The following is a 56,175-nucleotide window of genomic DNA, read 5'->3' on the forward strand; positions in this document are numbered from 1 at the left end:
GGTCGGCGTCAACGCCGCGGTGCTCGGCGGAGAAGAACGCAACCGCGGCGGCGCCGTCTCGGTCGTGCAGGCATTCCGGTTCGGCGGCGGCGCCGCGACCCCGATGGCGCTGACCCCGCTGTACGCGGCGGCACCGGTCGCGAGCTTCGTGCTGCCCGCGCTGCTGCTGGCGATCGTCGCGCCGATCGCGATGCCCAAGGACGCCGCGCCACCGAAGGACACCGAAACGCCCGACGACCGGGCTGCGCCCGGTGTGCAGAACCGGCGCCCGGAACCGCCACAAAGGCACACGAGCGCCGGAGGCGCCTGACAGCACCGGACCCGCCGCTGTGAGGTCTTCCTGATCGCCGCTTAACCCCCGTGCCGCCGAACCGTCACCGCGACGTCCGACCCTCGACGCATGACACCGACACCGCCCACCCCGGAGACCCTGCGCCGGCGGCTGCTCGTCGTCGGAAACGGCATGGCCGGCGCACGCACCGTCGAGGAAATCCTTGCGCGCGGCGGTCGCGAGCAGTTCGACATCACCATGATCGGCGACGAGCCGTACGGCAACTACAACCGCATCATGCTCTCGCACGTGCTCGCCGGTGAGGCCGGCGTCGACGACGACGAGCTCGTGCTCAACCCCATGAGCTGGTACCGCGAGAACGGCGTCACCCTCTACGCCGGCGACCGCGCGATCGAACTCGACCGGTTCGCCAAGACCGTCACCTGCGAATCCGGCCGCAAGGTCGACTACGACCTGCTGATCGTCGCGACCGGTTCCAACACCTTCTTCCCGAACATGGACGGCCTCCGCGAAACCGACGGCCGCCTCGGCCGCGGCGTCTTCGGATTCCGCACCATCGCCGACACCAACGGCATGCTGCAGATGGCCGAGGCCCACGACGACGTGTCCGCCGTCGTCATCGGTGGCGGCCTCCTAGGTCTCGAGGCCGCCTACGGTCTACGCACCCAGGGACTCGCCGTCACCGTCGTGCACTCCCCCGGGCACCTGATGAACCAGCAGCTCGACGAGCGCGGCGGGCGCGTGCTGCGCACCGAGATCGAGAAGCGCGGCATCACCGTCCTCACCGGCACCCGCACCACCGCGATCCTGCGCGACGACCGCGGCGCCGTGACCGGCGTGCGCTTCGCCGACGGCGACACCGTCGCCACCGACATGGTCGTCGTCGCCGCCGGCATCCGGCCCAACACCGAATTCGCCCGAAACGGCGGCCTCGTCGTCGAACGCGGCATCCTCGTCGACGACCAGATGCGCTGCGAGGACGAATCCAGCGTCTACGCCGTCGGCGAATGCGCCCAGCACCGCGGGGAGGTGTACGGCCTCGTCGCCCCCGTGTGGGAACAGGCCGTCGTCCTCGCCGAACACCTGACCGGCACCAACCCCGACGCCGCCTACACCGGTTCCCGCACCACCACCAAGCTGAAGGTCGCCGGGATCGACGTCGCCGCGATGGGCGTCAAGGGCCCCGAACGCGAAGACGACGAGTTCGTCCAGTTCTACGATCCGCGCAGCGGCGTGTACAAGGCCGTCGTGGTCCGCGACGGCACCCTGATCGGCGCGATGCTGCTCGGCGACATCGGCAAGGCGTCGATGCTCGCGCAGGCATTCGACGGCAAGATCGACCTCCCCGAGGACCGCGCGGCGCTGCTGTTCGACATCGGCGAACCCCAAGGCCCCGACGTGGCCGCGGACCTGCCCGACGACACCCAGGTGTGCAACTGCAACGGCGTCACCAAGGGCGACCTCGTCGCCTGCGTCCACAGCGGCGCCGCCACCCTCACCGAGGTGTGCGCGAAGACCCGCGCCGGCAAGGGCTGCGGGTCCTGCAAGGGCCTGGTCGCCGACATCGTGGCCTGCGCGGCCGGCGGTGAACTCGCCGACGACCCCGCCGCCGACTGGTACGTCCCGTGCATCCCGCTCAGCAAACCCGATCTGAGCGCCGCGATCCGCGCTCGGGACCTGCGCTCGGTGTCGCAGGTGTTCGCCGCGCTCGCACCCGGCGGGGAGGACGCGACCGCGAAGATGCCGCTCGCGTCGCTGCTCCGCGTGGTGTGGGGACCCGACTGGATCGACGAACGCGGCGCCCTGTTCATCAACGACCGCGTGCACGCCAACATCCAGCGCGACGGCACCTTCTCGGTCGTCCCGCAGATGAAGGGCGGCGTCACCACCCCCGACCAGCTGCGCCGCATCGCCGACGTCGCCGACCGCTACTCGGTGCCGATGGTCAAGGTCACCGGCGGCCAGCGCATCGACCTGCTCGGCATCCGCAAGGAAGACCTTCCGAACGTGTGGGCCGACCTCGGCATGCCGTCCGGATACGCCTACGGCAAGTCCGTGCGCACCGTGAAGACCTGCGTCGGCAGCGACTACTGCCGGTTCGGTCTCGGTGACTCCACCTCGCTCGGCATCGCCATCGAGGACCGCTTCCAGGGCCTCGAGACGCCGGCGAAGCTGAAGTTCGCGGTCGCGGGCTGCCCCCGCAACTGCTCCGAGGCACTGTGCAAGGACTTCGGGATCGTGGCGGTCGGCGACGGCCGCTGGGAGATCTACGTCGGCGGGGCCGCCGGCGCGCACATCCGCAAGGGTGACCTGCTCGCCACCGTCGACTCCGGTGACGAGGTCCTGACCATCGCGGGACGGTTCATCCAGTACTACCGCGAGAACGCCCGATGGCTCGAACGCACCTACGACTTCGTACCGCGCCTGGGCATCGACCGCCTGCAGGCATTGCTGCTCGACGACGAGGAGGACATCGTGACCGGATTGGACGAACGGATCGCGGCCGCGATCGCCGGCTACCGCGACCCGTGGCTCGAACGCACCGCACCGAAATCCCCGGCGCAGTTCGCCCCGTCGCTGCCGCTGCTCCCGCTCCCCCAGGTTCCGGTCCGATGACCGCCCTGCACGACGGAGTGACCGTCGACGTCGGAGCGATCACCGACCTCACCGCGGGCGAAGGCCGCACCTACGCCGTCGACGGCCGGCAGATCGCCGTGTACCTGTTGTCCGACGGCACCCTTCGCGCCACGGACGCGATGTGCCCGCACAAGGCCGGTCCGCTCGCCGACGGCCAGATCGACGACGCGGTCGTCGTGTGCCCGCTGCACCAGTACTCGTTCTCCTTCGACACCGGTGCCTGCACCACCCCCGGAATCGGTTCCGTGCGAACCTTTCCGGCCCACGTGGTCGACGGACGGATCCTCCTGACGGTGACCTAGAGGCGATCGACGACCGCAGTGGTTACGGTGGGCGGAACCGACGAAGGCACCGTCCGATGAGCCACCCCGTCATCGTCGAACACAGCTCGATCGCCGCCGCCGAGCCGACCGACGTGTGGACCCGCATCACCGACCCGGCCGGCATCAACGACGAACTGTCACCCCTGCTCGCGATGCGGATGCCGCGCCGGATGCGCGGCACCACCGTCGACCGCGTTCCGGTGGGAGAACCACTCGGGAAAGCTCCGCTACTGCTGTTCGGCGTGCTCCCGGTCGACTACGACGCCCTCACCATCGCCGAACTCGAACCGGGCCGCCGCTTCCACGAGAAGTCGACGATGCTGACCATGCATCGGTGGGAACACGAACGCACACTCACCGCGGCCGGTCCCGGTCGCACCCGCGTGCACGACCGGCTCACGATGGAACTACGTGCCCCTCTGGCGCGACTCCCCTACGGCCACGAGCTGGCCCGCCGGATCGTCACAGGACTCTTCGAGCACCGCCACCGACGCCTCGCACGTCACTTTGCGGGTGTTGCCTGCTCGTAGTGGTTGGTGAGTTACAGGGGACGAGAGTTCGGTTTCGAGGTGATGGGTGTACGGGTGGATGATATTCGGTTATTCTTTCCGTTCCGTCATGCCCGGAATATCTCCCATGGTTGTTGCGGCTGTCCATATCACCACCTCGGAGGTCTGTGGAGTCCCGAGCTTTCGACATCCACCGCGCCGGATTTCCGGTGATCCCAGGGTGATCGCCCGGCGGCGCTCCCCTCCCCCACAACGTCTCACGGGGCGCGTAGACGCTTTTCCCCCTGGGGATTCCGCGTGGTCGACGGGCGTGATCCTTGCCGGCGCCCGATCGAACCGACGACCGCTCCCCCGATCGGATCCGAAGGTCTGGCTCGGCCCTGCTGACGAAGAATGGGGTCGCGCGAGCGGCTAGGTATCGGAAGAGTTTTGCATTTTTGTGAGTTCCGTGCGTTCCAGAATCTTACGCCTGGTGAACTGCAGCTCCGACGTTCCCGTTGCGGGGATACGCTTGCTGTCGCTGCTCTTTCAGCCGGTCGACAGATCGATCCCACCGACGTAGGGAAATTCACATGTCGGAAAACGAACCGGATGTCGTACTGGGGCCCTTCTCCTCTCCGGATGCGCAAGCAACGCCGTGGGCGTCCGCGCTGACGGTTATCGATGCGGCAGAGGTGTTCTGGCTTTCCACCGTGCGCCCGGACGGGCGTCCACACGTGACGCCGTTGCTGGCGGCATGGAGTTTGGGCGGTCTGTGCTTCACGACCGGTGCTCAGGAGCGCAAAGCGCTCAACCTCGAACACAATTCGCACTGTGCGCTCACGACCGGCACGAATTCTCTGACCGGTGTGGACGTCGTCATCGAGGGCGTCGCAACGGCAGTGGGTGAGCGCACCGAACGTGCACAGGCCCTCGCAGACTTCGAGCGGAAGTACGGTCCCCACCTGACCGGCCGCGACGGTGCCTGGAATCGATTGGCCGAAGCCGTCATTGCCGGTGACATCCGGCTCTATCGAGTTGCGCCGACGGTCGGCTTCGCATTCGGCAAGTTGCCGACATCCAGCCAGACCCGCTACACATGGCCGAGCCGGTGAGAGCGATGTCGGCATTGCAGCACCGGATCCGAGGTCTGCTCGACGAATTCGTCGACACCGGAGCCGAAACCGGCTTACAGGTTGCCGTTTACCACCGCGGCACGCTGGTCGTCGACGCCGTCGCGGGCGTCGCCGACAGCCGAACCGGGCGCGCAGTAGCCTCCGAGACCCCGTTCTTCAGCTTCTCCGCCGGCAAGACCATGACTTCACTGATCGCTCACCTGCTCGTGCGGACCGGCGCCCTCGACTACGACACACCGGTAGTCGACCTGTGGCCGGAGTTCGGTGCCCACGGCAAGGAGACCGCGACTCTTCGTCACGTGCTGACCCATACCGTCGGGATACCGGCCATGCCTCGTGACATCGGCCCGGCCGACCTGCCGGATTGGCAGCGGGTCTGCACCGCCATCGCCGACGCCGAACCACGCTGGCGCCCCGGGGCCGAAACCGGATACCACTCGTACACCTTCGGCTATCTCGTCGGCGAGATCGCACGCCGCGCTACCGGCAGAGCGATGCGGCAACTCCTCCGCGACTGGGTCGCCGCACCGCTGGGTCTCGAAGGTGAGCTGTATTTCGCTGTGCCGCGCACCGACCTGGATCGACTGGCACGGCTCGAAGATTCCGTACCGCAACCACTTCCCCCGGACGACGGCATTCTCTCGCCGTGGGAAAGGCAGCCCACCGCAGCCCTGGGCAACAGTCCCGAGATCCTGCAAGCGGACATCCCCTCGGTCGGCACCTTCACCGCGCGAGGAATCGCCGCCGTGCACGCCGCGGTCCTCGACGGCAGGCTCATCGATTCACGCCGACTCGAGGAGGTGACGGCGCCGGCTTTCGAAGGCACCGACCAGGTATTCGGAAACTATGCGCGCATGGCCCTGGGCTATCCCCTCGGCCGCCTCGGTGCTCCGCCGGACGAGACACCCACCACGTTCGGTTGGGTCGGGGGCGGCAGCAGCTACGTCTGCGCCGACACCGCCACCGGCACCGCTTTCGCCATGACCAAGACCCGCCTCACTCCGCATCTCGACACCGCCCGACGACTCGCCGACGTGACCGCAGCCGAGATCCCCCGGCATTCCCGAGACTCGGCACCCTGACGCTCCTCGCGTCACGGGACCCCGATCGTCCGTCCCGTCAGGGTTCGGCGGTCACATCGTCTCCCGGATTGTTCGGTGCCCCGGCCGGACGCCGCCGCAACCAATCGATTCCCATGCCCAACACCACGATCGAGACTCCCACCACCATCACCGACACCCGGTGGCCGTCGCTGCTCGTCGCCGCGATCCCCTTCCCCTGCAACGGTGCGTATGCGGTCCACCCGTACTTCGCGGACAGGGGCACGAGGATCGCCGCAGGGGCCATGAGCGCCGTCACCGCGATCGTCGGCTCCGACGGCAGGCAGGAGGCGATGAGAAACGCGGCCGCGAGGGGGAACAGAACGAGCACGGCGACCCGGTGGATGTTGTCCCCCGCCGGGCTCTCCACCAGGCCGGTCATGGCCACGACCACGAGTCCGACAATGCCGAACCACGGGCAGCGTACCCGGATGCCCACCACCGACCCGAGCGCGGCCGGCACCACCGGAAGCAGCAGCGTCCACCACCGCTCCGTGTACCACGCGAGTTCGCTCGGACCGACGAACGCCACCGCCGTCCCGGCGAGCAGCACAGCGGCCGCCGGACCCGGAATCCAGGCGGCGACGGCGAGCGTAACCGGGATCAGAGCCAGCCCACCCCACCACCAGCCCGAGAACACCGTGGTTCCGTGCAGGCCGCTCACCGACCCGACGAAACGCCAGTGCAGGATCAGCCAGACCGCGGGAAGGACGAGCCCGACCAGCACTCCCCTCCCCCGCAATCGGACGTCTTCCGTGGGGGCGGTCCCGGTGTCCGCCTGCCACATCAGCACGAAGACGGCGAGCACCGCGGCTGCGACGAGCACCAGGAGAACCACGTCGGGCTCGGACGACGCCGGCAGATAGTCAACATACCGGCGTGGAGACGACTCGCGTTCCATCCGCGCAAGAGGTTCGGCACACAGGATCCCCGCGAGAGCTCCTGCAGCGACGGCGATCTGACCGTGCCCCGCAGCGAGGGACGGAACGGTCGCGGCCAGGGCACCGAGGAGCAGGCCCGCCCCGGACGCTGCAGCGAACACCCCGTACTCGCCTCCCCACGGGGCCGCCGAGAGACCCATCAGCACGAGGCCGACCGCGGCCGCAAGCGCACGATGCGACGGAACCCGCACGCCCCAGGCGACCACTGCAGCGATGAATGCGCCCAGGGTCACGCCGACGGCGCCGCCCGAGAACAGCAGACCGATCCTGCTGCCACCGGTGATGAACGCGAACGAGTCGGTGGTGGTCGATGCCAGGGCCGATCCCGCGGCAAACGCTCCGACGGCGAGACACAGTTGGAGACTGCGATAGCGCATGAGCCATACGCTTCAGGACGGCGTGGGTTTCGGACGGGCGGCGCGCCGAGCGGGTGATCAGTTCGAGATATTCCAGGGTTCCGTCCCGACCGGATTCTTTGTCCGGATGGGACGTACGGAACGCAGTCGTAGAGGCCCTACTCGGTGGGCAGCGACCGCAGCGACTTCACCGTCGCATCGACGGCGCGCGCCGCCTCGGCGCCCTTCTTCACGAAGTGCCGGGTGAAGTACTCGACGTGTTCGTCGTGCTCGTGGAAGTTGTGCGGGGTGAGCACGACGGAGAAGACCGGCACGTCCGTGTCGAGCTGGACGCGCATCAGGCCGTCGATCACCGCGGTCGCGACGAAATCGTGCCGGTAGATGCCACCGTCGACGACCAGCCCGGCCGCGACGATGCCGTCGTAGCGCCCGGTCTGCGCGAGCCGGCGGGCATGGAGCGGGATCTCGAAAGCACCCGGCACCTCGAAGAACTCCAGAGAGTCCGTGGAATGCCCCAGCGCCACCATCTCGTCGGTGAAGCCCACCCGGGCCTGATCGACGATGCTGCGATGCCACGTGGCCTGGATGAACGCGTACCGACCGAGACTGTCACTCATGGCGTCGAAACTATCGCATCGCGTTCCCCTCCTCCGCGCCGACAGGCGCAGCCGCCTCCCCCCGAGGCCATCCTGGTGACCAAGGGCCCGCACCGGACACTGATTCTGAAATTCTTGCTGTTCCGTTGCAGACAGAGAGAGTACTGTGATGGGTGTGACTGTTGCGGATGATTCCACCGGATCGGTCGAGGTCGTCGGCCCTCGCCCCGAACGCCACATCGACATCTATCGCCGCGCGGTGGCGAGCCTCGAGGCCTGCCTTCCCCTCGGGTGGTCGGTGACCGCCGACCGCGCCCGCTCCCCCGAAGCACCCAAACGCATCCTCGTCACCGCGCCCGACGGAGACTCCGTCTCCTATTCCGTCATCACGTCCCGGGGTGTACTCAGCGGCGACATCGCGCGGATCGCGGCCGAACTCACCGAGTCCGACCGCGGGTTCGTGTGCGCCCACTACCTGTCCGATCCGGTGCGCCGCCAGCTGGACCAGCACGGCATCTCCTACGCCGACGCGACCGGCAATCTCACACTCGTCGCCGCCCGGCCCGCGATCTGGGTGCGCAACCGCGGTGCCGACGCGGATCCGTGGCGCGGGCCCGGCCGGCCCTCGGGGGTGCTGACCGGCGAACCGTCCGAGCGGGTCGTGCGGGCGCTCGCCGACCACGTCGGCGACATGTCGGTTCCCGAGCTGATCAAGCTGTCCGGTGCATCCACCGGCGCCGCGTACCGGGTGGTCGAGGTCCTCACCGAACGTGAACTGATCCGTCGGATCCCCCGCGGCCCTGTCACCTCCGTGCGTTGGGAACCGATGCTGCGTGCGTGGGCGGCGGATCGGAAGCCCTGTGCCACTCGCAGTTTCGCCGCACCCGACGGGCTGGATGCGGTGCGGACCCAGCTCGCCGAGCGTATCGACCTCGGGTATGCCCTGACCGGCGTGGGTGCGACGGACTACGCACCCACGGATCTGCTCGAGGTGTACGCCGACGATCCGGACGAGTTCGCCGCCGCCCTCGGGCTGCGCCCGGTGGACCGCGCCGCGGACGTCGTGGTGGCGATCCCGTGGACGCCGGTGGTCTTCGACCGGATGGAGCGGCGGGAGGGGTTGCGGTTCGTCGCACCCGCGCACGTCTACGCGGATCTGCTGGCCGGACCGTTCCGCAATCCGGACGCGGCCGACCATCTGAGGTCCCGCATGGAGGCGGACGAGTCGTGGTGGCGGCGGCCGGTCGGACGGGGTCTGTGAGGGTTCCGCTCAGAGCCCGAGTTCGGTGACGGCATTGCCGACGAGGCCGGCGTGGTGGCGGCTGTAGAGCGCGACCATCCGTTCGTCGGCGTGCCCGGTCTGCGTCATGATCGTCTGCGTCGTGGCGCCGTTGCGCACCGCCTGGGTGACGAATCCGGCACGCAGGCTGTGCCCGCCGAGCGTGGCCACGAGTTCCGGGCTGAACCCGGCCTGGCGGGCCCGCCGCCGGATCATCGAGTGCACCGACTGGCCGGTGAGGACTCCCGAACCGATCGACCCGGTGCGATGGACGGGCCGGAACAGGGCACGGTCCGGGCCGGCCGTCTTCGACGCCAGGCCGCGGCAGTGGTGGTCGCCGAGTTCGTCCACCGCATCCTCGAGCAATGACACCGCGGCCGCACGACCACCGTCGTCCCACACGTCGAGCACCTCGCGCCACCGCCGGTACGCGCACACCGGGCAGGTCTGCGGATCGCGGCCGTACGGCAGCGTGACGACGCGGCCGTGGGCGTCGCGGTCGGTCTTGGAACGACGGATGGTGACGTAGAGGCCGTCCGAGCGGTGCGCGACGACGTCGGAGACCGCGATGCCGCACAGTTCCGAGCGTCGCAGCGCACCGGCGAGCCCCATGAGCAGCAACGCCGAATCGCGACGTTCGGCGACCCGGTCCGCGAACCCGGTCGCGGCCGCACGCATGGTCCCCACGATGGCCCGCACGTCCTCGGTGAGCAGCGGCGTGCGCCGAGCGGCGGGGGTCGCGCGACTGCGCCGGATTCCCCGCAGCAGATCGCGCACGGTCTCGTTCCGCCCCGGGACCGGCAGGCCGGCGAGAGCGTGCACCTTGTTGATCGTCGCGACCCACCGCGCCAGAGTGGACGGCGCATATGCCCACCGGCCGTCGGGACGGAGGTCGCCGGACTTCTCGGTGAGATACCAGCCGAGCAGTTCCGGCGACGCGGGCAACGGGGTGTTTCCGGATCCCTCACACCAGCGGACGAACTTGTCCCAGTCGGCGGTGTGCGCGGCACGGGTGTTGTCGGAGGACGCCTTCTCGCGCAGCCGGCGCATCGCATCCTCGGCGCCGTCCGGGAGATTCGGTGGCGCCCCGGCCGGTCCGGGAGGCGCGAGAGCGCCGGAGGACACCAGTTCCGCGCCACCGTCATCTTTCGTCACTGTGACACTCTCCTTCGTCCCGGCCCCGTCCGACTCAACGCACCGTATCCACCGCGGTGGAGCACCGCCCGATGCGACGATGGATCGGCGTGTCGACCGGACAACCCACCACCTCTCGAGGGAGGGCCATGAACATCCACGCCGTCGCCGATCCTCTGCCGACCGCCTGTGCCCGCGTCTACGGAGAACCGCACGAGACGGCGGACGGCACCACCATCATCACCGTGACGGACCTCCGGCGCCCCTGGTTCCGGCGCAACGATGCGGCGCCGGTTCCGAAGCCGTTGGGGGTCTACGTCGTTCACCACGGTGAGGTCCGCTGGGAAGCGGCGGTCGACGGGACGCGGATCGCGCTGATGGGCGAGCTGATCGGGTTGGTCGCCGCCACGATCGCCACCCTCGCCATTCTCCGCCGGCCGCCGTGGCCGGATGTGCGCATCGGCTGACGCTCGCAGCCCATTCCCCCTGGTCGAAGGGCATTTTTCGCCGGCACCCCAGGGGCGCCCGGCACTGCGGTGCCGGGCGTGCCCCACCCCTACCCAGTTTTTCGAGCCCCGCGCGACCTTGATCGTCATAAGTGGGGATTATGACGATCAAAAGGAATACATGCGGACATATGCATGTACGCATGCTTAGAACATGATTTCCGAAACCCAAGTCAAAACAACCACCCATCCTGCAAAGAGCACCCGTCGCTACCTGCAGTTTTGGCGACATTTGGCATTCTCTTTCGTTTCGTTTCAAGTAACGTTACGTGTATTGTTATGTTATAAATGTTGTTCAAGGTGCTGAAGGGGCCGAAAAATGGGCGAGAACGAAGCTGTCGAGGAGTCGAAGCCGCGCGTCGGCAGGCCGCGCAAGTACGCCTCCCCCGCCGATCGGGTGCGCGCACACCGCGAACGGGAACGACAGCGGAAGGAAGCGGCCCAGCTCGCAGAACTCACCTCCCCCGCGGATCCGGCCGAAGGCGCGAGCAACCTCGCGGCGGCGGTGTCGTCACTGCGCGCGTTGACCGCGGCGAGCCTCGAGCAGTACAACGCCGTCGCGGCGCAGATCACGGCAGCCGTCGACAAGCTCACCGATCCCGCGGCGCTCGAAGCACAGCTGAACCGGGCCTCGACCGAACTTGCCAAGGTGAAGGCCGATGCGGACGCGAAGATCGTCCGCCTGCGCGAGCAGCTGGCGCAGGCGACCGAGGATCGCGAGAACGCCGATGCTGCGGTGAGTGCCGTCGACGCCGAACTCGCCGACGCCCGCGCCGCCCACGCCGAGCAGCTCCGGGAGCTTCGGGAAACGCATCACGCCGAACTCGCGCGGATGGCCGACGAGCACGCCGCGACGTTGAGCCGCTGGCAGGAACAGCTCGCCGATACGCAGGAGGAGCACGAGCAGATCACCGCGGAACTGCGGAGCACCGTCTCCGAGCTGACCGCGAAGATCACCGAGACCCGGGACCTACTCGAGCGGGCCGGTGAGGAGCGCGATCGCCTGGCCGCCGACCTGCAGGACACGCGCGCCGAACTCGCGCGCGTCCGCGCTTCGCTCGAGCGGGAGTCCGCCGCGCTCGAACGCGTCGAATCGGAGCTGGGCGCCGAGCGCACACGCAGCGCGGACCTGCGCGATCACCTCGAGCAGGCACGCGTCGCGGCCGCGTCGTCGGCGGCGGCCGAGGCCGCCGCGCGCGACCGCGGGGACGAACTGCGCGCCGAAATCGCCGAACTGCGAACCGAACTCACGGCCGCCCGTGCTCTTCGCGCTACCGAAAGCACCGAGAACGTCGCCGAAGACACCAAGAACCAAGACACTGAGAAGGAGAAGCATCCCCCGGCGTAGCGACCGGTACCGCCTGCGAGCGGCCGGCGCAGGGAGTCAGGCCGCGCAGACCCCGAACACGGGGAACCGGTCGGCGGGGAGGGCGGACCGCAATTCCACCCGTACCGGCGCGTCGGCGGTATCGGGGAACGAACCTTCGATCTTCGAGTAGACCCATGGTCCGTCGTCGAGTTCGACGATCGCGATCGTGAACGGCTCCTGGTCGCGGTGCCGTCCGTGCGACGCGTGGTGCAGCACTTTCCACGACACGATCGAGCCGGCACCGGAACAACACACCGACTGAAGTTCCGCGCTTCCGCACGAGGAGCACTTCGGCGTCTGGGGTGCGAAGTGGGTGTCGCAGCCGTCGCACCGCAGGATGGTCAGGGCGTTGCGCGTCGTGGAGGCCGGGCGAACGGGGTCGAGGTCGGCGGCCATCGAGGTCCTTTCCGCGATAGGGATCGTCTGCAAGACACAGCCGGAGCACCGCGTCGGCTGTGTTTTGTCCCCATCGAGGGTGACGGCGGGACTCCCGTCGTCATCCTCATTCGACGGTAGGTCGCTTCCGTCCGGATTCCTTCGGGCTGCCGGCACACAGAGCCGGTGGCGCGCTGGGCTGTCCGCACAAGAACATCGGCCCCGTCCAGCGCTGCGATGTGAGGTTCGTCCCGCACGAGGTCTCCGGTGAGGACCGTCACGCCGTCGACCGCGTTCGGACCGACGACGACACTGTGCGCTCCGCCCAAGCGTCGCAACATTCAGTGTGCACGCAGACCGGTGAATCCTCCCTAGGACACTCCTACCGTCGAACAGGAGGGTGCAACCCGGTGGACGGGTCGCACTCGGCCCCTGTCGCTTCTCCTGCGGATCGATCGAGTGGGCACGAGTTCCCCCGTAAGGAGTTCATTCACATGACCACCGGACCTCACCTGCACGCGCCGTCGCACCTGCTCGAGGGGCCCCGAACGTACCGCATGCACCATGGCCTTCACGAACCCACCGCCGTTCTGCGCCGGGAGTTCCGCGGTGCCAGCCTGCAGGCCCGGTTGCTGGCGCGGTCGATGCGGATGACGCTGCGACCACTGCTCGGACTGTGGGGCCGCGCCCCCGGACTGCCGTGGCCGACCGGGTTGCTCGACCTCGCCGGAACCCTGCTACCGCCCATCGAGGGAACCCGGTGTCGTCCGGTCGTCCTGACGAACTGTGGCGGGTCCTGGGTCGAGGCGCCCGGGGCCGGGGACGAGCGCGTCGTTCTGTACATGCACGGTGGCGCCTTCCTGTGCGGTGGCCTGAAGAGCCACCAGCGCCTCGTCTCCCGGATCTCCGCGGAGGCCGAGGCAGCGGTGCTGGCGGTCGACTACCGGATGCTGCCCGCCCACTCCATCGGAGATGCGGTCGACGACGGGGTGGATGCCTACGAGTGGTTGCTGTCCCGGGGTTACCGGCCCGATCAGATCGTCGTGGCGGGAGACTCCGCCGGCGGTTACCTGGCATTCATGATCCCGCTGGCTCTGCGGGACCGGGGCTTGCCGGCGCCCGGGGCCATCGTGGCGCTCTCGCCGCTGACGGAGCTGGATCCCAGCCGCAAGCTGGGACATTCGAACGCGGAACGCTGTGCGCTGTTGCCGGGGAATGCGTTCGAGGGGCTGGCCGGTCTGTCCTACCGTCGCGACGCCCGCGTGCGTGCCGGGTCCGACAGGCCCGGCCGGGTGTGCCCGGTGGACGCGGATCTGTCGGGCATGCCGCCCGTCCTCATCCAGGTCGGCTCACACGAGTTGCTCCTGGTCGACGCCGAGCTGATCGCCGATCGCCTCGCCTGGTCCGGCACCCGATGCGAACTGCAGGTCTGGGACCGGCAGGTGCACGTCTTCCAGGCCGCGGCCGACCTGCTGCCCGAATCGCTGCAGGCGATCGGCGAGATCGGAGAGTTCATCCGGGCCACCGTTCCGAGCCGCATGGCGGCCGCCGGTGGCGGGGTGTCGGCGGCCGGGGGATCTTCGTTCACCTGGCCGATGCGGGAGTCGCGGTCGGCGCGGTGAGCACGGCCGAGCCGAGCCAATGGCACAGAGCCAGGGCGTTCTCGAGGTCGAGCCGGGACTCCCGCACGCTCCGGCCGAGCAGTTCTTCGGCCTTGTTGATCCGATACGCGACGGAGTTGCGGTGCATGTGCAACTGGGTCGCCGCGGCGATGTAACTGCCTCCGCTGGAGAGGAACTCGAACAGGGTACGACGCAGCTGCTCGGCGCCGAGATCGTCTGCGGCGAGCGGCCCCAGGACCTCACCGACCCACGACCGGGCCGCGTCGAGGTCGTGGCACATCAACGCCACCGCCCCGACCGCGCTGATCGGAACGAATCGCGGTCCCGGCAGCTGCGAGGCCTGCGCCACCGATCTGGCCTGAGCGGCCTGCCGATGGGTGCGGACGAACCCGTCGACTCCGTCCTGCGGGTCTCCGAAGGAAACGATGAACGGGCGCTCCCAGCCTGCGACGATCGGGGTCAGCTCCGTGAATTCGACCTGCGAGACCCCACCGAGCGGAATCCACGCCCAGCCCGTGTGTTCGTCGAACGGTTCGAACAGCGCCCGGCTTCCCGCCCCGAAATAGTCCGCGAGCGTGGTCACCGCCTGTTCGAGTTCGGTCAGCTCGTTGTCGGCGGTCTCGGTGTCGTCGGTCCAGACCATCACGCCCAGGTGGTGCTGGCCGAGACGGTAGCCGAGGGTGGCTTCGGCGTCCGTGACCTCGATCGGGCGGCCCGCGAGGATGTCGTGAATCCGCGCGGAACGGGACGCGTTGCGGTTGAACAGCCACATGTCGCGCTCGGCCTCGTACACCCCGAGCAGGCGCTGGGACACCCCGTCGATGCCGGCGGACAGTTTCGTCAGGATCATCACGCCCGCCTGCATGACCGCCTCCGTGTCGTTGCCGAGGCCCGCGAGCACCTCGAGGCACCACCGGAGGATGCAGTCCTGGGCGAGGCGATTGCTCCGGTCCACGACCGTGACCGGTAGTCCCTGCCGGGCGAGCGTCCGGACGAGACCGTACGACGCGTCGGGGATCTCGATCTCGTCGAGGTCGTCGCGCAGGAACCGGGTGATGACGGCGACGCCGTCCCACGCGGCCCGGTCGAGTGCGCCCCGGGTCGGACGATCCGCGGACATCGCGCCGATTTCCGAGGTGAGCCGGTCGATCATGGCTTGCGCGATCTCGCCTTGCCGCGTGACCGAGAGTTCGGCGACCTCGGCCACCAAGGCGCGGGCAACAGCACCGGAGTCGGCACCGCCACGAGCCTGGGCATGTACTTCGCGACCGGTCATCTTCCTCGTTTCCGGAGAACTTCCGATGAACGAGCGTACTGCGTCGGCGGGGGATCCGGCGGCCGATGCGCGGACGCCACCCGGTACGTCAGCTACGTCGAGCGGCCGCGAGCCGGACGTGGGTGTTGGCCGATCCGTATCCGTCGTACCCGCCGCGACGTTCCAGAATCTCGACCTGGAAACCGCCCTCCCCCGGGACGGTGTAGGCGTGCAGCAACTCTCCCGTGGCGTTCCGGTCGTAGAGCAGATCGTGCTTACGGAGCAGGACGAGCAGATCGGGATCGAGGGCGAAGCGAGCGTCGAGATCGGCGTAGTAGTTGTCGGGTGGGCTGAGCAGTTCGACGCCGCGGGAACGGATGCGCCGCACTGCGTCGACGACATCGGGTGTCGCGAACGCCATCTGGGTGATGCCGTGCTGCTGTGCTCCGGCGCCGCTGTCGGAAACGGTGAGAGCGACACGCAGATCGCCCTTCTCCGCGCGCAGCGCGCGAATGCGCAGCCGTCCCTCCGGCTGGATGTATTCCTCGGAACTCACCGGGTGCAGGCCGAACAAGGTGCGGAAGAACGAGAGCTCTTCGTTGAGCTGATCGGCGGAGACGGCGACGTCGAGGTGGTCGAGCCCGAGCCACCCGTTATCCGGTGCGCGCTCGTCGTCGGCGACGAAGTCGGTGTGCCAGTCGTCGGTCTCGCCGGGTTCGGCGCTGACGAACACGTGCAGGCCGGACGGCGACGTGATCCCCGGCAGGTCGGCCTCGCCCTCACCTCGCGTCTTGTCGACGGCGGGCCACAACAGTGCCGCGGCGCGCTCGGCGACGTCCGCGACCGGCGGCGCGACCAGCCCGAACGCGGTCGCGGCGGGGCCCGGTGCTGCTTCGTTGACCACCACGTGCGCGCCGCCGTTGCGCCACCACACGACGGGTTTGGTGCGATGCCGACCCGCGACGTGAAAGCCCAGTCCGGACAACAGGCCGGGATATACCGATCCGGTGGGGTCGGACAGTTCGACGAACGCGACGTCGGTGCGGCGCGGGACCGGGGGTGCGACGGAGATCTGTTCCCGGACGGGTCCGGACAGGCGCTCGCCGAGCTGATCCTCGAGGAACACCAGCGATCGCATTCCGTCGCGGGCGGTGACGAACGGATCGGCCTCGCGCACGACGTCGCTGAAGATCTCGAGGGACAGCGGTCCGCGGTAGCCCGCCTCGAGCACGGCCGCGACGACCCCGGCGACGTCGAGCGTGCCCTGACCGGGGAAGCACCGGAAGTGCCGGCTCCACTCGAGCACGTTCATGTCGAGCAGGGGTGCGTCGGCCACCTGGAGGAACCCGATGCGGTCACCGGGGATCCCGGCGAGGGCCGAGCCGTCGTCGCCGCGCGCGAGCATGTGGAAGGTGTCCACCGCGAGGGTGATCGCGGGGTGGTCGGCGCGGAGCACCGCGGCCCACGCCCGGCCGACGCGATCGACGTGCCGTCCCCAGGCCAGGGCTTCGTACGCGACTGTGATTCCGAAGGACGCGGCGAGTTCCCCGACCGCGTGCAGTTGCTCGGCCGACAGGTCCGGGTCGTCGACGGCGTCCGGCAGCGCGTTGGAACACGCGAGTACCGTGCCGGCGCCGAGCGCGGACGCGACCTCGAGCTTGCGGCGCACGCGGTGCAGGACGGCGGGGAATCGTGCGGGGTCGACGCCTTCGACGTCGCGGATCGGCTGGAACAGGTCGACCGTCAGACCCAGGTCGGCGCACCGGCGGGCGATCTCCTGCGGCGGGAGCGGGGACGCGACGAGATCGTTGTCGAAGATCTCGACGCCGTCGAACCCGGCGGCGGCGATCGCCTCGAGTTTCTCCTCGAGAATCCCGGACAGGGACACGGTCGCGATTCCACGGTGCATCAGCTGGTCAGCTCCTCGAAATGGCGCAGCATCCGGTCCGCGTCGGGTTTGCGCCCGGTGAAATATTCGAACGCGCCGACCGCCTGGAAGACCGCCATGCCGCCTCCGGGCACGACGCGGCACCCGCGGGAGCGGGCGAGCCGGACGAATTCGGTTTCCAGCGGGAAGTAGACGACGTCGGACACCCACAGGTCGCCGCGGACGAGGTCGGCGGGCACGGGCAGCCCGGGATGGCCGGTCATGCCGGTCGGGGTCGCGTTGATCAGTCCCTGCGCGCCGGCCAGCGCGCCGGCGAGATCGGTGGTGGCGGTGATGCGGTCGTCGCCGAATCGTTTGGCGAGGCGGGTCGCGCAGTGCTGGGCCTTCTCGGGGTCGACGTCGACGATCGACACGTGCGCCGCGCCCTGGTCGAGCAGCGCGTAGGCGACGGCGGATCCGGCGCCGCCGGCGCCGACGAGCACGGCCCGGTCCGACACCGCGTCGGGCAGCACGCGCCGGAACGCGCGGCCCCAGCCGGACCAGTCGGTGTTGCGGCCGAGTGCGCGACCGTCCCGGAAGACTACGGTGTTGACCGCGCCCAGGTCCTCGGCGTCCTCGGTGAGTTCGTCGAGCAGGTCGATCACGCGCTGCTTGAACGGGTGCGTGATGTTGAGTCCGTCGAATCCGAGGCGGCGGGCCCAGTCGAGGACCTGCGGCAGTTCGTCCGGGCCGAAGCCGAGCCGTTCGGCGTCGATCAGCCGGTAGGCGAGGCCGAGGCCCGATTCGTGTCCTTCTCGTTCCTGCATGGCGGGGGTCAGGGAGCCGCCGATGCCGGCGCCGACGAGGCCGAGGACGAAGGTGGGGTGGTCAGTGGTGGGCATCGTGTCGTTCCTCGATGTGGTTGTCCAGGGCGGCCGGGCCGTTCAGTGCCGCGACGTGCCGGACGGCGTATTCGTAGCCGGCGGGTCCGAACCCGGCGATGACGCCGGTCGCGACGGGCGCGATGTACGACAGGTGCCGGAACGGCTCTCGCGTGTGGACGTTGGTCAGGTGCACCTCGATCACGGGTGCGGCGACGGTCGCGAGCGCGTCGCGCACGGCGACCGAGGTGTGGGTGTAGGCTGCCGCGTTGATCACGAGGCCGCGGACCCGTTCGCGGACGTCGTGGATGTGGTCGACGAGGGTGCCCTCATGGTTGGTCTGGCGGAAGTCGAGGTCGTAGCCGAGGTCGGCCGCGGTCCGTTCGCAGAGTTTCTCGATGTCGTCCAGGGTCGCGGTGCCGTAGAGGGCGGGTTCGCGCCGGCCGAGCAGGTTGAGGTTGGGTCCGTTGAGGACCGCGATGGTGGGGCGGGTGGTCATCGCGGCGCTCCGACCGGGACCGGCGAGGTGTGCGTCTCGGGAGTCGAGCCGAGGTCGGGGGTCGCGATCTTGTGGGTGCCGTTCGGTCCGGTGGCGACCGCGACGGCAGCGATGACGACGGCTCCGGCGGCGAACAGGGCCACGCGATACCAGTTGCCCGCGTCACCGTTCATGAGCGAGCCGGCGATGGCCGGGGTGAAACCGGCGAGGGCGAAACCGAACTGGGTGCCGATCGCCATTCCGGACAGGCGGACGCTCGTCGGGAAGTATTCGGCGTAGGTCGCGGGCCAGCAGGCGTTGGGCATGCTGTAGACGACGCCGGCGAGCAGGATTCCGGTGATCAGGACGAGGGGGACGTCGCCGCGGGAGATCGACCACAGGAACGCCGTGACGAGGATGGCGCTGCCGATCAGGCCCGTCAGGAACACCGGTTTGCGGCCGATCCGGTCCGAGAGCATGGCCCACAACGGGATCGTGCCGACGGCGATGACGTTGGCGATGATCGCGAGCCACAGCATCGTGCTGGAGTCGATGCCGATGTCGTATTCGTCGTCGGTCGCGAAGTTGAGGGCGAAGACCTGGAAGGCGGTGTTGACCATCGCGATGAAGGACGCGAAGAAGACGCGCAGGACGCCGCGCCAGTGGTCGCGCAGCAGGAGGGACAGCGGTGCGCGCGGGACCTCGGCGTGTTCCTGTTCGGCGTGGAATTCGGGTGTCTCGTCGAGGGTGCGCCGGATGAGGAATCCGACGAGGACGACGACGGCGCTGAGCCAGAACGGGATCCGCCAGCCCCAGGCGTGCAGCTGTTCGTCCGACAGCAGCGCGGCGAGCGGGAGGAACACCGCCGGTGCGAGCACCTGGCCGCCCTGGGTGCCGCTGAGTGTCCAGCTGGTGAAGAAGCCCCGCCGGTGGTCGGGGGCGTGCTCGAAGGACATCGAGTTGGCGCCGGCCTGTTCGCCGGCGGCCGAGATTCCCTGGAGGAGCCGGAGGACGACGAGCATCGCCGGGGCGAGCAGGCCGACCTGACCGTAGGTGGGCAGGCATCCGACGAGGAAGGTGGAGATGCCCATCAGCAGGAGGGTGCCGATGAGGATCTTCTTGCGGCCGTAGCGGTCTCCGACGTGTCCCATCAGGAAGGAGCCGAAGGGCCGGGCGATGTAGGCGACGCCGAAGGTCGCGAGGGAGGCGACGGTGGCGGCGGCGCGGTTTCCCTCAGGGAAGAAGATCGTGGGGAACACGAGCGCGGCGGCGGTGCCGTAGATCGCGAGGTCGTAGTACTCGAGGGCGCTGCCGCTCCAGGCGGCGAGCGCCGCCTTGCGCGGCGTCCGCTGCACGGTCGTTGTTTGGGTCATGAGACTGCTTCCGTCGGTCGCATGGTCATTGTCGGTCGATTCCGACGCTAGGGGTGGCCGAGGTCACACGGCAATCGTTTGCCATTCTTTGCCATACTTGCGCCATGGCTTCCGAACCGGCCGCTCGGCACCCGCGCAAGCGCGCCACCATCACCGACGTCGCCCGGGCCGCCGGGGTCGCCGCGTCGACCGTTTCCCGCTCGTTCACGAACCCGGGCCGGGTCAACTCGAGCACGCGCGAGCACGTGCTCGAGGTCGCCGCCGAGCTCGGCTACTCCCCGAATCCGATGGCCCGCGCGCTCGAGTCGGGGCGCACCAACACCCTCGCCCTGCTCGTGCCGGACATCACGAATCCCTATTTCGCCGGGGTGATCAAGGGCGCCGAACGCGCGGCGGCCGCGGCGGGACGCACCCTGGTGCTCGGGGACACGCAGGAGAGCGCGGCGACCGAGGCGCGGCTGCTCCAACGTCTCGGGCCGGCCGTGGACGGTTTCGTTCTCAGCGCCTCCCGCATGCCCGACGACGACCTCCGGCGCGCCGCCGAACTGAACACCATCACGCTGGTCAATCGGGCAGTGCGCGGATTCTCCTGCGTCGTGGCCGATTACGATTCCGGTACCCGCCAGATCGTCGACCACCTCGCGTCGTTCGGACACCGGTCCCTGATCTTTCTGGGCGGCCCTCCCGAATCGTGGTCGGGCGCCCGGCGCTGGTTCGGTCTCCGCGCGGCGGCGCAGGAACGCGACATGGAGGTGCGCCGGTTCGGCCCCTACTCCCCCACGCTGGGCGGCGGTGCCGCGGCGGCGGACGCGGCGGTGGCCGCCGGTGCCACCGCGGTCGTCTGCCACAACGACATGCTCGCGCTCGGCGTGCTGCGCCGACTGCACGAACGCAGGGTCGCGGTCCCGGAGGACATCAGCGTCGTCGGATTCGACAACATCTTCGGCTCCGACCTGTGCACCCCGACGCTGACCACGCTCGCCGAGCGCACCGAGGATGCGGGGTCGCGCGCGATCGAGATGCTCGGGCGGCAGACCTACGAGGGGGTGGTGGAACCGGCCGCGAGTGTGCTGCCGACCCAGTTGGTCGTGCGCGGGTCCACGGGGGCGGCGCCGTCCTGACGCGGCAAATTACATCAAATCGATTTGATGTATCGGTGATATCCTGGGGTTATGGCGTCGGCACGTCGATCCGTTCCGTCCTTCGTGCAGCTCGCCGCGCATCCGGTGCGGTGGCAGCTGCTCACGATGCTGTCCGGCAGCGACCACCGGGTCCGGGAGATGGTGTCCCTGATCGGGGAGCCGCAGAACCTGATCTCCTACCACCTGCGCCTGCTCCGCGACGGCGGCCTGGTGCGGGCCACCCGCAGCAGCTTCGACGGCCGCGACAGCTACTACCACCTGGACCTGGACCGGTGCACCGAGATGCTGGCCGGCGCCGGCGCCGCCCTGCATCCGGCGCTGGGCCGCACCCTCGCGCCCCCTCGACCCTCCCCGGCACCGGCACCGGTGTTGTTCGTGTGCACCGGCAACAGTGCCCGCTCGGCGATCGCGGAGGCGCTGCTGCGGTGGCGCACCGACGGCGTCGTCGAGGCGATCAGCGCCGGGACCCGACCCAAACCGGACATGCACCCCGACACGGTGCGGGTGCTGCGCGAGGAGTTCGGGATCGACCTCGGCGATCGGCGCCCCCGTCATCTCGACGCCCTCGCAGGTCGTCGGTTCGGCACGGTCGTGACCTTGTGCGACAAGGCCCGCGAGGTCTGTCCCGAATTCGGCGACGACGACACCCGCCGGATCCACTGGAGCATCCCCGATCCGGCAGCGGCCGGCGGTGCCGACGAGGACACCTATCCGGCCTTCCGGGCCACCGCCACCGAGATCGACACCCGCATCGGGTACCTGATCGCGACTCTCACCACCCCCACCATGACAGGGAGTATCCGATGACCACCTCCGACGACTACGTCAGTGTCCGCTACCTCGTCGACGATGTGCCCGCCGCGATCGACTTCTACACCCGCCGTCTCGGCTTCACCGTGCTCACCAACCCCGCCCCCGCCTTCGCCGACGTGATCCGGGGTTCGTTGCGCCTGCTGCTGTCCGGCCCGGCCAGTTCCGGGGCCCGCGCCACGCCGACGGAGTTCGCGGGTCCGGGCCGCAACCGGATCCATCTCGTCGTCGGCGACCTCGACGCCGAGATCGCCCGCCTGCGCGGGGACGGCGTCGAGTTCCGCAGCGAGGTGGTGACCGGACCGGGTGGCCGCCAGATCCTGCTCGCCGACCCCGCCGGCAATCTGATCGAACTGTTCCAGCCCGCCGATCGGCACACTTCGACCACCTGACGCAACCCCGAAATCGGGCGAAAACCCCACCGCTCCGAAATCGGACCCTGCGGTTTGGCGGAACCCACTCGGATGCCGTACAAATTGTGTCGTGTCACACAGCTGTGATGTGAATCATGGCTCGAGGCACATTCCGGCGGGGTCGCAGGGGAACCCGCCACGACCTGCTCGCAACCCGAGCGGAGGAAACACATCCATATGCGTCTACCGATGTCGCCGACCGATTCGATGTTCCTTCTCGGCGAGACCCGGGATCGCCCCATGCACGTGGGCGGCCTGATCCTGTTGCAGCCTCGCGACGGCACGACCGCCGCCGACCTGAGCGCCCGGTTCACCGACTCGGTCCGCGACGACCACGTCGATCCGCTGTGGCGCAGACGCGCGGTGCGGTCGCTCGGCACGCTCGGCCAGTGGGCCTGGGAGGAAGACCGCGAGTTCTCGCTGTCGTACCACGTCCGGCGCAACGCGCTGCCGCGGCCCGGCGGCCTCGACGAGCTGTGGGACCTCGTCTCGCGGCTTCACAGCACCCTGCTCGATCGCCACCGCCCCCTGTGGGAGGTGCACCTCATCGAGGGTCTCGCCGACGGCCGCCTCGCGGTCTACACCAAGATCCATCACGCGCTCGCCGACGGTGTCGGCGCGATGAAGCTGCTGCGCCGGGCCCTGAGCCCGGATCCGGACCGCACCGGCATGCCCGCGCCGTGGGAACCGATCGAGCCGCCGAGCCGCACCCACACCGGCGGGACCGCACTCGGTCTGCCCGAGGCCGCGATGCAGACGATCCGGGCCGCCGCCGGGGAGGCGATCGGTCTCGTCCCGGCACTCGTCGGCACGGTCGATCGGGCGTTGCACGGCCGCGGTGGTTCCCTGTCTCTCGTTGCACCGAACACCATGATCAACGTGCCCATCTCCGGCACCCGCCGGTTCGCGGCCCGGTCGTGGCCGCTCGAGCGGCTGCGCGCGGTGGCGAAAGCCGCCGACGCGACCGTCAACGATGTCGTGCTCGCCATGTCGTCGGGGGCCCTGCGCGCGTTCCTCGGCGATCACGGCGAGCTGCCCGACAGGCCGCTCGTGGCGATGGTGCCGGTGTGCCTGCGGCCCGACAAGGGCTGCTCGGGCAACGAAGTCGGCGTCCTGATGTGCAATCTGGCCACCGACGTCGCGGATCCCGCCGAGCGGCTCGCGGCGGTGTCCGCCTCGATGGGACAGGGTAAGGACGCGATGCACGGGATGTCCCCGCTGTCCCGGCTCGCCACCAGCGCACTCGGCGTCGCTCCGCTGGCGGTCGGCATGCTCACCAGGAACCGGGCGCTGCCGCGACCGCCCTTCAACGTGATCGTCTCCAACGTGCCCGGCCCGGCGCACCCGCTGTACTGGAACGGCGCGCGCGTGGACGCCGTGTATCCGCTCTCGGTTCCGGTCGACGGCCAGGCCCTGAACATCACCTGCACGAGCACCGACGATTCCATCGCCTTCGGTCTGACCTCGTGCAGCCGGAGCCTGCCGCACCTGCAACCGCTGCTCGACCGCCTCGACGACGCCCTCGTCGCCCTCGAGCGCGCCCACGGTCTCGAGCCCCGGCCGGCCGCGGTCACCGTCGACCCCGCCGTCCCCTTCCGTGCGCCGAACCCCGAGCACCGGACCGTGCAGGTGGTGGCCGAACCGGTGCCCGCGCACGCGGGTTGAGGCCGGACCCGCGCGAAGCCGTGGACGGTGGCACCGAGTGGGCCGCCTGGATCGACGGATCGCCGCGTCTGCTGTCCCAGGTCGTCGACGAGTGGCGGCTGAGACCGGACGGCGCCGCGATCCACGGGCACCGGTCGCTGGTCCTGCCGGTGCGCGACGCCTCCGGTGATCCGGCCGTACTGAAGGTCGGCTTCCCCGACGAGGAGTCCGCACACGAGCACCTGGCGCTGCGGCACTGGCACGGTGACGGCGCGGCGCAGCTCGTCCGGGCCGATCCCGCGCGCCGCGCGCTGCTGCTCGAACGGCTCGGTTCCGAGGATCTGACCGGGTTGTGGGACGTGGAGGCATGCGGGATCGCCGGGGAGCTGATGCTGCGGTTGCATCGCCCGGCGGTTCCGCGGCTGCGCCGGTTGTCGGGGTATGTGAGCCGGGAGGCCGACATTCTGGCGCGGCTGCCCCGCGACAGTCCGATCCCCCACCGGCTGGTCGAGCAGGCCGTGGCGCTGGTGCGGGAGCTGACGGCCGACGAGGGCGCGTCGTCGGTGATGCTGCACGGCGATCTGCACTACGGGAATGTTCTCGTCGGGGAGCGTCGGCCGTGGCTCGCGATCGACCCGAAACCGTTGGCCGGCGACCGGAACTTCGAGCCGGCGCCGCTGTTGTGGAACCGGTGGGACGAGCTGGCCGGCGATGTCCGCGGCGGGTTGTTGCGCCGGTTCGAGGCGGTGGTCGATGCCGGGGAGCTCGACGAGGAACGGGCGCGCGGTTGGGTGGTGGTGCGGTCGGTGATCAACGCGCGGTGGACGCTCGACGAGGCTCGGGGTCCTCTCACCGGGGAGCAACGCGATCGCGTGACGCGGTTCGTGACCATCGCGAAGGCAGTTCGACGCTGAGTGCTGCGGGGTACGCTCGCCGTCAGCGGTGTCCCGGACGGAAGGACTCGGAACGTGTATTCCTACAAGGTGGTCGAGCTCCGGGAGAAGATGCTCGGCGGAAAACTCTCCGGTGAGAAGCTCGAGAAGGTTCTCAACGAGCACGCGCGCGACGGCTGGCAGCTCAAGGCGATCACTTCCGCCGACATCAAGGGACGCGTCGGACCGGGTGGCGTGGAGGGCCTGTTGATCACGTTCGAACGCCGGGACTGATCCACGGAACGGACGGTCGTCGATCGGAGCGACCGCCGGATCGGGATGCGGGCGTGCTTGCCTGTCGTCGTGATGTTCCGGGTCGGAGCACCGTGCGGTGGCGACTCTGCCGAACCGGTGCCCTGGCAGATCGTGCCGTTCGGGAAGTGGTTCGTCGTGCCGTAGTCCGACACGGTCGGCGGGTGATGCGGGAACGGCGCCTCGGTCCGCCTACCCTGTCACGGTGAGTGAAACAGTTCAGTCCCATCCCGGCGGGGTCGAGGACCCGATCGCGCGGGGTGAGCGGCTGCGGCTGTTCTCGTTCGCGACCGCGGAGAAGCGCACCGAATATCTGTGGGTGTTGCGGGCGTTCGACCATGCCCGCGCCAACTATGTGGTGTTGCTGCATGCCGGGGAGGTCGCGTCGATCCTCGGGCGGATCGGCGGGGACGATCCGGCGGCGGCGTTGTCGGCGCAGGACGTGACGCCGCTGCTCGAGCAGCTGCACGCGTGGGGTCTGCTCGAGCGCAGCTACGACGGGACGCGGGCGGCGACGCTCGCCGAGTACCGCAATCGGCATTTCGTGTATCAGTTCACCCGGCCCGGTTATCACGCGTTCCGGGCGGTGGAGGACGTGCTGAGCGGCCGCGGGGAGGATGCGTCGCTGTCGCGGCTGGCGCTGGCGGATCTGCTGGCGGATCTGACCGATCTCGCGGCGGCGAACGAGGCGGGTGACGGGGAGCTGGTCATCCGCAAGCTGATGCGGCTCGATGCGACGTTGTCGGACATGGCCGAACGGGCGGCCCGGTTCTATCTCGTGCTCGGTGACATGGTGCGGACCACGGAGATCACACCGGAGGTGTTCCTCGCGCACAAGGACGCGTTGCTGATGCACATGCGCGAGTTCAGTTCGGATCTGGCGCGGTTCGCGCCGAAGCTGACCGCCGCGCTCGAGCGGGTGCAGGCGACCGGCGTCGAGCAGTTGTTGGCGCGGGCTGCGGCCCACGACGAACGGGTGTTGTTGCCGGTCGAGGAGCGGGAGGCGGACTGGCGGTCGCGGTGGCGCGGCATCGAGCACTGGTTCGCCGGGGTGGGGTCGGCGCCGAGCGAGGCCGATCGGCTGCGGGAGGGCACGATGAGCGCGATCGCCGCGGTGCTGGCGTTGCTGCGGCGTGTCACCGAGACCCGCAAGGGCGGGATGAGCCGGGAGTCGCAGTTGCGGCACCTGGCGGGCTGGTTCGCGGCCGCGCCGAGCGAGGAGGCGGCGCACGCCCTGTTCGGGGTGGTGTTCGATCTGGGCCGGCCGCGGCATTTCGCGATGCCGCACGCGGATGCGGAGGCGGTGCCGATCGGGATGTCGTGGTGGGAGGCGCCGCCGGTGGAGATCTCCCGGACGCTCGCCGAGACGGGCCGGACCCCGTCGGCGGGGGCGCCGGGCAAGGTGGTGCGGAACGAGTCCGGGATCCGGCGGCTGCGGGAGGTGCAGCTCGCGGCGCAGCGTCGCCGCGCGGCGGCCGCGGCGTCGCTGGCCACCGGGGGTGTGCGGGAGCGGGAGTTGTCGGAGGCCGAGACCGAGGTGCTGTTGGGTCTGCTGGATGCGGCGTTGTCGGCGCGGGTGCCGATCAGTGCCCGTGTGGGTGATGCGGCGACGGGTTCGGGGAACGGGGTGACATTGACGTTGACGCCGAGCGCGGAGTCGATGGTGGTGCACACGGCGCGGGGCCGGTTGCATCTGGACGGCCTGTCGGTGGACGTGCGGTGAAGGCGCGGAGCATTCCGTCGCTCGAGCTGGATTCGTTCCAGCGGGCGGTGCGGTTGATTCTCACTCACCATCTGGTGACGGTGTCGTATCCGGATCCGAATGCGCTGCCGCTGGTGCGGCGGCGGGCGACGGAGTTGCGCGCGGATCTGCTCGAGGCGTTCGGGTATCGGCTCGAGGTGACCGAGACGACGGCCCGGTTGTTCACGGTCGCGGATCGGCTCGACCCGGGGGCAGGTACGTCGACGGTGTCGGATCGGCCGTTCGATCGGCGGCGCTACGCGTATCTGGCGTTGGCGCTGGCGGCGTTGGGGCGGGCCGGGAATCAGATCAGCCTGTCCGAGCTGGCCGGGCACGTGGCGGCGGAGGCGTCGCAGGTCGACGGGGTGGAGCTGGCGGCGGACCGGGCCGCGGACCGGGATGCGTTCGTCGATGCGGTGGCGTGGTTGTGCACGCGGGGTGCGATCACCCTGGCCGACGGGGATGCCGGCCGGTGGGCGTCGGACCCGGAGGTCGGTGAGGCCCTGTACGACATCGACCGGGCGGTGGTGACGGCGTTGTTCCGGCCGCCGCGGGTGTTGCAGCATCTGCGGTCGGTGCGTGGGCTGCTGGCCGACGGGGGTGTCCCGGCCGATCCGGAACGTCCGGTTGCGACGGCGGAGGTCGCGCGGCGGGTGCGGCGGGCGCTGGTGCAACGTCCGGTGCTGTACGCGGAGGAGCTCGACGATGCGGAGGCGTTGCAGTTGGCGTTGCCGCGGACCGCGGCGGACGTGGAGTTGCTGACCGGTCTCGTCGCCGAGCGCCGCGCCGAGGGTGTGGCGCTGGTGGATTCGTCGGGTCGGCTGTCGGACCTGCGGTTTCCCGGGACCGGGTCGGTGGCGCAGCTGGCGTTGCTGCTGGCCGGGGAGATCAGCGCCCGGGTGCTCGACGCGGGGGTGCCCGAGGACGGTGACGCCGGGCTGCTGCGCATGCCGTTGCCGCCGGACGGTCACGAGGCGCTGGTGGCGGCGGTGGATGCGGCGATCCCCGCGGCGGGGGTGTTCGCGGCACTCGCCGTGGAGGACGGCGCGGGTTCGGGGTCCGATCCGGCGCCGGAGCCGGCCGAGGAGCGGCCGGCCGCGCTGCATCCGCTCATCGAGGACGGCTGGCTGGCCTCGACGGTCGGGCAGCTCGTCGACGCCTACGGGCGCACGTTCGCGGCGCAGTGGCAGGCCGATCCGGCCGGGTTGGCCGCGGCGGCGCTGGATCTGCTGGAGAAGCTGCGGCTGGTGGTGCGGGTGCCCGGTGGGGTGCTGGCGTTGCCGGCGCTGGCGCGCTACCGCGGGGTCACGGTCACCGTCCGGGAGCGGGACCCGCAGATCGATCTGTATCCGGGAGACTCGAGCGAGGCGGAGTTGTCATGAGCAGTGCCCGTTTCCGGCCGACACGGGCCGGGATCATCAACCTGTGGGACTACCGGGACCAGGAGTTCTCGTTCGCCGACGGGCGCCTGGTGCTGCGCGGCCCGAACGGGTCGGGCAAGACCAAGGCCCTCGAGGTGCTGTTCCCGTTCGTGTTCGACGGCCGGATCGAGCCGCGCCGTTTGAACCCGTTCGCCGGTGAGGAACGCACGATGCGGTCGAACCTGCTCTACCGCGGGCAGGACAGCGCGTATTCGTATGTGTGGATGGAGTTCTGCCGCGGCGACCGTGACGATCCGGAGGCCGTGACGGTCGGCATCGGGATGCGCGCCACCCGCGGCAACGACAAGGTCACCCGCTGGTATTTCGTCGTCGACGGCCGGGTCGGGGTGGACTTCTCGCTGCTCGATGCCGAGGATCGGCCGCTGACCCGCAAGCAGTTGATCGACGAGGTCGGCGCGGACGCGGTGTCGGATCGGCCGGTGGACTACCGGGCGGCGATCGACGCGCGGCTGTTCGGGCTCGGCGCACAGCGCTACGAGCAGCTGATCAATCTGATCCTCACGCTGCGGCGGCCGCAGCTGGCGAAGAATCTCGACCCGAAGGGGTTGTCGCAGGCGTTGACCGACGGTCTGCGGCCGCTGGACGACCGTCTGGTGCTCGAGGCGGCCCGCTCGTTCTCCGACATGGAGGAGGTCGCGCGGGTGCTCGAGTCGCTGTCGGCGGCGGACGAGGCGGCGCAGCGGTTCGTCACCGTGTACGGGAAGTATCTGCGGCAGCAGGCGCGGGCGGACGTCGAGCAGGTCGCGGCGCGGCTGGCGGCGGTCGACGCGGGGATCGAGACGCTGCACGGCGCGGCGGCGGACCGGCTGCGGTCCGGGACCGAACGCGCGAGCGTCGAGCAGCAGCTCGCCGAGACCGAGCGGGAACTCGAGCAGGCCCGCGCGAATCTCGAGGCGTTGCAACGCTCGAGCGCGTACGAGGGCAAGCAGCAGCTCGACGACCTGGCGCAGGCCGTCGCGAATCTCGAACGCACCACGATCGCGCAGGGCGAGCATGCCCGGCGGGCGCAGGCCACGCTCGCGCAGCGCACCGAGGAGACCGAACGCGCGGCCGCCGCGGTGACGGCGGCGGTGGCGGCGCTCGCGCGGGGTGAGGCGGCGCTGGCCGCGGCGGCGGAGGACGCGGGAATCGCCTGGACCGCACCGCAACCCGAGGTGCGCGCCGAACAGCTGGCGGCCGTGATCGACGGTCACGTGGCCGAACGCGAAGCCGATGTGCAAGCGGTGCGGTCGGCGCTCTCGCGCGTCGAGGGGGCCGCTTCCGCGCGGACGCGCGCGGAGGCGTCGGCGCAGCGGGGCCGCGCGCAGTTGGACACCGCGCGGGCCGCGGTCGAGGCGGCGGAGACGATGGTCGAGCTCGCCCGCGCCGAGACGGCGAATCAGCTGCGCACCTGGTGGGGTGAGCACGGTGACGAGTTCGCGGCGGCAGGTGTCGCGACCGGCCTGCTCGATGCCCTCGACGACGCGATCGCCCGCGCCGGCGACGACGATGCGCCCGCCCCGGCGGCGGTGCTGGCGGCGCACACCGCGTCCGCGGTGGAGGAACTGAAGTTCCGGCGGCGGTCGTGCGCGGCGGACGCGGAGGCGCTCGAGGCGCGGATCGGGGAACTCGAGTCCGAGCGGGCGGCGATCGCGGCCGAACGCGACGATGCTCCCCCGCCGTTCCCGGCGCGCCGCGGCGACCGGGACGCCCTGCCGGGTGCGCCGCTGTGGCGGCTGGTGCGGTTCGCCGACGAGGTCACGCCGGAGGCGGCGGCCGGCATCGAGGCCGCGCTGGAGGCGGCGAATCTGCTGGACGGCTGGGTGTCCGACGAGTCGGTTCCGGGCGGCGACACCGCATCCGAGCAGTTCCTGGAGCCGCTGCCGGCGGCGCAGCGTCCGGCCGGGCGCACCCTGGCCGACGTGCTGGTCGCCGAGCCCGATGCCGGTGTTCCGGAGCAGCGGGTGCGGGATCTGCTCGCGTCGATCGCGTTGACCCCGGCGGACGGGTCGGTCACGGTGGCCGTCGACGAGAGCGGCCGGTTCCGGCAGGGCGTGCAGGTCGGGCGCCACGGCAAGACGCACGCGGAGTTCATCGGGGCGACCGCGCGGGCGCGGCGGCGGCAGAGCCGGATCGCGGATCTGGACACGATGATCGCCGAGGCGCGGGCCGCGGTGGCGGCGCTGGGCGCGGACCGGCGCCGGCTCGGGGAGCAGCTGACCCGGCTCGAGCGGGCCGCGTCGGCGTTGCCGCGCACGGGCACCGTGTCGGCGGCGTTGCGGAAGGTCACCGAGTGCGCCGGCGCGCTGCGGACCGCGACGGAATCGGCCGCGGCGGCGGACCGCGACTTCGATCAGGCCCTGGCCGAGCATGCGGCGCGGGAGCAGCAGGTGCGGGCCGCGGCGGCCGCGCACCGCGCCCCGCACACCGCCCGCGAGCTCGACGCGGTCGCGGCGGCGATCCGGCATTTCCAGTCGCAGGGTCAGGCGCTGCTGCGGGCGCGGCGCGAGCACACCGCCGAGCTCGAGCGGGCGCGGGATGCGGCGGCGCGGCTCGACGAGGCGCGGCGGGCCGCCGAGGAGTCGGCGGAGCAGGCGGCGGTCGCCGAGGAGTCGTTGACGGCGCAGCAGCAGCGGCTCGAGACGCTGCGGGAGGCGCTCGGTGCGTCCGCGGAGCAGATCGACGAGCAGCTCGAGCAGGCCCGTGCGCGGATCGAGGCGGCGAAGGCGGCGCAGCGCACCGCCCGCAAGGCCTACGACGCGGCGATCGAGCGGATCGGTAAGGCCGAGGCGGCGCACACCGCGGCCGAGCAGACGCTGCGGTCGGCGCTGGTGGAGGCGCTCGCGGACGCCGAGCACCTGGCCCCCTATGCGCGCCCGGAGCTGTTGGGCCTGTTGGGGATCGAGCAGCCGCACGCGTGGCCGGCGGGACCGGCGGCGTGGCTCGACGCCGATCAGCTGGTGTATCGGATCCAGCGCGAGACCGGCGAGGAGGTGCCGGTGCTGCCGGCGGAGGTGTCGGCGCTGTTCGCGTCGCTGCTGGCGGCGACCGAGTCGGTGACGGTGTCGGAGTCGGCCCGGAAGTCGACGCGCACGGCGCTGACGTCGGCGTTGCAGGAGTTCGATGCGCAGCTGGCGGCGGCCGGTCAGGACTACCGGCTGCACTGGGACGCCCCGGACGGGGTGACCGTGGTGCGGGTGCAGGACGAGCAGGGGTTCTCGTCCGTCGGGCAGTTCGCGACGCGGATCGCCGCCGCGCGCCGGGAGCAGGAACTGCTGCTCACCGACGCCGAGCGCCGCATCCTCGAGGACGCGTTGCTGACCGGGCTGGCGCAGCAGATCCACGAGCGCACCGTCGACGCCCGCGCGCTGATCGCCCGGATGGGCGCGGAGATGCGCAAGCGGCACATGTCCTCGGGCAACACGATCGGGGTGCACTGGGCGTTGGCCGATCATCTCGACGACCGGTCGCGGGCGGTGTGCCGCTTGCTGGACCGCGACGCGTCGGCGTTGGGCGCGGACGAATTGTCCGAGGTGCGCGCGCATTTCGCGGCGCAGATCCGCGCCGAGCGGGCGGCGCACCCGGAGCGGTCGTACCCGGAGATCCTGGCCTCGACGCTGGACTACCGGCGGTGGCGGGTGTTCTCGTTCAGCCTGATCTCCGCGGACGGCACCGAGGACCGGTTGACGGTGGCGCGGCATTCGGCGCTGTCCGGTGGTGAGCAGTCGGTGTCGCTACATCTGCCGCTGTTCGCGGCGGCGCACGTGATGCTCGATTCGGCGGATCCGCACGCGCCGCGGCTGCTGGCGCTGGACGAGGCGTTCGCCGGTGTCGACGACACCGGCCGCAGCGAATTGCTGAGCCTGTGTGTGCAGTTCGACCTGGATCTGTTCATGACCGGGTTCGACCTGTGGATCACCTACGCCGGCGTGCCGGCGTGTGCGCACTACGACCTGGCGCATTCGGTGGCCGAGCACACGGTCGCGGCGACGCTGCTGGTGTGGTCGAGTGGGGATCTGCTCGCCGAGCACGACGGGTCGGAGCTGACCGCGGCGCTGGGTTCGCCGGGGACGCGGCGGGTGCTCGCGCCGGTCGAGGGGGCGCTCGAGTTCGCGTAGGCCGTGGGCTGTCGCTACTCGAATTCGCTCCTTTCGCGATCATGAGTGCCGACGCTCGCATACCCTCGGGGAGGAGCCTGGGCGCACTCGTGTGATCCGTCGTCCGGAGTTTCGGTGCATCCGCGGGGCAGGGGCCGTCGCGGGACGAGAACCGGTTTCACCCTCGGAGGGTGGCGATGGAGCTGAATCTCGGCGGAAAGCTCGCGGTGGTCACCGGCGCGAGCAAGGGAATCGGGCTCGCGATCACCGAGCACCTCGTCGACGCGGGCGCCCACGTCGTGGCAGGTTCACGCACCCGCGGCCCACGTCTCGAGGCGCTCGGGTCGGGCGGGAACGTGACGTTCGTTCCCGTCGATCTGATGACCGGTGAAGGTGCCACCGCGTTGGTCGCGGCCGCGGCGCAGCTCGGGGGCGTCGACATTCTGGTCAACAACGCCGGAGCGGTCACCCCGCGGCCGGGTGGATTCCTCACGGTCACCGACGAGGACTGGAATGCGTCGTGGTCGCTCGGAGTGATGGCCGCGGTGCGCACGACCCGCGCCGCGATCCCGGAGATGCTCCGGCGCGGCGGCGGGGCGATCGTCACGATCGGTTCGGTCAACGCGTTCTACCCCGACCCCGGTATCCCCGACTACTGCGCCGTCAAGGCCGCGGTCACCAACCTCACGAAATCCCTGTCGAAAGAGCTCGGCCCCCAGGGAATTCGCGCGAATTCGGTGAGCCCGGGTCCCGTCTCGACCGATCTGTGGATGGGTGCGGGCGGCGTCGCCGAGGTCCTCGGCACGGCGAGCGGCGCGAGTCCGCAGGAGGTCGCGGACGGGGCGGTCGCCGGCACTCCCACGGGACGGTTCACCACCCCAGACGAGGTCGCGGACCTGGTGCTGTTCCTGGCCTCGGACCGGGCAGCGAACATCACCGGTGCCGACATGACGATCGACGGTGGATTCATCACGACGATCTGACCATCGGGCAGTGCTGCCGATGCCCATCCTCCCCACCGGATACGGAGACGACAGATGAGGATCACTCGATTCGCGCGGGCCGCGGTGCAGGTGCTGGCGGTGGTGGCGTTGGCACTCGTGGCGGTCGCCGTGCCCGCGGCGGCCGCGCCGCGGCCGACGATCGTGCTGGTGCACGGCGCGTTCGCGGACACAACCAGTTGGGACGCCGTCGCCGCCGACCTGCGCGGCCGCGGCTACACGGTCGTGGTGCCCGACAATCCGCTGCGCGGTCCGGCCCACGATGCGGCCGCGATCGAGAAGACCCTCGCGGAGATCTCCGGGCCGGTTGTGCTCGTCGGGCACTCCTACGGCGGCGCGGTCATCACCAACACACACAGTCCGAACGTGACGGCGCTCGTCTACATCGCGGCGTTCGCGCCGGCCCAGGGCGAACCCGTCCAGCTGCTGCTCGACCCGATCCGCTTCCCGGGCAGCCAGCTCCTGCCACCGGCCCTGCAAGTCAAGGTCGTCGACGACGACCAGGCCGTCGGCGGCAGGAACCTCGACGGTTACATCGCCGACGACGCGTTCCACCGGGTGTTCGCGCCCGATGTCGGTGATGCCACCGCGGCGACCATGCTCGCCCACCAGAAGTCGATCGCGCTGTGGGCCAACGTCGAACCCTCCGGCCCGACCTCGTGGTCCAGCACACCGTCCTGGTATCTCGTGTCCGCCGGCGACACGGTCATTCCGCCTGCCTCACAGCGCTACATGGCGGGTCGGATCGGCGCCCACACCAGCGAGATCCAGGCCTCCCACGTCGCACTGGTTTCCCGGCCTGCAGTCGTGGCCGACACGATCGCCGCAGCCGCAGACTCCGCGTCGTAGTGACGGGTATCCCGATTTCGTCTCCGTCCGTTCCGCACGCGACCCTGCCCCTGATCCTTCATCCGACCACCGCGCAGCGCCGCACGCCGCCGGCCGTGCGCGCGATGCCCGATATCCCCCATGCGGGGGATGGTCGCAGGCCGGGCCGCGGGCCCACACTGACGAGTGAGGGCAGCACCGCCCGGTCGCGCGAAGCGTAGCGGAAAGACTTTCCGGCAGAACACGTTTCGATGCGCGCCGGTCGTGGAACCTGGCTGCCGTGTCGGTGCAGGAGGTTCGCCATGACCACCGTCGGAGAGCATGCCCGCGATCGCCCGGTCCAGGTGTTCCGGGGTCCGGGCGACGTGCTGCTGTGCATGACCAATGTGCGCGGGCTCGGGCGGGACAGGGTCCTGCGTCGCGGGCGCACCGCCGTGCGGCCGGGGTCGGAGGAATCCGGCTCCCCCGCCGCCGGGCTGTACGCGCGGTGCGTCCGCGGCCGGCTCGGGCACGCAGCCCGCTCCGCCTGATCCGACGTGTTCGATCCCCGGTTCAGGAGCAACCCCATGGATACCGCAGTCCCGCACCCCGATCCGCCCGTCCGGCGGGTCGTCGACGCCATGGTCGACGCGGTCGCCGACCTGGGGGTGAGTCACGTCTTCGGGGTGGACGGCGCCAACATCGAAGATGTCTACGACGCGTTGTTCGCCACCGACCGGCCCGTCCGCGGGGTGGTGGCCAAGCACGAGTTCGCCGCCGCCACGATGGCCGACGGCTATGCCCGCACCACCGGCGGGCTCGGGGTGGTGGCCGCGACCTCCGGCGGCGGGGCGATGAATCTGGTGGCCGGGCTCGCCGAGTCCTTCGCGTCCCGGGTCCCGGTGCTGGCGCTGGTCGGGCAGCCCCCGACCAGGCTCGAGGGCGCCGGCGCGTTCCAGGACTCGAGCGGTAAGGCCGGCACGATCCACGCGGTCCGGCTGTTCACCGAGATCTCCCGGTACTGCGCGCGGGTCGAGGGTCCGGACGAGTTGCCCCGGCACCTCGACCGGGCGGTCGCCGCGGCGTGGTCCGGTGGGCCCGCGGTGCTGTTGCTGCCGAAGGACGTGCAGCAGGCCGCCGTCGACCGCGGATTCGCGTTCGCACCGCCGGCCCGCCGCTCCGGCCACGATCCGCGTGGTCTCGCCCGGATCCGGGACCTGCTCGCCGCGGCCCGCCGGACCGGGAAGATCGTGTTCGTCGCCGGGGATCAGGTGGCGCGGGACGACGCCCGCGAGCAGCTGCGCGCCCTCGCCGCCGCGACGGATGCCGCGGTCGGGGTCGTCCCGGACGCCAAGGACGTCTATCCCGCCGACGAGCCGGGCTTCAGCGGGGTGGCCGGCTGCATGGGGCACGCCGAACTGGTCGAGGCGGTGCGGCACTGCGCGTTGTGCCTGCTGATCGGGACCCGGATGCCGGCCCTGGCCCGCACCGGTCTGGAGGCGGCCCTCGACACGGTCCCGGTCGCCGGCATCGGTGCCGAGCCCCCCTATCTGCCCGCCGAGCACGCCACCGTCCTCGACCTGCGTGCCGGGTTGGGTGCCCTCGCCGAGGAGCTGTCGCCGGCGCGGCCGGCCGGGGCCGTCGCGCCCTGGCTGTCGGCGCCGTTGCCGGTCCCGCTGCGCGACGGACCGGGGCTGCGGTACCGGGAGGCCGTCGAGGCGCTCGCGGTGATGATGCCGGCCGGCGCCGATGTGTTCGCCGACGCCGGCAACACGGGAGCGTCGGTGGTGCACCATCTTCCGGTGTCGCGGGGTGGCCGGTTCGTCGTCGCGCTCGGGATGGGCGGGATGGGCTACAGCTTCGGCGCGGCGATCGGCTCCGCGTTCGCCCGGCAGCGGCGGACCTTCGTCATCGCCGGCGACGGCGCCTTCTTCATGCACGGGATGGAAATCCACACGGCGCTCGAATATCGGCTGCCGGTCACCTTCGTGGTGTTCAACAACAACGCCCACGCCATGTGCGTGACCCGCGAGCAGCTGTTCTACGGGAATCGGTACAGCTTCAACCGGTTCCGGCCGTCCCGGATCGCCGAGGGGGTCGCGGCGATGTTCCCGTCGATGCCCGCGTACCCGGCCGGGACCGTCGATCAGCTCTTCGACGCGCTCGAGCTCGCGACCTCGGCGAGCGGTCCGTCGTTCATCGCCGTGGACTGCGACCCCGACGAGATCCCCCCGTTCCTGCCCTTCCTGCAATGAGTCTCGAGGAGGACCACCGTGACCGTCCCGCTTCCCGCCCTCGCGGACATCCCGAGCGGCGAGCTGCCCGGGGTGCTGCGGATCGAAACCTCCGACCGCGAGGCGACGACCCCGATCATCCTGGACATGCTGCGGTCGGTGTATCCGCACGACCGGATCTTCGGCGACTACTGCACCGTCAACGGCTACATCGCGGCGCCGCCGCGCGAGGTGTACCGGTACCTGTCGGACACCCGCAGCCTGGAGGAATGGACGTACAGTCTGCGCGACTTCACGCCCACCGAAACGCCCGGGCTGTGGTCGGCGCACGACCGACTCGGCAGCGACACCACCATCTACACCCGCACCGTGGCGAACCCGGACGCGATGACCGTCGACTACCACTGCGCCTGGGATCAGGCCCGGCACCTGTGGATGATCTACCTGCTGCGGGTGGTCGACGCGCAGACGGTATTCGACAAGCCCGGATCGGTGGTGCTGTGGACCAACTGCCACCACCCGTTCTACGACCGCAACCCGTATCCGGAGACCGCGCCGGCGGGCCGCAAGGTCTGGGTCGGGGACTTCTGGGACATGTTCGCCGCCGGCCACCGGCTGGAACTGGACAACCTCACCGCCCTGTGCGAGTACCGGGTCCGCCACGGCCTGCCGATCACCCCGGCGTGGATGAGGTGAGCACGGCATGGTCACGGTCAGCCTGCTCGACGTCGCGAGCTACCTGCCCGGCCCGCCGATCGGCACGGAGTTCTTCACCCGGTTCTCGCGGTCGGACCGGATGGCCCGCAACGTCATGTTCCGCGCCCCCACGCACCGCCATCACGTGGCCGACGGGGAATCCGCCGTCGACATGGCCGAACGCGCCGTCGCTCCGCTGATCGAACGCCACGGCCGCGCGGCGGTCACCGGCGTGGATGTGCTGCTCACGCACACCCAACTGCCGGACCTGCCCGTGTGCGGGTGCGGGGCGGAGCTGGCACGCCGGCTGGGCATGACGCCGCGGTGGATCCTCGACGTGCACAACGGGGGCTGCGCGGCGTTCGTGCACATGATCGAACTCGCCCGGACCCTCCTGACCGGTACCGGGGCCGGTACGGCGCTGATCGTCGCGGTGCAGAACAGCGCCGGCCAGATCTTCACCCAGCCCGACGTGCGGTCGCTCGCGCAGGCCGCGGTCCCCGGGGACGGTAGCGGCGCTGCGCTGCTGGGGGTGTCGGAACGCGCGCCGATCCTCGGCATCGAGAGCCGGCATCATCCCGAGTACGCCGGGGACATGACCGCCGAGATCGACCCGCCCCGCAAATACTGGGCCCCCGGCACCGGGCAACTGCACATCGCCTTCACCGACGCGAAGATCACCGCCGTCTTCGCCCGCGGCAACCGGCTGGTCCCGGAGGTCGCGCTGGCGGTGTGCAATCGGATCGGCGTGAAGTCCACGGAGGTCGATACTTTCGTCACCAACCAACCCAACCGGTTGTTCCTGCGCAACTGGCGTGAGGCCCTCGAACTGGCCCCCGAGCGGCATCCCGACACCTTCGACGAGTGCGGCAACCTGTTCGGTGCGGCCCTCCCGGTCACCCTCGACGTCGAGAACCGGGCCGGCCGGATCCCGAACGGATCGCTGGTGCTGCTGGCCGGATTCGCGCACGCCGGTGACTACGCCGCCGCGGCGGCGATCCGGTGGGGCGCGGCGCCGTGAGTTTGTCGCGGCAGTGGGTCAGTTCGGCGGCGGGAGTTCGACATCGGTGAATTCGACGGTCGCCCCCTCGGTCAGCGGCGGGGTCTCGCCGGCCTCGCCGTGCCGGAAGAACGTGGGCGCGCCGAGCGTGGCCCGCAGCGTGTAGGTGCCGGGATCGGGCACCACGAAGTTGTCGGCGTAGTGGAAGAACGTGGAGTAGTAGAAGTTCAACTGCTTCGAATCGACCACCTGAGCGTCGGCGCCGACGACCTCGAGGGTGATCGGCACGTCGGGCACGATCCGCCCGGTCGACGCCTCGAACGGGATTATCTCGATGTGGTAGTTCTCCCCCGGTGCCGGTTCCCGGAACTGCTGCTCGGCGCCGGCCGGTTCGTACCACGGTTCGGCGGCCTCGACGATGTACGCCACCCGCCAGGGACCCGAGGTGGTCTCGCCGCCCTCGGCGGCGATTTCCTCTTCCACGGTGGTGTACTGCTCGACGACACCGGCCGGGGCCGCGGCGTCGGCCGCTTCCGTCGTGGTGGCGGTGGTGGTCGAGTCGGCCTCGCTGCTGTCGCTGTCGCTGCAGCCCGCCAGGGCCAGAGCGCCGGCGGCACCCGCGGCCGCGAGAATTCGAGGGATCCGTCCCATCGGTTCCTCCTCGGAAGTGCCGGACCGGAGGGGCTCGAAGCAAGTGAGGCTAACCTAGCATCGCTGTCGGGTGGTCGTGGGCCTTTCCCGGAACCGGCTCGTCCGGGCCGATATTCGATTGTCCGGCGGCGCCGGCGCTGCTTGGATCGGGGCCATGAGCGAGCGCACCCGGATCACCCGCAAACCGGACCGCGGCACCGACGATCGGACGGTCCTGCACGGGCTGCTCGACGACGCGCGGGTGGCGCACGTGGCGTTCGTCCGTCACGGATATCCGGTGGTCTTGCCGATGGCGTTCGGCCGGGACGGCAACCGTCTGTTCCTGCACGGGTCGACCGGTGCCGGCGCGTTCCTCACCGCGCGCAGCGGCCTCGAGGTCTCGGTCGCCGTCACCAATCTCGACGGCCTGGTGTTCGCGCGCTCGACGTTCGACAGCAGCATGAACTACCGCAGCGCCGTCGTCTTCGGGGTCGCGACCCCGGTCGCCGACGACGAGAAGGAAGACGCACTGCGGGCGGTCACCGAACACCTCATGCCGGGCAGGTGGGACGAGGTCCGTCCCCCGTCCGCGAAGGAACTCGCCGCGACGACGGTGCTCGAACTTCCGTTGGACGAGGTGAGCGTGAAGGTCCGCGCCGCCGGGCCCGGCGAGTCCGCCGATGACGGTGAGGACCACAGCGTGTGGGCGGGGGTCGTCCCGCTGCGCACGGTCGCGGGTGCGCCGGAGCGGTCGCCGCTCGCCGATTCCGCTGTGCCACTGCCGGGCTCGGTCCGTTCCCTACTCTGACCCGCGGTGGGTGTGCACATCTTGTCGCTCCGTCTCGGCGTGTCGCGACAAGATGTGCACACTCGGAAGCCTGTGCCGCTGCCGCTCGTCCCGGATCACGTGCCGCAGAATGTCCGGAAGCTCTCGGTGAACGATTGCGGGGCAGGCTCGGTGTACTCGGACCACTCGTCACGGCGGTCGAACGGATGCGTCACGACCTCGAGCAGCTTCTCGAAGGGCGCGAGGTCGCCGCCGGTCGCGGCTCGCAGGGCTGCGTCGAGCCGATGGTTGCGCGGGATGTAGAGCGGGTTCACGCGGTCCATCGCGTCCGCCGCCTCCGACGGTCCACGGCCCTGCTGCTGCAAGGCATTTCGCCAGCGTTCCAGCCACGGCCCGATGTGCTCGCGCGGTACGAGTCGGTCGAGCGGCGCCGGATCCCCACGCAGTTCGTCCGCGAGAGCGCGGAAGGTGCCCGTCCAGTCGGCGCCGTGGCCGGCCAGCAGGGTCAGCAGGTCGTCGATGAGCGCCCGATCCACGGACCCGCCCGTGAAGGCGAGTTTCGCGGCCATCCCCGCCGTGTAGTGGTTCTCGTACCGTTCGTCGAAGGTGTCGAGGACGGCGGTGATCGCGGCGATCGCGTCGTTCGGCTCGGAATCGACCAGTGTCAGCAAGGTTTCCGCGAGGCGCGCCAGATTCCACTTCAGGACGCGCGGCTGGTTCCCGAACGCGTAGCGACCGGTGTGGTCGATGGAACTGAACACCGCCGCCGGGTCGAACCCGTCGAGGAAGGCGCACGGACCGTAGTCGATGGTCTCGCCGGAGATGGTCGTGTTGTCGGTGTTCATCACCCCGTGTACGAAGCCCACCAGCATCCACCGCGCCACCAGCGACGCCTGCGCCTCGACCACCGCCTGGAAGAAGGCCAGGTACCGACCGTCCTCCCCCTGCTCCGGCAGGGAGGTGAGCTCCGGATAGTGGCGGGCGATCGCGTAGTCGGCGAGCGACTGCACGACCTCGCGCTGACGGACCGCGAACTCGAAGGTACCCACCCTCAGGTGACTGGACGCGACGCGCGCGAGCACGGCACCGGGTTCGACGCCGTCACGGTAGACCGGCCGGCCGGTCGCCACCACCGACAGCGACCGGGTGGTGGGGATCCCGAGCGCATACATCGCCTCGCTCACCAGGTACTCGCGCAGCATCGGCCCGACCACCGCGAAGCCGTCGCCGCCCCGGGAGAACGGCGTGGGCCCCGAACCCTTCAGATGCAGATCCGCGCGCCGACCGTCAGCGTCGACGAGTTCGCCGAGCAACAACGCCCGCCCGTCCCCGAGGAGCGGGGCGTACCCACCGAACTGGTGACCGGCATAGGCCATCGCGACCGGCTTCGCCCCGACCGGCACCGCGGAGCCGGCCAGCACGGCGACGCCGTCGTCGGTTCGCAGGGAGGCCGCGTCCAACCCCAGCGACGCCGCGAGGTCCTCGTTGAGCACGAGCAGCTTCGGGTCGGGTACCTCGGCGCCCTGCCACGGCACTGCCAACCCGCCCATCTCGTCGACGAACGTGCTCTCGAGGCCGGACACCGCGGTGCTCGTGCCTGTCGGGAAATCCGGGATCGTCGCCATCCCCCGAGCCTAGCCACCCCGCCGTGCGGTGCGCCGCGCGCACGACCGTCAGGTCGGTGCATGTGCACCGAGGAAGTCGTCGATCGCCTGCACAACCTGCGCCGTCTGTTCGTCGTGGGGATTGTGCCCGGCGTGCTCGATGATCCGCAGCGTCGAGCCGGGGATGCCGGTCGCGAGCTCGTGTTGGCATGCCGGTGGGAAGACGAAGTCGTCGCGGCCGCCGAGAACCAGTGTGGGGGCATCGATCTCGCCGAGCCGGTCGAGGACCGACCACCCCTTCAGCAGGTAGCGACCGGCGAAGATGAGCGGCTCGGGCCGGGGTCGCGAGCGCCACGCTCCGGCGGCGAGTTCGCGAGCCAGGACGCCGAGACTGTAGTGGTGGAAGTACGCACGCCCGATCCGCGCGAAGATCGGGTAGTACTCACGCGGGGTGAACTCGCCCGTGAACCAGCGCCGCACCAAGTCGGCGTCCGCGCGACTGTAGCCGCGTTCGAGCACGACCTCGGCGGCGTTCTGCCGTTCCCACCGGCTGTCGGCGCTGGTGTCGAGCAGGACGAGTTGCGAGACGCGGTCGGGGTAGCGCAGCGCGTATTCGAGCGCGACCTGCCCGCCGAACGAGTGTCCGAGCACCGCCCACCGCCCGAATCCGAGGTGCTCACGCAGGCCGTCGGCGTCCGCGGTCAGGTTCTCCCAGGTCATCGATTCGACGGGCGCACCGACCGAGCGACCGTTGCAGCGATGGTCGTAGAACACGAGCGTGAACCGATCCGCGCACGCCCGCAGCGACTGCATCGTCCACAGATCCGCGGACGGGCCACCATGCATGATCAGCAGCGGAGGGCCCTGCCCGACGACGTCGACATACAGGTGGGTGTCCCGGATCGGGATGCGGCCGGGCCGGACGCGGCGCAGCCCGGCCCACCCGCGTGGACGAATGAGATTTCCGCGGGGCGCAACCGCGTCCGTCGGAGGCTCCGAAGTCCGGGCGGCACGTTCGATGTTGCGCTTGAGAACCCTCAGCATGCGGGCCTGCATGATCCACACCATGGGCGGGAAGACCCAGAAATACACGAAACGGGCGACCCAGCGCGGACGGCCCGTCTGATACCCGCTGATGACCAGCCGGGTGCGCCGACCGGGCAGCTCCTTCAGCAGAAAGCCCCACGATCCTTCGATGTAGGCTGAGGGTCGGGGTTGACGAGGGTCGAGAGTTCGGCCGCGTAGATCGCTCAGACCGTGGAGGCCGAGGAACCGGTTCTTCTCCATCGTCGCGACGGTGTACGAGTCGAGAGGGCCCGCGCCGGGCGCCCAGTATCGGAGGGTGTCGCCGCACCGGAGGTCCTGCCACTCCGGATGCACCCGGCGCGCGCTCGGACGGCCCGCGTTGTCCAGGTGGTCCCACGAGTACCAGCCGCCGCGGTCCCAGCCCATCTGCACCAGCCAGGGCCAGACCTGCTCGGGCGGGGCGTCGATGGTGACGGCCATGGCTCCCGATCTCTCGCCGTCGGGAACCAGCTCGGCGCCGGGGAACGGTCCGGTGATCTCGTCCTCGGTGGCTCCCCATCGCACGAGCCGAGGACGTATCAGACCCGCGTAGAGTGCGGCCGCTGCCGCGCCCGTGATCCCGATGCCCGGTGCGAGTGTCATCCGTTGAGGTTGCGCCCGTTCGCCGAGGCTGCGCAAGGGTGCCGGATACGGTCGAGGTAGGCGACCGGTCGGAGAGGAGGACGCACAGCATGAGCGCTGGTCCCGGCACGTTGTGGACGATCGGGCATTGGACCTGCCCGCCGGCCGTCGTGCTCGACACGCTCACCTCGGCGGATATCGACTTGCTCGTGGACGTGCGCAAGATGCCGGGCTCGCGCCGGAGCCCGCAGTTCGACGCCGACGCAATGCCGGCCTGGCTCGGCGGCGCCGGTATCGGATACCTGCACCTGGCCGAGCTCGGCGGCCGGCGCCCGAAGCAGAAGGACGTCGACCCGACCCTCAACGCCGGGTGGCGGAACGCCGGTTTCAAGAACTACGCGGACTACAACTACACCCTCACGCCCGCCTTCGAGGCCGGTCTCGCGCGCCTCACCGACCTCGCCACGGACCGGCACGTCGCGATGATGTGCGGCGAGCCGATGCCCTGGCGCTGCCACCGCCTGCTGATCGCCAACGTCCTGGCGGCGCGGGGATGGACGGTCGTGCACCTGATGACCGACGCCGCTCCGAGGCAGCACGAACTGGGACAGTGGGGTGCAGCACCGTCGGTGAGTCCCGACGGCGTCGTGACCTACCCGCAGATGACAGGAGACACCGCATGAGCGAGAAGTTCGCGGTCGGCGACCACGTCGGCTGGAATTCCGAGGCGGGCCGGGTCTCCGGCACGATCACGAAGGTTCACACGAAGGACTTCGAGTACAAGGGGCACACCCGTCACGCCACCGAGGACGAGCCCCAATACGAGATCGCCAGCGACAAGACCGATCACGTCGCCGCCCACAAGGGTTCCGCGCTGACGAAACTCCCGGACCGCCACTGACCGCCCGTGCGTGGTTCCGGTAGCGGGTGCTACCGAAACCACGCACGGGCGCGTCAGCGCAGGGCGATGCCCAGCAGCGCGTCCACCGCGTCCGCGAACAGGCCGGGTGCCGACGGATCGTCCCCGCCCCGCTCGACCGCGAACGTCGCCCAGCCGTCGAGGGCGTCGAGGGCCTTGGGGGTGTCGAGGTCGTCGGCGAGGTGCTGCCGCAGCCGCGCGAGCACATCCTCGGCGGAGGCGGCCGACTCCAGTGCCGCGGCCCGACGCCACAGCTCCAGCCGCGCCTCGGCGGCGGTGAGCACGTCGGCCGTCCACGCGCGGTCCTGCCGGTAGTGCCCGGAGAGCAGGCCCAGACGGATCGCGGCCGGGTCGACGCCCTCGCCGCGCAGCTTGGAGACGAACACCAGGTTGCCGCGGGACTTGGACATCTTCTCGCCGTCGAGGCCGATCATGCCGGTGTGCACGTAGTGCCGCGCGAAGCGGCGGCCGCCGGTGACGGCCTCGGCGTGCGCCGCGGAGAATTCGTGGTGCGGGAAGATCAGGTCGCTGCCGCCGCCCTGCACGTCGAAGCCGGTGCCGATGCGGTTGAGGGCGATCGCGGCGCATTCGATGTGCCAGCCGGGCCGGCCGTCACCGAACGGGGACGGCCACGCCGGTTCCCCGGGCCGCTGCGCGCGCCACAGCAGCGCGTCGAGGGGGTTGCGCTTGCCGGGGCGTTCGGGGTCGCCGCCTCGTTCGGCGAAGAACCGCATCATCGTGTCGTGGTCGTAGCCGGACTCGTAGCCGAACTGTTCGGTGGCGTCGACCCGGAAGTAGACGTCCGGATATTCGGCGTCGTCGACGACGTAGGCGGCCCCGGAGGCGACCAGCTTCTCGACGAGCTCGACCACCTCGTTCACCGATTCGACGGCGCCGATGTAGTCGCGCGGCGGCAGCACCCGCAGCGCCTCCATGTCCTCGCGGAACAGCGCGGTCTCGCGCATGCCGAGGACCACCCAGTCCTCGCCGTCCCGGTTCGCGCGTTCGAACAGCGGGTCGTCGACGTCGGTGACGTTCTGGACGTAGTGCACGTCGTGTCCGGCGTCGCGCCAGATGCGGTTCACGAGGTCGAAGGCGAGGTAGGTGGCGGCGTGCCCGAGGTGGGTCGCGTCGTAGGGGGTGATCCCGCAGACGTACATGGTGGCCGTGGCGCCCGGGGTGACGGGACGGACCGCCCGGTCGGCGGTGTCGTACAACCGCAACGGCGGTCCCTGACCAGGGACGGACGGGAGCGCGATATCGGACCAAGACTGCATGGCTGAAGCCTAGTGGAGGCCGCTGAGCGACCCGGAGCGAGGCCGGTCGTCGATCAGAACGCGGGCCACGGAATGCGACGGTCCCCGAGCGGCTTCGGCATGACCGGCCGCGCGAGCAGCGCGGTGATGCGGGCGCGCAGCGCCGCGACCTCGGCGCCGGTGATGTAGGCGCGCAGCTCGTTGCCGAATTCGCCGTCGAGTCGCTGGGCGAGTTTCTCGAGGTCGGTGAGCAGCTCCGGGTCGACGGATCGGCCCGCCCAGCCCCACAGCACGGTGCGCAGCTTGTTCTCCTGGTGCAGGCAGATGCCGTGGTCGACGCCGTAGACACCGCCGTCGAGTCCTTCGAGGGCGTGCCCGCCCTTGCGGTCGGCGTTGTTGAGGATCACGTCGAGCACGGCCATGCGGTTCAGGCGCGGGTCGTCGGCGTGGACGAGCACGACCTCGGCGCCGTCGTAGTCGCGGGCCCGCAGCACCGGCAGCCAGCCGCTGGGGACGGCCCCGGCCGGGCACAGGTCGATCAGCTCGATGTGCCCGTCGGGGGCGTCGTCGGGGTCGGGGGTGTCGATCCACTGCTGCACCATGCCGGTGCCGAACGGCCCGTCGCGCAGCACGGTCACCGGGATGACGCCCCAGCCGAGCGCCTCGGAGATCAGGTACGACGCGACCTCCCGGCCGGCGAGGGTGCCGTCGGGGAAATCCCACAGCGGCCGCTCGCCGCGGACGGGTTTGTAGACGCAGCGCACCACGGTGCCGTCGAGGGTCGCGTCGCACACGAGGGTCGCGTTGCTCGCGTGCACGACACGGCCGACGACGGTGAGTTCACCGCGCTCGAGCACATCTCGGATGTCCGGGATGCTCACCTGGTCAGGACTCCTCACCGAACCAGGATGCCGGATCGAACCCGGGGGTGCGCAGGTAGCCGTTGGTGCGGATGCACACGTGGCCGCCGCCGCCGATCGGTTCGCCGCACAGCGGGCACGGGGTGCGGCCGGCGGAGACGACCATCTCCGAGCGGGCCGCGAACTCGAGGGCCTGCTCGGGGGTGAGGAACACGCGGACCGCGTCGGGTCCTTCCTCGGTGTCGTCGAGCACGACGGACTCGTCGAGTTCGGCCTCGGTGACGGCGAGGAGTTCGACGACGACGGCGCTGGTGTCGGCGTCCCAGCCCAGTCCCATGGTGCCGACCCGGAATTCGGCGTCGATGGGGGTGATCAGCGGGCTGATGTCGATGTCGGGATCTTCGGGCAGGTCGGTGCCGAACCGCCGGTGCACCTCTTCGAGGAGCAGGCCCATGCGATCGGCGAGGATCTTCACCTGCTGTTTCTCGAGCAGGACGCTCACCACGCGGGACTCGTGCACGGCCTGCAGGTAGAACACCCGGTCGCCGGGTTCACCGACCGTGCCGGCGACGAACCTGTCCGGGGTCCGGAACACGTGTATCGCGCGGGCCATCGCACCTCCTCGAGTCGTATGTTTCGAATGAGCCGAACACTGCCATTATCCGCCGGACGTCGCCGTCGTCGGGGGGTCACCGGCCGGGTTCACCTCGCCGCCGGGCACCGATTTCGGGGGGACGGCGAGCCCGGTCAGATCCGGGCCGGTGTCGTTGATGCGGAGCACGAACGGACGCGTCTCGGTGTAGCGGACGACGCTGAGCGAGGCCGGTTCCGCGACGATCCGCTGGAACCCGTCCAGGTGCGTGGCGAGCGCGTCGGCAAGGACGGATTTGATGACGTCGCCGTGACTGCACGCGATCCACACGACGTCGCGGCCGTGCTGTTCGGTGAGCCGGGCGTCGTGTTCGCGGACCGCGGCGACCGCGCGGGCCTGCACCTGCGCCAGCCCTTCCCCACCGGGGAACACGGCCGCGGAGGCGTGCTGCTGCACCACCTTCCACAGCGGTTCGCGGACCAGTTCGGACAGTTCCCGGCCGGTCCACTGCCCGTAGTCGACCTCGGCGAGCCGGTCGTCGACGAGCGGGGTCAGGCCGCGGTCGGTGGCGAGCGGAGCGACCGTCTGTTGGCAGCGCAGCAGCGGCGAGTGCACGATCTCGGTGATCTCCAGGCCGGCGAACCGGGCGATCAGACCCTTGGCCTGGATGTGTCCGAGTTCGTCGAGTTCGACACCCGGAGAACGACCGGCCAGCACCCGCGAGGTGTTGGCCGTCGAACGTCCGTGCCGCAGCAGGATCACCGTCATGGAATCCAGCCTAATGGGCCACCCGCACCCGGGCAGGTCACGGCGCCGCGCGGGGGCGCGCCGCGCGGTCAGGTCGCGGAGATCACCCCGGTGCCCAGCAGGGCGAGCACGAGGACGCCGAGCAGGATGCGGTAGCCGACGAACCAGTACATCGAGTGGTTGGTGACGAACCTGAGCAGCCAGGCGATCGCGGCGTAGCCGACGCCGAAGGCGATGACGGTGGCGACCAGCAGCTGCGGCCCGGACGCGTTGAGACCCTCCCCCGCGGGTTCGAACGCGTCCGGCAGGCTGAACAGCCCGGAGGCGACGACGGCGGGGATGGCGAGCAGGAACGAGTAGCGGGCGGCGGCCTCGCGGTTGAGGCCGAGGAACAGGCCGGCGGAGATGGTGCCGCCGGAGCGGGACACGCCGGGGATCAGGGCCATGGCCTGCGCCGTGCCCATGACCAGGCCGTCGCGCAGGGTCAGCTGCTCGATGCCGCGCTTCTTGGGGCCGTAGTACTCGGCGGCGGCGATGACGGCGGAGAACACGATGAGCATCGTCGCGACCAGCCACAGGTTGCGGGCGACGGTGCGGACCTCGTCCTTGAGGACGAATCCGAGAATGCCGATGGGGATGGTGCCGAGCAGCACGTACCAGCCCATCTTGTAGTCGTGGTCGGCGCGCAGTTCCTTGTGGAGCAGGCCGCGGAACCAGGCGAGGAGGATGCGCCAGATGTCGCGGGCGAAGAACACCAGCACGGCGGCTTCGGTGCCGAGCTGGGTGACGGCGGTGAAGGAGGCGCCCGCGTCGGATCCGAAGAACACCTCGGAGACGATGCGCAGGTGTCCCGAGGAGGACACCGGCAGGAATTCGGTCAGCCCCTGGACGATGCCGAGCACGATCGCCTGAATCCAGGTCATGGACTCGCCGATCATGCGACGATCTCCGCACGGGAGTGGGGGCAGCGGCACAGGGGGCGATCGAATCTCACTCGGGGCACAGTACGCGGCGCGCCTGGCCGACTTCGGGACCCTCGCGGCACTAGGGTGCGTTCCAGGGCGAGGAGTCGCGGTTGCGGCCCGGCGACCCGATCGGACGGTCACGAAACGCGGGCGGTTATGGAACAGAGAACGGTGGGAGCGAGCGGGCTGCGCGTCTCGCGGCTCGGTTTGGGCACCTTGACCTGGGGTCGCGGCACCGACGGGGACGAAGCCGCGGCGCAGCTGTCGGCGTTCGTCGATGCCGGCGGCACCCTCGTCGACACCTCGCCCGCGTACGGCGACGGCATGTCGCAGCGGATCCTCGCCGAGTTGCTCGACGACGTGGTGCCGCGCGATCGGCTGGTGTTGTCGGGCAGCTCCGGGATCGACACCTCCAAGCTCGGCCAGGGACGCGTCGACTGTTCGCGCGGGGGGCTTCTGACGCAGCTCGATGCGACCCTGCGGGAGCTCGGGACCGATCATCTGGATGTGTGGCAGGTCGCCACGTGGGATCCGCAGACACCGGTGGACGAGGTGGCGGCGACGCTGGAGTACGCGATCACCAGCGGCCGCGTGCGCTACGTCGGGGTGCGCGGCTATCTGGGCTGGCAGCTCGCGACCGCCGCTTCCGCGGCGCCGCGGGGTGCGCGTCTGGTGAGCACCCAGGTCGAGTACTCGCTGCTGGCGCGGGGCGTCGAGGAGGAACTGATCCCGGCCGCGACGTATCACGGCGCCGGGGTGTTCGCGGCGGTGCCGCTGGCCGGGGGTGTCCTCACCGGCAAGTACCGCAGCGGGGTGCCGGTCGATTCGCGCGGCGCCGACGAGGTGCACGCGGAGGAGGTTCGTCACTATTTGACCGATTCGGCGGTGCGGGTGGTCGACGCGGTGGTCACCGCCGCGGACGGGCTGGGCACCTCCCCGCTGGCGGTGGCGCTGGCGTGGGTGCGGGACCGGCCCGGGGTGGCGTCGGCGCTGGTCGGCGCCCGGGATCTGGCGCAGCTGACCGGGGTGCTGGTGGCGGAGGAGCTGGAGTTGCCGGCGGCGATCGCGTCCGCGCTCGACGATGTGAGCGCCTGAATCCGCTGCGGCCTGAATCCACTGGGGCGGAGAGGAAACCCGCGTTCGCGCACCCTACGAAAGTTAGGCTACCCTGCTCCCTAGGTTCGGGTTGGCTACAACAGGGAGAGCATATGACCGCCACCGAGGTTGCCGGATTCGCCGAGCGCATCAAATCCGGAACTGCCGCGGAACACAGCGAGACCGAGAATTCGGCGTTCGTCACCGAGCTGCTCGGCGGGCAGCTCAACACGGCCGGCTATGCCGCCCTGCTGGCCCAGTCCTGGTTCATCTACGAGGCCCTCGAACGGATCGGCGCGAGCTATGCCGACGATCCGATCGTCGGCCCGTTCCTCGCCGACGAGCTGCTGCGCACCGCCGCGCTGGAGGCCGATCTGCAGTTCCTGCTCGGCGACGACTGGCGGGCCACGGTGACGCCGCTGCCCGCGACCGTGCGGTACGTGCAGCGGCTAGAGGAGGTCGCCGCGACCTCCCCGGAGGCATACCTGGCGCACCACTATCTGCGGTATCTCGGTGATCTGTCCGGTGGCCAGATCATCCGCCGCATGCTCGAGCGTGCCTACGGGTACGAACGCGACGGCCTGCGCTTCTACACCTTCGACGACATCCCGAAGACGAAGCCGTTCAAGGACGCGTACCGCGCGAAGCTCGACGCTGCCCCCTTGGACAGCGCGCAGCAGCAGGCCGTGATCGACGAGGCGAACCTGGTTTTCGGTCTCAACCGCGAGTTGTTCGCCGATCTCGGCGCCGATCTCGACAGCTACCGGGTGGCGACGCCGCAGTCATGAACCGCTTCCGCCGTTACGTTCTGTCCCTTCTTCTTCCGCTGGTGACGGTGCTGGCCGTCGCCGGATGCGGTGCCACCGGCGCGTCCGGTTCGGCGCCGGCGACCGGGGCGCGCACCGCGGTGATCGCCGACCGGGATCCGCGGCCGATCGCGGAGAACCCGGTCCCGACGCTGCCGGTGACGGTCCGCAGCTTCGACGGGGTCGACGTCACCGTCACCGACGTCTCGCGCATCGTCACCGCGGACCGCTCCGGCACCCTCGCCCAGACCGTGTTCTCCCTCGGTCTCGGCGCCAACCTGGTGGGGCGGTCGACGGCGAGTTTCCCGGCGTCGGAGCATCTGCCCAATGTCACCCCGGGCGGGCACGGCCTGAACGCCGAGGCGATCCTGGCGCTGAATCCGACGGTGGTGCTCACCGACTCGTCGATCGGGCCGCTGGCCGTGCAGGAGCAGTTGCGGGCCGCCGGGATCCCGGTGGTGTTCGTGGACCCGACCCGCACCCTCGACACGGTCGCGTCCGGGATCGAGGCGGTCGCGGCGGCGCTGGGGGTGCCCGAGCAGGGGGCCGCGCTGGTGCAGCGCACCGAGGAGGAGATCGCCGCGGCGAGCGCGTCGATCCCCGCGGACCATCCCGAACCGACCGTGGCGTTCCTGTATCTGCGCGGCTCGGCGATCAAGATGCTCGGCGGTCCGGGCTCCGGGGCCGACGCGCTGATCGGCGCGCTCGGCGCCCGGGACGCCGGCACGGTCGCCGGACTCACCGCCGAGTTCACCCCGATCACCAGCGAGGCGATGATCGCCTCCGCACCGGACGTGATCCTGATCATGACGCACAGTCTGGAATCGGTCGGCGGTCCCGACGGTCTCGCGGCGTTGCCCGGCGTCGAGCAGACCCCCGCCGGGAAGAACCGCAGGATCATCGACATGGACGATTCGGTGCTGCTCAGCTTCGGTCCCGACACCGGCAAGGTCCTGGCCGCGCTCTCCGACGCCCTGTATCCGCAGGCCCAGGAATGACCACGGTCACCGACAGCACCGCGACGCCCGCAAGCACGAAGGAGGCCGGCGCCCGGCGCAGCACCCTGGTGTTCACCGGGCTGACCGTCGCGCTGGTGGTGCTGGCGCTGGTGTCCGCGTGCCTCGGGCAGGTGCCGACGTCCCCGGCCGAGGTGGTCGGCAGCCTGCTGCACCGGCTCGGACTGGATGTCGGGCCCATGCCCGCGCACCCGGCCGGCGACGTCGCGTTGTGGCAGGTGCGGTTCCCGCGGGTGGTGCTGGCGATGCTCGTCGGCGCCGCTCTCGGCTGCGCCGGCGCGCTGCTGCAGGGGGTGTTCGCCAATCCGCTCGCCGAACCCGGCGTCATCGGTGTCTCCTCCGGCGCGGCCGTCGGGGCCTCGCTGGTGATCGTGCTGGGCGGCGCGTTCACCGCCGGCTGGGCGTTGGCCGGGGCCGCGTTCGTCGCCGGCCTGCTCACCACCGCCCTGGTGTACGCGCTGTCGCGGTCGAACGGGCGCACCGAGGTCGTCACGGTCATCCTCACCGGTGTGGCCGTCAACGCCGTCGCGGGCGGGCTGATCGCGCTGTTCACGTTCGTCGCGAACCCCGCCGCCCGCGACCAGATCGTTTTCTGGCAGCTCGGCAGCCTCGGCGGCGCCACCTGGGAAATCGTGTCGGTGGTGGCGCCGCTGACGTTCGCCGGGATCGCCGCGGCCGTCGTGCTGGCCCCGAAGCTCGATCTGCTCTCGCTCGGCGAGTCCGTGGCCCGGCACCTGGGGGTCGACGTCGAACGCGTGCGGCAGGTCGCGATCGTCATCGTCGCGGTGCTGGTGTCCGCGGCGGTCGCGTTCACCGGCATCATCCTGTTCGTGGGCCTGGTGGTGCCGCACCTGATGCGGATGGCGCTCGGTCCCGCGCATCGGCGGCTGATCTGCGCGAGTGCCGTGTGCGGCGCGGTGACGCTGCTCGCCGCCGACCTCGGCGCCCGCACCCTGGTCGCGAACGCCGATCTGCCGTTGGGCATGCTCACCTCGCTGATCGGCGGGCCGGTGTTCTTCTGGATGCTGCGCCGCACCCGCGCGAGCCAGGGAGGGTGGGCATGAGCCGTTCCCGCGTGTTCGGCCGGTGGCGCGACGACCGGCAGGTCCCGGAACGCTCCGGGCCCGGAGCGGTGACGATGCGCGCGACCGGGGTGCGGCTGCACCGCGGCGACCGGCAGATCCTGCACGACGTCGACGTCGAGGTCCGGGCCGGGGAGGTGCTCGCGCTCGTCGGGCCGAACGGCGCCGGCAAGTCGACGCTGCTGGCCGCGCTCACCGGTGATCATCCGATCTCGGGCGGCCGCGTCGAGGTCGACGGGCGCCCCCTCGAGGAGTGGGCGCCGGTCGCGTTGGCGCGGCGCCGGGCGGTGCTCCCCCAGCAGCACACGGTCGGGTTCCCGTTCACCGCCGTCGAGGTGGTGCGGATGGGCCGGTCGGCGTGGGCGCGCACCGCACGGCAGGGTGACGACGACGCCCTGGTCGCCGCGGCGCTCGCCGAATGCGACGTCGCGCACCTGCAGGATCGTCCGTTCCCGGCGCTGTCCGGGGGTGAACGTGCCCGGGTCGCGTTGGCGCGGGTGCTCGCGCAGGACACCGAGACGCTGCTGCTCGACGAACCGACCGCGGCCCTGGATCTCGGGCATCAGGAAGCGGTGATGCAGGTGGTGCGGGCCCGCGCCGATCACGGGCACGCCGTGGTGGTGGTGCTGCACGATCTGGGGCTGGCCGCGGCCTACGCCGACCGGGTGTGCGTGCTCGAACGCGGCCGGGTCGTCGCGGACGGGCCGGCCGGTGAGGTGCTCACCGAGAAGTTGCTCAGCCGCGTCTACGCGTATCCGGTGCAGGTGGGCAGCGACCCGACGACGGGTACTCCCCTGGTGCTGCCGCGGCGGGACCGGCCGGGCCCCTCGGTGGCGGCCGCCGGCTGAGCCGGCAGATGCGGCACCGCCGGTTGAGCCGGCAGATGCGGCACCGCCGGCTGAGCCGGCAGAAGCGGCACCGCCGGCTGGGCTCGGTTCGCGTCGCCTCGGTCACATTCGGCGGGTGCCGCGCCGAGGCGGCTGCGGTGCCGCCGCCCGGATCAGGAAGACTGGAGCGAAGCGCGTCTCCGATCGGGGGGCGCGCGCGTGGGGTCGACGGGTGACAGCGAGGAGCAGCGAGATGGGTAGACCGGCAGTACGTGCGACCGCGGTGGTGGTGGGACTTGCGGTCGCTCTGGTCGCCGGCTGTTCCTCCGATACCGATGCGGAGAAGGTGCCGACCCGCGAACCCGCGACCCCGATGGCCGCCCCCGAGACCACGACGCCCCCGGCCGGGACGGTGCAGCAGGTCGGGACCGGCGTCGAGGCGCTCGCGCAGGCGCCCGGCACCGATGTGCTCGCCGCGCTCGTCGACGACGGCACCCGACTGCTGCTCACCGGCTCCGCCACCGACAGCGAGCCGCGCCCGGTGCAGCTGCCGCGGGACGCGGTGACGGTCCTTCCCGGACCGGACGGTCAGGTCCTGGCGCCCGCCGCCGGCGCGGTCCTGCGCGTCGACGTCGACTCCGGTGAGGTCGCCGAGGTCCCGGTGGACGGGGATGCCACCGCGGTCGCGGTGCTGCCGGACGGTCGCTGGGCGGTCGGGACCGCCACCGGCACCACCTACGTTCTCGATCCGGCCTCCGGGGCGGTCGAGTCCACTATCACCGGTCTGGTGTCGGTGGATGTGCTCGTCGCGGCCGGCGACGACGTGGCCGCGCTCGATCGGCGCCAGACCTCGATCACCGAACTGAACCTGAGCGACGAACGGCTGCGGATGGCGCTGCGGGCCGGGGAGGGTGCCGCCCAGATGATCTCCGATCCGTACGGCCGGGTCGTGGTCACCGACACGCAGGACGACGAACTGCTGGTCTACACGCTCGATACGCTCGTGTTGCGGCAGCGCTACCCGAGCGGGCCGGGCCTGTACGGGGTCGCGTACGACGAAGCGCGGGATCTGGTGTGGGTGACATTGACCGGAAGCAACGAGGTTGTGGGCTACGATCTGTCGACCGGGATCCCGAGAGAGAAGCAGCGCTTTGCGACGGTGCGGCAACCCGACTCGGTGTCCGTCGATTCGGACGATGCGGTGTTGGTGATCGGCTCGGCGACCGGTGACGGCTTGCAGCGGATCCCGATCGGGGGTGAGTGATGGCAGGAAGCCGGTTCACGCGACTGCCCGTCGACTGGGACACCAGCAACGACGCCTACGAATACGTGCCGCTGCGGTTGCCGCCGGACGTGTCACGGGTCAGTGCGTCGATGCGGTTGGCGATCTCCGCCGAGTTCCACGGCTGGGAGCTGAGCCGGGTGCGGCTGTACCCGGACGGGAGCCGCCGCGTGCTGCTGCGCCGCCGCAAGACCGATCACCACGTGCCCGAACCGACCGTTCGTTGACACCGACCCCGGACCGCCTCGGCCGGGTTTGCAGGGAGTTTTCGTGTATCGCTATGTCCTGAAACTGATGTTCCTGCTGCCGCCGGAACGCATTCACCACCTCGCGTTCCTCGCGATGCAACTGGTGACGCGTTTCGCGCCGCTGCGGGTGCTGGTGTCGAAGATCCTCGTGGTGGACGACCCGGTGCTGCACAACACCGTGTTCGGGGTGCCGTTCCGGGCGCCGCTGGGGCTGGCCGCAGGGTTCGACAAGGACGCCACCGGCGCCGACGTGTGGGGCCCGCTCGGGTTCGGCTTCGCCGAGATCGGCACCGTGACCGCGCAGGCCCAGCCGGGCAATCCCGCGCCGCGGCTGTTCCGGCTGCCCGAGGACCGCGCGCTGATCAACCGGATGGGTTTCAACAACCACGGCGCCGGCGAGGCCGCCAACCAGCTGCGGCAGCGGCTGCGCACCGTGCCGATCGGCGCGAACATCGGCAAGACGAAGATCGTGCCTGCGGGCGAGGCCGCCGCGGACTACACCGAAAGTGCCCGCCTGCTCGGTCCGCTCGCGGACTTCGTCGTCGTCAACGTCTCCTCGCCCAACACCCCCGGTCTGCGGGACCTGCAGGCCGTCGAGTCGCTGCGTCCGCTGCTCGCGGCGGTGCTCGACACGGTGACCGTGCCGGTGCTGGTGAAGATCGCGCCGGATCTGTCGGACGAGGACGTCGACACGGTCGCGGATCTGGCGGTCGAGCTGGGTCTGGCGGGCATCGTCGCGACCAACACCACCATCCGGCGCGACGGTCTGCGCACCGACCCCGCGCGAGTCGAGGAGATCGGCGCCGGCGGCCTGTCGGGTGCGCCCGTCGCCGATCGCTCCCTGGAGGTGCTGCGGCGCCTGCACAAGCGGGTCGGGGACCGGCTGGTGCTGGTGTCGGTGGGCGGCATCGAAACGGTCGAGCAGGCGTGGGAGCGGATCCTCGCCGGCGCGTCGCTCATCCAGGGCTACACCGGGTTCATCTACGGCGGCCCGTTCTGGATGCGCCGCATCCACAAGGGTCTGGCCCGCAAGCTCCGGGCCTCCGGCTACGCGTCGATCGCCGACGCGGTCGGCGCCGCCAACTGATCGCGCCGCGCGCATGCGGGTGGCGGCCTCGTCCGTGCGTGGCCGCCACGACGCCGGGAGCTGAGCCGAAAGGGCGGGCGACGACGCCGGGAACGGGGACACTGGCCCCATGCTGCACCTGCGCATCCTGTCGCCGAGCGAGCTGACCGAGGACACCGTCCGCATCCTCCGCGACGAACCCGGAGTCAGCGGACTCGCGGTGATACACGGTGCCGCGCTGCGCCCGGTCGGCGACATCGTGCATGCGGACGTGGCGCGGGAGGTGACCAACGACCTGATCGAGCAGCTCCGGGCGATCGAGTTGCACCGCAGAGGCACGATCGAGATCGAACCGGTACATGCCTGGCTCTCGCGCAGCGGGTTCGACGCGGAGTTGCGCACCCCGGGGAGCAGCGCCGACGCCGTCGTGTGGGCGGAAGTCGCGCAGCGTTCCTACGAGGACGTCGAATTGAACTGGACCTACCTCAGCTTCATGACGATGGCCACGTTGCTGGCCGGCATCGCGATCGTCACCGACTCGCAGGTCC

Annotated in this window: 53 protein-coding genes and 1 pseudogene (1 of these 54 only partly in view); 37 read left to right on the forward strand and 17 right to left on the reverse strand. The window is 70.5% G+C overall.

Annotation, left to right across the window (positions count from 1 at the left end; all coding sequences use genetic code 11):
• The 6 genes and pseudogenes from M1M07_RS15380 to M1M07_RS15405 all read left to right on the forward strand — a co-directional run.
• Positions 1-310, forward strand: a pseudogene (locus tag M1M07_RS15380) (hypothetical protein); the annotation flags it as partial.
• Between the two features lie 90 nt (positions 311-400).
• Positions 401-2,908: a nitrite reductase large subunit NirB gene (gene nirB / locus M1M07_RS15385; protein ID WP_248674804.1), complete on the forward strand. Its 2,508-nt coding sequence runs from the start codon at positions 401-403 to the stop codon at positions 2,906-2,908.
• Positions 2,905-3,231, forward strand: coding sequence for a Rieske 2Fe-2S domain-containing protein (locus M1M07_RS15390; RefSeq protein ID WP_248674805.1), 327 nt, complete (start codon positions 2,905-2,907; stop codon positions 3,229-3,231). Before nirB ends, M1M07_RS15390 begins: the two co-directional genes overlap by 4 nt.
• A 56-nt stretch (positions 3,232-3,287) precedes the next feature.
• Positions 3,288-3,782, forward strand: coding sequence for a hypothetical protein (locus M1M07_RS15395; RefSeq protein ID WP_248674806.1), 495 nt, complete (start codon positions 3,288-3,290; stop codon positions 3,780-3,782).
• A gap of 551 nt (positions 3,783-4,333) precedes the next feature.
• Positions 4,334-4,855, forward strand: a complete 522-nt coding sequence (locus M1M07_RS15400; protein ID WP_197250477.1) for a pyridoxamine 5'-phosphate oxidase family protein — start codon at positions 4,334-4,336, stop codon at positions 4,853-4,855.
• 5 nt (positions 4,856-4,860) lie between these two features.
• Entirely contained in the window at positions 4,861-5,958 is a 1,098-nt protein-coding gene (locus M1M07_RS15405) for a serine hydrolase domain-containing protein (protein WP_248674807.1), read from the forward strand.
• Positions 5,959-5,995: 37 nt separating this feature from the next.
• Here the strand turns inward: M1M07_RS15405 and M1M07_RS15410 are convergent, their stop codons facing one another.
• The gene (locus tag M1M07_RS15410; protein WP_197250479.1) at positions 5,996-7,294 is read right to left on the reverse strand and encodes a hypothetical protein; all 1,299 of its coding nucleotides are present in this window, start codon (positions 7,292-7,294) and stop codon (positions 5,996-5,998) included.
• A 137-nt stretch (positions 7,295-7,431) separates the two neighbouring features.
• A complete protein-coding gene (locus M1M07_RS15415) occupies positions 7,432-7,890 on the reverse strand; it encodes a 6,7-dimethyl-8-ribityllumazine synthase (protein WP_248674808.1) in 459 nt (152 codons plus the stop codon).
• A gap of 154 nt (positions 7,891-8,044) precedes the next feature.
• Here M1M07_RS15415 and M1M07_RS15420 point away from each other — a divergent pair, with 154 nt between their 5' ends.
• Positions 8,045-9,130 (forward strand): helix-turn-helix domain-containing protein, encoded by a 1,086-nt coding sequence (locus tag M1M07_RS15420; RefSeq protein ID WP_308200805.1) that lies wholly within the window; start codon positions 8,045-8,047, stop codon positions 9,128-9,130.
• Positions 9,131-9,139: 9 nt separating this feature from the next.
• Here M1M07_RS15420 and M1M07_RS15425 read toward each other — a convergent pair whose 3' ends face one another.
• Positions 9,140-10,198 (reverse strand): tyrosine-type recombinase/integrase, encoded by a 1,059-nt coding sequence (locus tag M1M07_RS15425; protein WP_248674846.1) that lies wholly within the window; start codon positions 10,196-10,198, stop codon positions 9,140-9,142.
• Between the two features lie 233 nt (positions 10,199-10,431).
• On the opposite strand from M1M07_RS15425, the gene M1M07_RS15430 reads away from it, so the two are divergent.
• Both M1M07_RS15430 and M1M07_RS15435 read left to right on the forward strand, forming a co-directional pair.
• Positions 10,432-10,749, forward strand: a complete 318-nt coding sequence (locus tag M1M07_RS15430; protein WP_248674810.1) for a hypothetical protein — start codon at positions 10,432-10,434, stop codon at positions 10,747-10,749.
• Between the two features lie 358 nt (positions 10,750-11,107).
• Positions 11,108-12,136, forward strand: coding sequence for a hypothetical protein (locus tag M1M07_RS15435; RefSeq protein ID WP_197250483.1), 1,029 nt, complete (start codon positions 11,108-11,110; stop codon positions 12,134-12,136).
• Positions 12,137-12,172: 36 nt separating this feature from the next.
• On the opposite strand, the gene M1M07_RS15440 is transcribed toward M1M07_RS15435, so the two are convergent.
• Positions 12,173-12,553 (reverse strand): Zn-ribbon domain-containing OB-fold protein, encoded by a 381-nt coding sequence (locus tag M1M07_RS15440; RefSeq protein WP_248674811.1) that lies wholly within the window; start codon positions 12,551-12,553, stop codon positions 12,173-12,175.
• 473 nt (positions 12,554-13,026) lie between these two features.
• Between M1M07_RS15440 and M1M07_RS15445 the strand changes: the two genes are divergently transcribed.
• Complete coding sequence (locus tag M1M07_RS15445) at positions 13,027-14,154, forward strand: alpha/beta hydrolase (RefSeq protein ID WP_248674812.1); 1,128 nt, start codon at positions 13,027-13,029, stop codon at positions 14,152-14,154.
• Here M1M07_RS15445 and M1M07_RS15450 read toward each other — a convergent pair.
• The 5 genes from M1M07_RS15450 to M1M07_RS15470 form a co-directional block, all read right to left on the reverse strand.
• A complete protein-coding gene (locus M1M07_RS15450; protein ID WP_197250485.1) occupies positions 14,117-15,430 on the reverse strand; it encodes a CdaR family transcriptional regulator in 1,314 nt (437 codons plus the stop codon). The two genes, M1M07_RS15445 and M1M07_RS15450, sit on opposite strands and share 38 nt — an antisense overlap.
• A gap of 88 nt (positions 15,431-15,518) precedes the next feature.
• Complete coding sequence (locus tag M1M07_RS15455) at positions 15,519-17,318, reverse strand: sugar phosphate isomerase/epimerase and 4-hydroxyphenylpyruvate domain-containing protein (RefSeq protein WP_248674813.1); 1,800 nt, start codon at positions 17,316-17,318, stop codon at positions 15,519-15,521.
• Positions 17,318-18,178 (reverse strand): shikimate dehydrogenase, encoded by an 861-nt coding sequence (locus M1M07_RS15460; protein ID WP_248674814.1) that lies wholly within the window; start codon positions 18,176-18,178, stop codon positions 17,318-17,320. The genes M1M07_RS15455 and M1M07_RS15460 overlap by 1 nt, the downstream gene beginning before the upstream one ends.
• Positions 18,165-18,656 carry a type II 3-dehydroquinate dehydratase gene (gene aroQ / locus M1M07_RS15465; RefSeq protein ID WP_197250487.1) on the reverse strand — a complete coding sequence of 164 codons (492 nt, stop codon included), beginning with the start codon at positions 18,654-18,656 and terminating at the stop codon, positions 18,165-18,167. The genes M1M07_RS15460 and aroQ overlap by 14 nt, the downstream gene beginning before the upstream one ends.
• Positions 18,653-20,008, reverse strand: a complete 1,356-nt coding sequence (locus tag M1M07_RS15470) for an MFS transporter (protein WP_197250488.1) — start codon at positions 20,006-20,008, stop codon at positions 18,653-18,655. Before M1M07_RS15470 ends, aroQ begins: the two co-directional genes overlap by 4 nt.
• A 104-nt stretch (positions 20,009-20,112) precedes the next feature.
• Between M1M07_RS15470 and M1M07_RS15475 the strand changes: the two genes are divergently transcribed.
• From M1M07_RS15475 to M1M07_RS15545, 15 genes are all read left to right on the forward strand, one after another.
• On the forward strand, positions 20,113-21,129 hold the full coding sequence (locus tag M1M07_RS15475; protein WP_197250489.1) for a LacI family DNA-binding transcriptional regulator: 1,017 nt from the start codon (positions 20,113-20,115) through the stop codon (positions 21,127-21,129).
• A 51-nt stretch (positions 21,130-21,180) separates the two neighbouring features.
• The gene (locus tag M1M07_RS15480; RefSeq protein ID WP_248674815.1) at positions 21,181-21,957 is read left to right on the forward strand and encodes an ArsR family transcriptional regulator; all 777 of its coding nucleotides are present in this window, start codon (positions 21,181-21,183) and stop codon (positions 21,955-21,957) included.
• Complete coding sequence (locus M1M07_RS15485) at positions 21,954-22,352, forward strand: VOC family protein (protein ID WP_248674816.1); 399 nt, start codon at positions 21,954-21,956, stop codon at positions 22,350-22,352. Before M1M07_RS15480 ends, M1M07_RS15485 begins: the two co-directional genes overlap by 4 nt.
• Before the next feature lie 210 nt (positions 22,353-22,562).
• The gene (locus M1M07_RS15490) at positions 22,563-24,038 is read left to right on the forward strand and encodes a wax ester/triacylglycerol synthase family O-acyltransferase (protein ID WP_248674817.1); all 1,476 of its coding nucleotides are present in this window, start codon (positions 22,563-22,565) and stop codon (positions 24,036-24,038) included.
• 20 nt (positions 24,039-24,058) lie between these two features.
• Positions 24,059-24,931, forward strand: coding sequence for an aminoglycoside phosphotransferase family protein (locus tag M1M07_RS15495; RefSeq protein WP_248674818.1), 873 nt, complete (start codon positions 24,059-24,061; stop codon positions 24,929-24,931).
• Positions 24,932-24,985: 54 nt separating this feature from the next.
• Complete coding sequence (locus tag M1M07_RS15500) at positions 24,986-25,183, forward strand: DUF4177 domain-containing protein (RefSeq protein ID WP_197250494.1); 198 nt, start codon at positions 24,986-24,988, stop codon at positions 25,181-25,183.
• 286 nt (positions 25,184-25,469) lie between these two features.
• The gene (locus M1M07_RS15505; protein WP_282582089.1) at positions 25,470-26,924 is read left to right on the forward strand and encodes a TIGR02677 family protein; all 1,455 of its coding nucleotides are present in this window, start codon (positions 25,470-25,472) and stop codon (positions 26,922-26,924) included.
• Positions 26,921-28,324, forward strand: coding sequence for a TIGR02678 family protein (locus M1M07_RS15510; protein ID WP_248674820.1), 1,404 nt, complete (start codon positions 26,921-26,923; stop codon positions 28,322-28,324). The genes M1M07_RS15505 and M1M07_RS15510 overlap by 4 nt, the downstream gene beginning before the upstream one ends.
• Entirely contained in the window at positions 28,321-32,481 is a 4,161-nt protein-coding gene (locus M1M07_RS15515; protein ID WP_248674821.1) for a TIGR02680 family protein, read from the forward strand. The genes M1M07_RS15510 and M1M07_RS15515 overlap by 4 nt, the downstream gene beginning before the upstream one ends.
• Positions 32,482-32,657: 176 nt before the next feature.
• Complete coding sequence (locus M1M07_RS15520; RefSeq protein WP_197251644.1) at positions 32,658-33,443, forward strand: SDR family NAD(P)-dependent oxidoreductase; 786 nt, start codon at positions 32,658-32,660, stop codon at positions 33,441-33,443.
• A gap of 54 nt (positions 33,444-33,497) precedes the next feature.
• On the forward strand, positions 33,498-34,310 hold the full coding sequence (locus M1M07_RS15525) for an alpha/beta fold hydrolase (protein WP_197251643.1): 813 nt from the start codon (positions 33,498-33,500) through the stop codon (positions 34,308-34,310).
• Between the two features lie 281 nt (positions 34,311-34,591).
• Positions 34,592-34,819 carry a hypothetical protein gene (locus M1M07_RS15530; protein ID WP_248674822.1) on the forward strand — a complete coding sequence of 76 codons (228 nt, stop codon included), beginning with the start codon at positions 34,592-34,594 and terminating at the stop codon, positions 34,817-34,819.
• Positions 34,820-34,855: 36 nt separating this feature from the next.
• Positions 34,856-36,523 (forward strand): thiamine pyrophosphate-binding protein, encoded by a 1,668-nt coding sequence (locus M1M07_RS15535; protein ID WP_248674823.1) that lies wholly within the window; start codon positions 34,856-34,858, stop codon positions 36,521-36,523.
• Positions 36,524-36,541: 18 nt separating this feature from the next.
• Complete coding sequence (locus tag M1M07_RS15540; protein WP_248674824.1) at positions 36,542-37,198, forward strand: SRPBCC family protein; 657 nt, start codon at positions 36,542-36,544, stop codon at positions 37,196-37,198.
• Positions 37,199-37,205: 7 nt separating this feature from the next.
• The gene (locus M1M07_RS15545; protein ID WP_248674825.1) at positions 37,206-38,219 is read left to right on the forward strand and encodes a 3-oxoacyl-ACP synthase III family protein; all 1,014 of its coding nucleotides are present in this window, start codon (positions 37,206-37,208) and stop codon (positions 38,217-38,219) included.
• A gap of 18 nt (positions 38,220-38,237) precedes the next feature.
• Here M1M07_RS15545 and M1M07_RS15550 read toward each other — a convergent pair whose 3' ends face one another.
• Complete coding sequence (locus M1M07_RS15550) at positions 38,238-38,849, reverse strand: iron transporter (RefSeq protein ID WP_248674826.1); 612 nt, start codon at positions 38,847-38,849, stop codon at positions 38,238-38,240.
• A gap of 154 nt (positions 38,850-39,003) precedes the next feature.
• On the opposite strand from M1M07_RS15550, the gene M1M07_RS15555 reads away from it, so the two are divergent.
• Complete coding sequence (locus M1M07_RS15555) at positions 39,004-39,636, forward strand: pyridoxamine 5'-phosphate oxidase family protein (RefSeq protein ID WP_248674827.1); 633 nt, start codon at positions 39,004-39,006, stop codon at positions 39,634-39,636.
• Positions 39,637-39,731: 95 nt separating this feature from the next.
• On the opposite strand, the gene M1M07_RS15560 is transcribed toward M1M07_RS15555, so the two are convergent.
• Complete coding sequence (locus M1M07_RS15560) at positions 39,732-41,240, reverse strand: YdiU family protein (RefSeq protein ID WP_248674828.1); 1,509 nt, start codon at positions 41,238-41,240, stop codon at positions 39,732-39,734.
• 48 nt (positions 41,241-41,288) lie between these two features.
• Positions 41,289-42,887, reverse strand: a complete 1,599-nt coding sequence (locus tag M1M07_RS15565; protein WP_248674829.1) for an alpha/beta fold hydrolase — start codon at positions 42,885-42,887, stop codon at positions 41,289-41,291.
• A gap of 89 nt (positions 42,888-42,976) precedes the next feature.
• Between M1M07_RS15565 and M1M07_RS15570 the strand changes: the two genes are divergently transcribed.
• Positions 42,977-43,549 (forward strand): DUF488 family protein, encoded by a 573-nt coding sequence (locus M1M07_RS15570; protein ID WP_248674830.1) that lies wholly within the window; start codon positions 42,977-42,979, stop codon positions 43,547-43,549.
• Complete coding sequence (locus M1M07_RS15575; protein WP_197251044.1) at positions 43,546-43,767, forward strand: DUF2945 domain-containing protein; 222 nt, start codon at positions 43,546-43,548, stop codon at positions 43,765-43,767. Before M1M07_RS15570 ends, M1M07_RS15575 begins: the two co-directional genes overlap by 4 nt.
• A gap of 53 nt (positions 43,768-43,820) precedes the next feature.
• On the opposite strand, the gene mshC is transcribed toward M1M07_RS15575, so the two are convergent.
• From mshC to M1M07_RS15600, 5 genes are all read right to left on the reverse strand, one after another.
• Positions 43,821-45,062: a cysteine--1-D-myo-inosityl 2-amino-2-deoxy-alpha-D-glucopyranoside ligase gene (mshC, locus tag M1M07_RS15580; RefSeq protein WP_248674831.1), complete on the reverse strand. Its 1,242-nt coding sequence runs from the start codon at positions 45,060-45,062 to the stop codon at positions 43,821-43,823.
• 53 nt (positions 45,063-45,115) lie between these two features.
• Complete coding sequence (locus M1M07_RS15585; protein WP_197251046.1) at positions 45,116-45,922, reverse strand: SCO1664 family protein; 807 nt, start codon at positions 45,920-45,922, stop codon at positions 45,116-45,118.
• Positions 45,923-45,926: 4 nt separating this feature from the next.
• On the reverse strand, positions 45,927-46,514 hold the full coding sequence (locus tag M1M07_RS15590; RefSeq protein ID WP_197251047.1) for a DUF3090 domain-containing protein: 588 nt from the start codon (positions 46,512-46,514) through the stop codon (positions 45,927-45,929).
• A gap of 45 nt (positions 46,515-46,559) precedes the next feature.
• Positions 46,560-47,261, reverse strand: a complete 702-nt coding sequence (locus tag M1M07_RS15595) for a histidine phosphatase family protein (RefSeq protein ID WP_197251048.1) — start codon at positions 47,259-47,261, stop codon at positions 46,560-46,562.
• Between the two features lie 68 nt (positions 47,262-47,329).
• Positions 47,330-48,175, reverse strand: coding sequence for an undecaprenyl-diphosphate phosphatase (locus tag M1M07_RS15600; RefSeq protein ID WP_248674847.1), 846 nt, complete (start codon positions 48,173-48,175; stop codon positions 47,330-47,332).
• 186 nt (positions 48,176-48,361) lie between these two features.
• Between M1M07_RS15600 and M1M07_RS15605 the strand changes: the two genes are divergently transcribed.
• From M1M07_RS15605 to M1M07_RS15645, 9 genes are all read left to right on the forward strand, one after another.
• On the forward strand, positions 48,362-49,300 hold the full coding sequence (locus M1M07_RS15605) for an aldo/keto reductase (protein ID WP_248674832.1): 939 nt from the start codon (positions 48,362-48,364) through the stop codon (positions 49,298-49,300).
• Positions 49,301-49,413: 113 nt separating this feature from the next.
• Positions 49,414-50,088, forward strand: a complete 675-nt coding sequence (locus tag M1M07_RS15610; RefSeq protein ID WP_248674833.1) for a heme oxygenase (biliverdin-producing) — start codon at positions 49,414-49,416, stop codon at positions 50,086-50,088.
• Positions 50,085-51,104, forward strand: coding sequence for a hemin ABC transporter substrate-binding protein (locus M1M07_RS15615; protein ID WP_248674834.1), 1,020 nt, complete (start codon positions 50,085-50,087; stop codon positions 51,102-51,104). The genes M1M07_RS15610 and M1M07_RS15615 overlap by 4 nt, the downstream gene beginning before the upstream one ends.
• Positions 51,101-52,186: an iron ABC transporter permease gene (locus M1M07_RS15620; RefSeq protein ID WP_197251052.1), complete on the forward strand. Its 1,086-nt coding sequence runs from the start codon at positions 51,101-51,103 to the stop codon at positions 52,184-52,186. The genes M1M07_RS15615 and M1M07_RS15620 overlap by 4 nt, the downstream gene beginning before the upstream one ends.
• Positions 52,183-53,052, forward strand: a complete 870-nt coding sequence (locus M1M07_RS15625; RefSeq protein WP_197251053.1) for a heme ABC transporter ATP-binding protein — start codon at positions 52,183-52,185, stop codon at positions 53,050-53,052. The genes M1M07_RS15620 and M1M07_RS15625 overlap by 4 nt, the downstream gene beginning before the upstream one ends.
• A 232-nt stretch (positions 53,053-53,284) precedes the next feature.
• Complete coding sequence (locus tag M1M07_RS15630; RefSeq protein ID WP_197255916.1) at positions 53,285-54,295, forward strand: hypothetical protein; 1,011 nt, start codon at positions 53,285-53,287, stop codon at positions 54,293-54,295.
• Entirely contained in the window at positions 54,295-54,540 is a 246-nt protein-coding gene (locus M1M07_RS15635; RefSeq protein ID WP_197255914.1) for a DUF5703 family protein, read from the forward strand. The genes M1M07_RS15630 and M1M07_RS15635 overlap by 1 nt, the downstream gene beginning before the upstream one ends.
• Positions 54,541-54,583: 43 nt before the next feature.
• Positions 54,584-55,648, forward strand: a complete 1,065-nt coding sequence (locus M1M07_RS15640) for a quinone-dependent dihydroorotate dehydrogenase (RefSeq protein ID WP_248674835.1) — start codon at positions 54,584-54,586, stop codon at positions 55,646-55,648.
• Between the two features lie 109 nt (positions 55,649-55,757).
• Positions 55,758-56,175, forward strand: partial view of a DUF389 domain-containing protein gene (locus M1M07_RS15645; protein WP_248674836.1) — the 5' end (the start) only. 545 nt of this gene lie beyond the right edge of the window; only the first 418 of its 963 coding nucleotides appear in the window; it begins with the start codon at positions 55,758-55,760; its stop codon lies off the right edge, out of view.

This window comes from Rhodococcus sp. HM1, from assembly GCF_023218075.1.
Classification (GTDB): Bacteria; Actinomycetota; Actinomycetes; order Mycobacteriales; family Mycobacteriaceae; genus Rhodococcus.

What these genes read in the sequence shown, in the direction of transcription:
- nirB (WP_248674804.1), top strand. Translation starts at nt 401, where the DNA reads ATGACACCGACACCGCCCACCCCGGAGACCCTGCGCCGGCGGCTGCTC.
- M1M07_RS15390 (WP_248674805.1), top strand. Translation starts at nt 2,905, where the DNA reads ATGACCGCCCTGCACGACGGAGTGACCGTCGACGTCGGAGCGATCACC.
- M1M07_RS15395 (WP_248674806.1), top strand. Translation starts at nt 3,288, where the DNA reads ATGAGCCACCCCGTCATCGTCGAACACAGCTCGATCGCCGCCGCCGAG.
- M1M07_RS15400 (WP_197250477.1), top strand. Translation starts at nt 4,334, where the DNA reads ATGTCGGAAAACGAACCGGATGTCGTACTGGGGCCCTTCTCCTCTCCG.
- M1M07_RS15405 (WP_248674807.1), top strand. Translation starts at nt 4,861, where the DNA reads ATGTCGGCATTGCAGCACCGGATCCGAGGTCTGCTCGACGAATTCGTC.
- M1M07_RS15410 (WP_197250479.1), bottom strand. Translation starts at nt 7,294, where the DNA reads ATGCGCTATCGCAGTCTCCAACTGTGTCTCGCCGTCGGAGCGTTTGCC.
- M1M07_RS15415 (WP_248674808.1), bottom strand. Translation starts at nt 7,890, where the DNA reads ATGAGTGACAGTCTCGGTCGGTACGCGTTCATCCAGGCCACGTGGCAT.
- M1M07_RS15425 (WP_248674846.1), bottom strand. Translation starts at nt 10,198, where the DNA reads ATGCGCCGGCTGCGCGAGAAGGCGTCCTCCGACAACACCCGTGCCGCG.
- M1M07_RS15430 (WP_248674810.1), top strand. Translation starts at nt 10,432, where the DNA reads ATGAACATCCACGCCGTCGCCGATCCTCTGCCGACCGCCTGTGCCCGC.
- M1M07_RS15435 (WP_197250483.1), top strand. Translation starts at nt 11,108, where the DNA reads ATGGGCGAGAACGAAGCTGTCGAGGAGTCGAAGCCGCGCGTCGGCAGG.
- M1M07_RS15440 (WP_248674811.1), bottom strand. Translation starts at nt 12,553, where the DNA reads ATGGCCGCCGACCTCGACCCCGTTCGCCCGGCCTCCACGACGCGCAAC.
- M1M07_RS15445 (WP_248674812.1), top strand. Translation starts at nt 13,027, where the DNA reads ATGACCACCGGACCTCACCTGCACGCGCCGTCGCACCTGCTCGAGGGG.
- M1M07_RS15450 (WP_197250485.1), bottom strand. Translation starts at nt 15,430, where the DNA reads ATGACCGGTCGCGAAGTACATGCCCAGGCTCGTGGCGGTGCCGACTCC.
- M1M07_RS15455 (WP_248674813.1), bottom strand. Translation starts at nt 17,318, where the DNA reads ATGCACCGTGGAATCGCGACCGTGTCCCTGTCCGGGATTCTCGAGGAG.
- M1M07_RS15460 (WP_248674814.1), bottom strand. Translation starts at nt 18,178, where the DNA reads ATGCCCACCACTGACCACCCCACCTTCGTCCTCGGCCTCGTCGGCGCC.
- aroQ (WP_197250487.1), bottom strand. Translation starts at nt 18,656, where the DNA reads ATGACCACCCGCCCCACCATCGCGGTCCTCAACGGACCCAACCTCAAC.
- M1M07_RS15470 (WP_197250488.1), bottom strand. Translation starts at nt 20,008, where the DNA reads ATGACCCAAACAACGACCGTGCAGCGGACGCCGCGCAAGGCGGCGCTC.
- M1M07_RS15475 (WP_197250489.1), top strand. Translation starts at nt 20,113, where the DNA reads ATGGCTTCCGAACCGGCCGCTCGGCACCCGCGCAAGCGCGCCACCATC.
- M1M07_RS15480 (WP_248674815.1), top strand. Translation starts at nt 21,181, where the DNA reads ATGGCGTCGGCACGTCGATCCGTTCCGTCCTTCGTGCAGCTCGCCGCG.
- M1M07_RS15485 (WP_248674816.1), top strand. Translation starts at nt 21,954, where the DNA reads ATGACCACCTCCGACGACTACGTCAGTGTCCGCTACCTCGTCGACGAT.
- M1M07_RS15490 (WP_248674817.1), top strand. Translation starts at nt 22,563, where the DNA reads ATGTCGCCGACCGATTCGATGTTCCTTCTCGGCGAGACCCGGGATCGC.
- M1M07_RS15515 (WP_248674821.1), top strand. Translation starts at nt 28,321, where the DNA reads ATGAGCAGTGCCCGTTTCCGGCCGACACGGGCCGGGATCATCAACCTG.
- M1M07_RS15520 (WP_197251644.1), top strand. Translation starts at nt 32,658, where the DNA reads ATGGAGCTGAATCTCGGCGGAAAGCTCGCGGTGGTCACCGGCGCGAGC.
- M1M07_RS15525 (WP_197251643.1), top strand. Translation starts at nt 33,498, where the DNA reads ATGAGGATCACTCGATTCGCGCGGGCCGCGGTGCAGGTGCTGGCGGTG.
- M1M07_RS15530 (WP_248674822.1), top strand. Translation starts at nt 34,592, where the DNA reads ATGACCACCGTCGGAGAGCATGCCCGCGATCGCCCGGTCCAGGTGTTC.
- M1M07_RS15535 (WP_248674823.1), top strand. Translation starts at nt 34,856, where the DNA reads ATGGATACCGCAGTCCCGCACCCCGATCCGCCCGTCCGGCGGGTCGTC.
- M1M07_RS15545 (WP_248674825.1), top strand. Translation starts at nt 37,206, where the DNA reads ATGGTCACGGTCAGCCTGCTCGACGTCGCGAGCTACCTGCCCGGCCCG.
- M1M07_RS15550 (WP_248674826.1), bottom strand. Translation starts at nt 38,849, where the DNA reads ATGGGACGGATCCCTCGAATTCTCGCGGCCGCGGGTGCCGCCGGCGCT.
- M1M07_RS15555 (WP_248674827.1), top strand. Translation starts at nt 39,004, where the DNA reads ATGAGCGAGCGCACCCGGATCACCCGCAAACCGGACCGCGGCACCGAC.
- M1M07_RS15560 (WP_248674828.1), bottom strand. Translation starts at nt 41,240, where the DNA reads ATGGCGACGATCCCGGATTTCCCGACAGGCACGAGCACCGCGGTGTCC.
- M1M07_RS15565 (WP_248674829.1), bottom strand. Translation starts at nt 42,887, where the DNA reads ATGACACTCGCACCGGGCATCGGGATCACGGGCGCGGCAGCGGCCGCA.
- M1M07_RS15570 (WP_248674830.1), top strand. Translation starts at nt 42,977, where the DNA reads ATGAGCGCTGGTCCCGGCACGTTGTGGACGATCGGGCATTGGACCTGC.
- M1M07_RS15575 (WP_197251044.1), top strand. Translation starts at nt 43,546, where the DNA reads ATGAGCGAGAAGTTCGCGGTCGGCGACCACGTCGGCTGGAATTCCGAG.
- mshC (WP_248674831.1), bottom strand. Translation starts at nt 45,062, where the DNA reads ATGCAGTCTTGGTCCGATATCGCGCTCCCGTCCGTCCCTGGTCAGGGA.
- M1M07_RS15590 (WP_197251047.1), bottom strand. Translation starts at nt 46,514, where the DNA reads ATGGCCCGCGCGATACACGTGTTCCGGACCCCGGACAGGTTCGTCGCC.
- M1M07_RS15595 (WP_197251048.1), bottom strand. Translation starts at nt 47,261, where the DNA reads ATGACGGTGATCCTGCTGCGGCACGGACGTTCGACGGCCAACACCTCG.
- M1M07_RS15605 (WP_248674832.1), top strand. Translation starts at nt 48,362, where the DNA reads ATGGAACAGAGAACGGTGGGAGCGAGCGGGCTGCGCGTCTCGCGGCTC.
- M1M07_RS15610 (WP_248674833.1), top strand. Translation starts at nt 49,414, where the DNA reads ATGACCGCCACCGAGGTTGCCGGATTCGCCGAGCGCATCAAATCCGGA.
- M1M07_RS15615 (WP_248674834.1), top strand. Translation starts at nt 50,085, where the DNA reads ATGAACCGCTTCCGCCGTTACGTTCTGTCCCTTCTTCTTCCGCTGGTG.
- M1M07_RS15620 (WP_197251052.1), top strand. Translation starts at nt 51,101, where the DNA reads ATGACCACGGTCACCGACAGCACCGCGACGCCCGCAAGCACGAAGGAG.
- M1M07_RS15625 (WP_197251053.1), top strand. Translation starts at nt 52,183, where the DNA reads ATGAGCCGTTCCCGCGTGTTCGGCCGGTGGCGCGACGACCGGCAGGTC.
- M1M07_RS15630 (WP_197255916.1), top strand. Translation starts at nt 53,285, where the DNA reads ATGGGTAGACCGGCAGTACGTGCGACCGCGGTGGTGGTGGGACTTGCG.
- M1M07_RS15635 (WP_197255914.1), top strand. Translation starts at nt 54,295, where the DNA reads ATGGCAGGAAGCCGGTTCACGCGACTGCCCGTCGACTGGGACACCAGC.